This is a genomic window from Lutibacter sp. (assembly GCF_016342705.1).
In the GTDB taxonomy this organism is placed as follows: domain Bacteria; phylum Bacteroidota; class Bacteroidia; order Flavobacteriales; family Flavobacteriaceae; genus Lutibacter.
This window is the reverse complement of the sequence record NZ_JAEINV010000001.1, coordinates 288358-346028: the sequence shown is the minus strand read 5'-3', so window position 1 is coordinate 346028 and position 57671 is coordinate 288358. Positions and strand designations below refer to the sequence as shown.

Genomic DNA, 57671 nt, shown 5'->3' with positions numbered 1-57671 from the left:
AAATTCACCAACTTTCCCATTTTAGCCAATCCCATAATCAACTTTATAACACCAGCCATAAAAGATAAAACAATAGCTAATGAAATAAATGCTTCTAGTTCTGTTTCCGGACTTGCAAACTTACTGATAACAGCAAAAACAACTATTGAACTTGTGGTGGTTGGCCCAGAAATTAAATGATATGAAGAACCAAATAATGCAGCAATAATTGGAGTAATCATTGCTGTATAAAAGCCATAAACTGGAGGTAAACCAGCAATCATAGCAAAAGCAACAGCTTGTGGAATTACAATTATAGTGCCTGTTATTCCTGCAATAAAATCATCTTTCCAAGTATGTTTAACTAATGGTAACCAAGTTAAAAAAGGGAATATTTTTTTTAAACTCATATTCATAAGTTTATATAACTATTAGAAACAAAAGTACTTCGATAAATATTTAGTATTGTGATGAAAGTCACATAAAAACTAGAATAATTCGCCTTGATTCTGGCTTTTAATTTTGCCTAAATGTTTATACGCAAGTTCGGTAACTTCTCTACCACGTGGGGTTCTCATTAAAAAACCTTCTTGTATTAAAAAAGGTTCATACACTTCTTCAATGGTTTCAGTATTTTCACCAACAGCAGTTGCAATTGTACTAATTCCAACTGGCCCACCTTTAAACTTATCAATAATAGTAGATAAAATTTTGTTATCCATTTCATCCAAGCCATGTGCGTCAACATGCAATGCTTCTAAAGCATATTTTGCAATTTGAATGGTAATATTTCCATTTCCTTTTATTTGCGCAAAATCTCTAACTCTTCTTAATAATGCATTAGCAATTCTTGGCGTTCCTCTACTTCTTCCTGCTATTTCAATAGCTGATTCCATTGAAATTGGTACTTTTAAAATTGCTGCACTTCGCTGTACAATTGTGGTTAACAATTCTGTATTATAATATTGTAATCTGCTACTTATTCCAAAACGAGCGCGCATTGGCGCAGTTAATAAACCTGAACGTGTGGTTGCACCTATTAATGTAAATGGCTCCAAATCTATTTGAACAGTTCTGGCATTTGGACCACTTTCTATCATTATATCAATACGATAGTCTTCCATTGCTGAATATAAATATTCTTCAACTACTGGACTTAACCTATGAATTTCATCAATAAAAAGCACATCACGTTCACTTAAATTAGTTAATAAACCTGCTAAATCTCCCGGTTTATCTAACACAGGGCCTGAAGTAATTTTCAATCCAACATTTAATTCGTTGGCTAGAATATGTGCTAACGTAGTTTTTCCCAATCCTGGCGGACCGTGAAATAAGGTGTGATCTAAAGCTTCGCCACGTAAATTGGCCGCTTCAACAAAAATTTTTAAGTTTTCTAGAACCTGCTCTTGCCCTGTAAAATCACTAAATGATAGTGGACGTAATTTTTTTTCTACATCTAATTCTTCAGGAGAAAAATGTTCTTTATCAGGATTCAAGTTTTCGTTCATAAAAACAAAGATAGCAGAAATAAAAAAACCTTTGTAAAAAAACAACAAGCTTTTCAACATAACTTTTTTTATTGCATATAAATGATAAAACTAATACATATAATTGTTACAATTTAATTTCACTTTTTATTTCTAAAAATAAAAAGAGCAGCCATAAAGAAGTGATTTTCTTACAATAGGATGCATTAGAATTCCTAGATAATTTAAATAAATTAACTACAAATTTTATATAAAGTAATGATTTTGCTAGTTTTGCAAAAAAAGAGAGATTTAATGATTTGCCGATTAGAAAAGAAAAAGCTAGAAGAACTAAAAACTACCCATATTTTACCACAAACTCCTTTTTGGGGTCGATTAAAAAGTAAACAGGGTTTTAAACCTTATGGATTTGAGTTAACTATCTCAAAAGAGTTGATCTATAACTCTGAAAATACTTCAACAATTATTAAAGATGACATTCTGGTTCTTATAAAAAATATAGATGCTGATCACTGTTTTGCTTACGTTCCTTACGGTCCTAAAATAGAGCCAGATTTTGAAAATCAAGGCGTTTTTCTTGAACAACTTTCTGAAGTTTTAAAACCTGAATTACCTGCTAATTGTGTATTTATACGTTATGATTTAATGTGGCAAAATCAATGGTCGGTTGATGAAGAATATTTTGATGAAACTGGAAATTGGGTTGGTCCTCCTCAAAGTCAAGTTCAAGAATTTAGAGTTAATTTTAAAACTGAAAATTGGAATTTACAGAAAAGCCCAAATGATATTCTACCAAAAAATACTTTCTTTTTAGATTTAACTTTATCAGAGAAAGAGTTACTCTCCAACATGCGTTATAATACACGTTATAATATTAAAAAAGCCTCTAAAAAGGGAATTCAAATTAAAGAATATGGCATTGAGCATATAGAAAGTTGGTATAAATTATATAAAGAAACTGCTATTCGCCAACAGTTACCACTACAAAATAAAGAGTACTTTTCAAGTATTTTAAAAAATCAAGATAACACTAAAAATGGTGTTAATGTTAAAATGTTAATGGCTGATTACAATGGTAAACTATTAGCATCTATGTTTTTAGTATTATCAAATAAACGCGGAACTTATTTGTATGGCGCTTCTTCATACAAAAATAAAAATATGATGGCAAGTTACGCACTGCAATGGGAATCGCTTAAAATTGCTAAAAACTGGGGATGTTCTGAGTATGATATGTTTGGCTCTGCACCAAATTTAAACCAAAAACATCCTTTGCGGGGAATTCATATTTATAAAAAAGGGTTTGGCGGAAATCTATTCCATAGAATGGGATGTTGGGATTATCCGTATGATCATAAAGTTTATGAATTATATAAAATGTATGAACTCAATAATTAGTATCAACCAAATTATAACATAAAAAAACCTTTCTGATATTTTCAGAAAGGTTTTTTTAAGTTGTTTTATAGTATCTATGATTCCTCTTCGCCTTCTTTTAAAGGTGTAATTTGAGAAACAAAATCATCATCATGCCCCGGTTTACTATAATCATATGCCCAACGATGAACAGTTGGAAGTTCACCAGGCCAGTTTCCGTGAACGTGTTCTACAGGAGTAGTCCATTCTAATGTATTAGATTTCCAAGGGTTTTGTTCTGATTTTTTACCTTTATAAATACTGATAAAGAAATTAGCTAAAAATATAATTTGAGCCAAACCTCCTAAAAGTGCAAATAGTGTTATAACTATATTAATATCTGCAACGTCATCAAATAATGGAAATGCTGTATTAGAATAATATCTACGAGGTAATCCTGCTAAACCAATAAAATGCATCGGGAAAAATACTCCATATGCTGCAACTGCAGTTATCCAGAAATGCCAATATCCTAATGTTTTATTCATCATTCTACCAAACATTTTAGGAAACCAATGATAAACACCTGCAAACATACCGTAAATAGCAGAAACACCCATTACTAAATGGAAGTGAGCAACTACAAAATAAGTATCGTGCACATTAATATCCAAAGCACTATCTCCTAATACCAAACCTGTTAAACCGCCAGAAATAAAAGTTGAAACCAATCCAATTGAAAAAAGCATCGCCGGATTCATTTGTAAATTTCCTTTCCACAATGTTGTAATATAGTTAAATGCTTTTACTGCTGAAGGAATAGCAATTAATAAGGTTGTAAATGTAAATACAGATCCTAAAAATGGATTCATACCAGAAACAAACATATGATGCCCCCAAACAATAGTTGATAAAAATGCTATTGCTATAATTGAACCAATCATAGCTCTATATCCAAAAATTGGTTTTCTTGAATTTGTTGAAATAATTTCAGAAGTAATACCTAATGCTGGTAATAAAACTATATATACTTCTGGATGTCCTAAAAACCAAAATAAATGCTCAAACAATACAGGCGAACCACCTTGGTAATGTAATACTTCACCTTGAATAAAAATATCTGATAAATAGAACGAAGTTCCAAAACTTCTATCAAAAATTAATAATAATGCAGCAGATAACAATACTGGAAACGAAACAACACCAATAATTGCTGTAACAAAAAATGCCCAAATTGTAAGTGGAAGTCTGGTCATCTTCATGCCAACAGTTCTTAAATTAAGCACTGTAACAATATAATTCAACGCTCCTAACAATGATGATGCAATAAATATTGCCATTGAAACTAACCATAGTGTCATTCCCATTCCCGATCCTGGAATTGCTTGTGGCAACGCACTTAATGGTGGATAAATGGTCCATCCTGCAGATGCTGGTCCTGCTTCTACAAAAAGTGAAATAACCATAATTACACTTGATAAGAAAAATAACCAATATGATACCATATTTAGAAATCCTGAAGCCATGTCTCGAGCTCCAATTTGCAATGGAATTAAAAGGTTACTAAATGTTCCACTTAATCCAGCAGTTAATACAAAAAATACCATAATGGTACCATGAATGGTAACAATTGCTAAATAAATATCTGGCGACATAACTCCTCCATCTTGGTGATGTCCTAAAAAGGCTTCAATAATACTGAAAGAATGCTCTGGCCATGCAATTTGTAAACGAAATAACATAGACATAAATACCCCTATAATTCCCATAAAAATACCAGTAACTAAATACTGCTTTGAAATCATTTTATGGTCAGTACTAAAAACGTATTTTGTAATGAATGTTTCTTTATGATGATGATCTGACATATTTTATTTTTTTAGTAAAGTAGTAGTAAATTTTATTGAACAACTTGAGCCATTGTTTTTTGACTAGCTAACCAAGTATTAAATTGATCCTCTTCTTCAACAATAATTTTCATTTGCATATTATAATGTGAAGCTCCACAAATTTTATTACAAAGTAATAAATAATCAAATACATAAGGGTCTTCTCCTTTTTCAGCTCTTATTTTATTAATTCCTTCAACTTTAGCAACGGTTTTTTCATTTACTCTCATTTCATCAGTTGTCATACTTGGTGTAAAAGCAAATTCGGTAACCATACCAGGAACACAGTTCATTTGAGCTCTAAAATGAGGCATAAATGCAGAGTGTAAAACATCTTGTGAACGGAATTTAAAAATTACTTTTCGTCCTTTTGGCAAGTGCAATTCTCTTGTTGGAATATCGTCTAAAGCATTTTTATCAGTCATATCAACCCCCATGGTATTAATACCTTTTATATTTCTAACATTTGCTAAACCCAACTCATTATCATTTCCTGCATAACGCGCTTCCCATTGAAATTGTTTTGCGTATACTTCAATAATTAACGGGTTTTCTGCATCCGAAGAATCCATTACATCATTCCATACAGTTAAACCGTATAAAACTAAACCAGCCAAAACAATAGCAGGAACAACAGTCCAAATGGTTTCCAATTTATGACTATCGGCATAAAAAAGTGCCTTTCTACCTTTAACTCCTCTGTATTTAAAAGCAAAATAAAACAATAAAAATTGTGTAATTGCCTGAACAACAAGTATTAATAACATTGTTATTAAATACAAAGTGTCATATTTTTCACCTTCTGCCGATGCTGATTCTGGCAATAGAATTACTGAGTATTTCCAAAATGAAAATATCATTAAGCCATAAAAGAAAATCCCAAAAAGAGCGAATAAAATTCCCTGAGTATTGTTATCCTTCTCAGTGGCTATTACGCCTTTTAAGTTAAAAATACTCGCTATCTGCCATATTGCAACGGCAACAACAATAGCAAGTAATACATAAAGTAATGCTGTCATATTTTTTTAGTTGTTAGTATAGTAGTGCCAAATATAAAAAAAATCCTGAATAATTAGAATTCAGGATTCATTTATACTTAAAATAATATTATTAATAGTGAAAATGTTCACTTTCTTTAATAAATGGATTTCCTTTTGCTAATAAAGGAGCTTTTGATAATGCTGTAAACACAACATAAATAAATAAGCCTAGTATTAATAATACTGAACCAATTTCTGAAATACCAATAAACCATTGATCTCCAACAGTTGCAGGCATAATCATCACAAAAATATCTATGTAATGACCAATTAGAATTATTATACCTGTAAAAATAATAAACCAATTTACACGTTTAAAGTCGCTATTCATTAATACTAATAATGGGAAAACAAAGTTTAAAACCACCATTCCTAAAAAAGGTAATTTATAGTCGCCAAATCTAGTAGCAAAATATGTTACCTCTTCAGGTATATTAGCATACCAAATTAACATAAATTGAGAGAACCATAAATATGTCCAAAAAATACTAAATCCAAACATAAATTTTGCTAAATCATGTAAGTGGCTATTATTAACAAATTCTAAATACCCTTTTCCCTTTAAATAGATTGAAACCAAAGCAATTGTTGTAACTGCAGAAACAATCATACTAGCAAAAACATACCAGCCAAATAAAGTACTAAACCAATGTGGATCTAAACTCATAATCCAATCCCAAGACATCATAGATTCGGTAACTAAAAAGAACACTAAAAATGCTGCAGAACGCTTAAATAATTTCGTATAGTTACTAATGTCTCCAGCCGCAGCATTGTCTTGTGCTAAGGTTAATTTTCTTGCATGTTGACGATACCAAATCCACCCGCCAATATAAATTGCCGCTCTTGCTAAAAAGAAAGGAATGTTTAAATACCCTGATTTATTTTGAATTAATTCATCGTGCGCAACTACTTCAGGATCCATCCAAATAAATAAGTGATTTAAATGTAAAGATGATAACACGAAAAATACGAATAATAAAACTCCACCAACTGGCAAGTATGCCGTAATTGCTTCCATTACTCTAAATAATACTACAGACCATCCTGCTTGTGCCGCATGTTGAATTGCATAAAATGCTAAGGTTGCCAACGAAATCATAAAAAAGAAAAACAAGGCAACATATAATGCTGACCATGGTTTATTTTTTAAATAATGATATGCGTGTTCAGCATGGGTATCATCTGAATGTGCCACATTTTCATGTGCATCAGTTGTTTCAGTTGCATGTGCTTCATTTTCAATAGTAGCAGTTTCACCATGAGCGTCATGACTTTCTGCTAACATTACTTTAACATCTTCTACTGAATTTGGCGTTGAGAAAAACCCGTAGGCTACTCCCAAAAATCCTATAATCATTAAAGCAAATGAAAATTGTTTTAATTTACTTGAAAAGGTATACATATCTAAAAAATTCTATCTTAGTAAAAGTGTTATTGTAATAATTCTGTTCTAAGCTGTTGAACGTACATTGTAACTTGCCAACGTTCTTTAGCAGTTAATTGAGAAGCATGTGATCCCATCATATTTCTTCCATACATAATCACATGGTAAATACTTCCTTCTGTAATTTCTCTATCTTTATAATTAGGAACTCCTAAAAATTTATCTCTTTTAACTAATTCACCGTCTCCTGCACCAATACTTCCATGACATGATATGCAATAAATATCAAACATTTTTTTACCGTTTGCTAAATTAGTTTCATTTATTTCAAAAGGATTTTTTAATTCCAATTTAGCGGCTTCGTACCCTTCATTTGTATTTTCATAGTCATAAGGAACTTGACCACGAGCAATAGTTCCTTCAATAGGAATTTGAGTAGTCATACCGTTTGCATAATTTGGGTTTGTAGAATAAGTTTCATATCCAACCGACTTATACATATCTGGCATATATTGGTAATTTGGCTTTGTTTTATCACTCCAACAAGATGATAATGTAATTATGAAAGCCAACGCTATTGTTATTTTTAAAATGCTCTTCATTTTAATTATGCTTTTCTGTTACTTTAATTTCTACAGTTCCAGTTTGTTCTAAAAAGGATACCAATTCATCTTCATTTCCATCAACATAAACTTCCATTACAAACATATCATCTGTTGTTCTTGGATCAGGGTTTTCAGCTTCTTTAAAAGGCCATAATCTACTACGCATATAAAATGTTATTACCATTAAATGTGCTGCAAAAAACACACTTAATTCAAACATAATTGGTACAAATGCTGGCATATTTAATACAAAACTAAAACTTGGTTTTCCTCCAATATCCTGAGGCCATTGTTCAATCATCATATAATTCATCATCCAAATAGCAAATGAAAACCCAACACAACCATATAAAAAAGCTGTAATAGCAATTCTGGTTCCTTTAAGACCCATTGCTTTATCTAATCCATGAACTGGAAATGGCGTGTACACTTCTGCAATATGATGATTTGCTGCACGTACCTCTTTAACGGCATCCATCAAGATGTCATCGTCGTTATACATTGCTTGTATTACTTTTGAGCTCATATCTACCCTTTATTTTTTAAGTTTTTTGCTTGTCCTGCCCAATCATCACGTAACGCTCTTCCTTTAAAAGAATCTAATAATGAATCTAACAAGTCATATTCTTTTTCTGTCATTTTACTAACTTGATCGAACGTATAAATACCAATTTCGTTCAAAGTTTCTTCTAATTTAGGACCCACACCACTTATTAATTTTAAGTCATCGGCCTTTTCAGTAGCAGCATCAAATATTCCTAATGCACCTAATAAATTATTTTTAGAAGCAGTAGTATCCTCAACAACTTCAATTTTCTTAGAAGTAACTATTTTTTTTGCAGGAGCAGGATTTTTAGCACCAGCATCTCTATGTAATTTATAATTTTCACCTGAAGATTTTAAAATAGATTTTACTTCAGCTTGAGCAATTACAGGGAATGTTCTTGCATATAATAAAAACAATACAAAGAAAAACCCGATTGTACCCACATAAATTCCAATATCCACAAATGTTGGAGAAAACATTGTCCAAGATGAAGGTAAGTAATCTCTATGTAATGAGGTTACAATAATTACAAAACGTTCAAACCACATTCCAACATTCACTACAATTGAAATAAAGAAAGAGAACATTATACTTGTACGTAATCTTTTAGACCACATAAATTGTGGAGAGAATACGTTACAACTCATCATTAATAAATATGCCCACCAGTAAGGTCCTGTTGCTCTATTTAAGAACGCATATTGTTCGTATTCAACACCTGAATACCAAGCTATAAATAACTCTGTAATGTATGCACATCCAACTATTGAACCCGTAATCATAATTACAATGTTCATTAATTCTATATGTTGAACTGTAATATAAGCTTCTAAATTTGAAACTTTTCTCATAATGATTAACAAGGTATTAACCATTGCAAACCCAGAGAAAACCGCTCCCGCAACAAAGTATGGAGGGAAAATTGTAGTATGCCAACCTGGAATAACAGATGTAGCAAAGTCAAAAGATACAATTGTATGAACTGAAAGTACTAACGGAGTAGCTAAACCAGCTAACACCAATGATACTTCTTCAAAACGTTGCCAGTCTTTTGCTCTACCAGTCCATCCAAAACTAACCAAACTATAAATTTTCTTTTGAAAAGGTTTTACAGCTCTATCACGTAACATTGCGAAATCAGGCAATAAACCAGTCCACCAGAAAACTAATGAAACTGATAAATAAGTTGAAATTGCAAAAACGTCCCATAATAATGGTGAGTTAAAGTTTGTCCAAAGTGTTCCAAATTGGTTAGGAATAGGTAATACAAAGTGTGCATTCCATACACGACCCATATGTATTACTGGAAATAAACCTGCCTGAACAACAGAGAAAATTGTCATTGCTTCTGCAGAACGGTTAATACCCATTCTCCATTTTTGACGGAACAACAATAATACTGCGGAAATTAATGTACCAGCGTGACCGATACCTACCCACCATACAAAGTTGGTAATATCCCAAGCCCATCCTACGGTTTTATTTAATCCCCAAACTCCAATTCCTGTTCCAATAGTGTACATAATTGATCCTAATCCCCACAAAAAGGCTAGTAATGCAATTGTAAATGCAGTCCACCATAATTTATTTGCTTTACCTTCAATTGGAGCTGCTACTTCAACGGTAATATCGTGGTAGCTTTTATCTCCAACAATTAAAGGTCTTCTAATAGGTGCTTCGTAATGAGACGACATAATTCTTATTTAATTATTATCTATTATTATTAATTTATGCTTCTTGAGTATTTCTTACTTTCACATGGTAAACTACATTTGGTTTAGTTCCTACCTGCTCTAATAAGTGATATGCTCTTTTATCTTTTGCTAATGCTGTCACTGTATCATCTTCTTTATTCACATCTCCAAACACCATTGCTCCAGTACTACAAGCATTAGAACACGCAGTTGAAAACTCATTTGTATTCACTGGTCTTCCTTCTTTCTTCGCTTTTAAAATTGTAGCCTGTGTCATTTGAATACACATTGAACATTTTTCCATAACACCTCTAGAACGCACAACTACATCTGGATTTAATACCATTTTACCTAAATCGTCATTCATATTGAAATCAAATTCGCTGTTATTTGGATAATTAAACCAGTTAAATCTACGTACTTTATATGGACAGTTGTTTGCGCAATAACGAGTACCAACACAACGATTATATGCCATATGGTTTTGACCCTGACGACTGTGTGATGTTGCAGCAACTGGACAAACAGTTTCACATGGTGCGTGATTACAATGTTGACACATTACTGGTTGAAATGCCACCGATGGATTATCAGAAGGATGTTCTAAATCAGACATCGCTGTTTTAAAACCTATTACCCCTTTACCATTCTCTTTCACTTCATTATCCCCAGCAAAATCTTCTTCGTGAGAATAATATCTATCAATACGCAACCAGTGCATATCTCTCGATTTTCTAATTTCTTCTTTACCAACAACTGGCACATTATTTTCAGCGTGACAAGCAATTACGCAAGCTCCACAACCTGTACAGGCATTTAAATCTATTGATAAATTAAAATGATGCCCGATTGATCTATCAAAAGAATCCCATAAATCAACACTTGTTGCATCAACTTCATTATGGTTTAAAGATACCTTCGGAATTATATTCCATTCAGCGGCATCTTTATTAATAAAGTCCTCTAAAGTTGTTTCTTTAATAATATCTCCTCTACCCATTAAGGTATTTTGCAACTGAACGCACGCAAATTCGTGTTCTCCAGCAACAACTTTTAAAGTAACATCTGATTGAAAGTTATTAAAACCTTTATAAAATTGGTAAGCATTTTTACCAGTTTGCATTTCTTCTTTTAAACCTTGCTTACGTCCATAACCAAGCGCTAATCCTAAAGATCCTTTTGCTTGACCTGGTTGAATTAAAGCCGGTAAAATTTCTGAAACTCCATTTACGGTTAATTCAACTAAACTACCATTTAATGCTCCGTTTGAAACATGATGATTTTCAACTCCAATAGACTCAGCATCTGCTTTAGAGATCGTTATGTAATTATCCCAAGATGTTCTTGTAATTGGATCTGGAAATTCCTGTAACCAAGGGTTGTTAGCCATTTGGCCATCACCCATCCCGGTTTTTGTATATAAAGATAGCTCTAAACCACTTCCTTTTATAGCTGCTAAAGCAGATCCAGCGGCATCAATATCAACTTCTAAAGCTGAAACATCTGGAGAAACTTCTGAAGAAACAAAAATACCATCGTGTAATGCTTGATTCCAAGAAGTGCCACCTAAAATATCAGTACTCCATAATTCTTTTAAGAAATCGTAATATGTTGAAGCGCTTCCAGTCCAAGTTAATAATACATCTTGAAACTGACGTGTATTAAATAATGGTTTAATAGTTGGTTGCATTAAACTATATTGCCCTTTTTTGATCACTACATCACCCCAAGACTCTAAATAATGTGGAGTTGCTAATGCATATTGAACAGCATTTGCTGTTTCATTATCTTGCATAGAAAATGCAACAGATAATTTCACTTTTTTTAATCCTTCTAAAAACTCAGCAGCATTTGGTAATGAATAAACAGGATTTGAATTATTAATAATAACCGCACCAATTTTTCCTTCATTCATATCAGCTATTAACTGAGCAACTACAGCATCATTTCCTTTTCTTATATTTTTAGTTGCAACTACATCAATTACTTCACTATTAATAGCATTGTTAATTGCCAATGCTAATAACTGTGCCTTTTTATCTTGAATTCCAGTTACTACAACTGCTTTTGTTCCAGCAGCTTTAATTTGAGCCGCAGCGTTTTGAATTGTATCATTTAACGGACTTGCTTCTTTTGTTGCAATTCCCTTAACTACTGCGTTATATAATTTAATCAATGCTAAATTTTGTTCTGATGGTTTTACCATTAAACGTTTATCAGCATTAGCGCCAGTTAATGTCATATTAGATTCTATTTGAATATGACGAGACATTTTTCCATTTTGAGGAACACGTCCTTTTGCATATCCAGCATCAAATCCACCACCTTGCCAATCTCCTAAGAAATCCGCACCAATAGATACAATTACATCCGCTTTTTCAAGATTATAATCTGGCAAAGCTCTCGTTCCATATAGTGCTTCAAAAGCATCTAATGCAGCAGATTCAGAAACTGCATCATAAGCGATATGATTTACAGTCCCAAAAGTTTCACCTAATTTTCCTATTAATTTTTTAGTTGAAGGACTCGCACAGGTTCCAGTTAACACGGCAATTGGTAATCCAGCCTCTTTAATCTCATTTAATTTTGAAATAATTTGACTGTCCGCATCTGCCCAAGAAATATCAGCCCCATTAGCTTTTGGCGCTTTTAAACGCAAACTGTCATACAATGAAAGTACCGAAGCTTGAACACGTGCATTTGTAGTCCCACTAGCTTCTTTATTTGGTTCAATTTTTATTGGACGACCTTCTCTAACTTTCACCAATACATTTGCAAAATCAAATCCATCTGCCATAGTAGTTGCATAATATTCAGCAACACCAGGAATAATATCATTTGGTTTTATAACGTAAGGAATTGATTTTACTACTGGACCTTCACAAGCAGCTAAAGAAGCTGCTGCAGTTGTAAATCCAACATACTTTAAAAAGTCTCTACGTGTTGTTGATGATGACTCAAGATTTTCTTTATTTCCTAAAAATTCATCTGTAGGAATTTCTTCAACAAACTCGTTATTTTTTAACGTATCAACAAGCAAGCTATTTTCGTTTAGCTCTTCAACACTTTTCCAGTATTTTTTGTTTGATGCCATTTTATATTTAGTTATTTACTTCGTAATTAATATTAATAGTGACACTTACCACATTCTAAACCACCCATTTGAGCAGCAGTCACTTTTTCTACACCATATTTCTTAGACAATTGGTCGTGAATATTTTTATAATATCCATTTTCAGTCATATCAACCTCAGTTTGTCTGTGACAGTCAATACACCATCCCATTGTAAGTGGTGAAAACTGACGCATTTCGTGCATTGTTTCAACTGGCCCATGGCAAGTTTGACATTGAACACCTGCAACTGTTACGTGTTGAGAGTGATTATAGTAAGCAAAATCTGCTAAATTATGAATTCGCACCCATTCAATTGGTTTCTGTTGGAATCCTTCAATGTATTTTACATTTTCTTTATCCCATCCTACTGCATCATATATTTTTTGGATTTCTTTATCTAAATCTTCTTTTGTATGACCATCAAACAATTCTCCATTATATTCTGAAATTGATTTATGGCAATTCATACAAACATTTGCTGTTGGAATACCTGAAGTTTTACTGTGCTTAGCAGAAGAGTGACAATATTGACAATCTATTTTATTATCACCAGCGTGAACTGCATGTGAAAATGCTATTGGCTGAATTGGCTGATAACCTTCATTTACATCTATTTGTAATAACCAAGCAAACAACATCCATGTTCCACCTAATAAAACAAATATTAAAGTTAAGAAACGCAAGAAAGGGTTAAAAAACATACTTTTTAACATACTTCCTGCTTCCTCTTCTCCTTCAACAACTTTTTTATTGGTAGTTGCTGCAACTATAATTGATAATAATAAAAATACCAAAATAGTAATTGCTAGAGACGGAAGAATTCCAATTCCTGGTTTATTAAATATTTCTTCGCTACCAGCTGTTGATGTTGCAACAGCAGCAGGTTGAACATCTCCAACAGCTAAATATTTCAATACATTATCAATATCTTCATCAGATAATTGAGGAAATGGTGTCATAGCTGCAGGATTACTATCCTGAACTTCTTTTGCTAATTTATCGCCCGAAGCAACCAAAGCATTGTTGTCTTTAATCCAAGCTTTCAACCAAGAAGCTTCACGCTTTTCAGTAATTTTTAATAACTCCGGACCAATAAGTTTCCCTTCTAATTTGTGACAAGCTGCACAATTGGCCTTGAAAATTTGTTTACCTAATTCTACACCAGGATCAACATCAGCAGACGCAACTGAAGTTGCAGCGACTGGAGCTCCTTTTGTATATACCAATATATCATTGATATCTGAATCACTTAATTGAGGGAAAGGTGTCATAGCTGCAGGATTGCTATCTTGAACTTCCTTTGCTAATTTATCACCAGAAGCAACCAACGCATTGTTGTCTTTAATCCAAGCTTTTAGCCATTCTAAATCTCTTCTTTCAGTGATTTTTAATAATTCAGGACCTATTAATTTTTTATCTAACTTATGACAAGCAGCGCAATTAGCCTTGAAGAGCTTTTCTCCATTTGCGGCATCGCCTTCTTGTGCAAATAAATTAAGTGAAAATAATAAAAGGAAAGCAAGACTATATTTGACTAATCTTGATAAGGGACTGTGTAATTTCACACTTTTCATACTTAAAAAAAATCTTTTCTTTCTTGTTTGGTACAATATTTTCATATAAAAACATATGACATAAGTCATTTTTTTAAATGATTTCACAAAAGTACTATTATTAACCAAAACTAAAAATCTAAAAATTGTGTTAAAGTTAATTTATATTCATTCTAAATAATAAAAATAAAGATGTGTATTTCAGATAAAACCATAAATTTGAACAAAAATTAAAAATTTTATGAATATTTCATTAAAAAACATAAAAATATTGGCTTTTATAGCTGTTTTTTTGAGTTTAAACTACAGCTATGCACAAACAGAAAGTGCTAAAATTGATAAATTAATTGAGCAAAAAAGAGCATTTAATAAGAAAAATAAAAACCTTGGAGGTTTTAAAATACAGATTTACAACGGAAATGAATCGCAAGCATACAAAATTGAGCAAGAAAGCAAAGCAAATTTTCCAGAATATATGACAAGTACAAAATATAAAGCACCAGAATGGAAAACTCAAATTGGCCCGTTTAAAACTAGATTAGAAGCCGACAGAACATTACTTATTATTAAAAAGAAATATGTTGGGGCAATTGTTATTGAAGACAAAAATTAAATAACTCTATTTAATCGTTCAAACAACAACTTTTTTAAGCTAGAATAGTTTACAATTGTTTCCAAAATTTGTTCACGCTCATTTTCATTTATTTCATCGGATATGAGCGTATTTATTTTCTCTTCAATTAAAACACGGCGTAAGTTATAAATTGCATCTAATACCATTTTAGAAAGATCGCTTTCTTTAGACCTTGTAAATATATTTTTACGTTCCCAATTACTTAAAACATATTTTTCATCATCCATTAAAATATTTGTAACCAAATTGGAAATTTCAGGATTTGAGCTATTCACTAGTGAATCTACAGAAATAGTTTCATTTAGATTTAATTGTTCAATTACTTTGTAATAAATATGTTTAAAAGTGTCATCTGTAAATTCAATTTCATCTTCCTGCAAATTCAAATAAACTTCTTTAGAAACTGCGTTTGTAATTTGTACTTTCTTTAATTTTTGAGGTTTATTTGGATCAATAATCTCCGGTGCTTCATAATCCACAAAATCCACTTCATTATTACCATACAACAATAATATTTTTATAATTTCTCGTTCGTATTTTGTTAATTCATTTACCTTTTCTAACTGTGGTGTTTTAGTTAAAACTGGTTCAGAAGGTTTATCATACGATGGTTTTCCAGAAGCATCTCTTTGCTCCTTCTTATCTAATTGAGCTAACTCACTAAACAAAACAGATTCAGAAATATCCATAATTCTAGAGCATTCCTGAATATACACTTCACGCTGAATTCTATCTGGAATTTTTGAAATACTCACTACAATATCACGTATTAATCCCGCTTTTTTAACAGGATCATTCTGTGCGTCTTTCATTAATAAAGACACTTTAAAATTGATAAAATCTTGCGAGTTATTTTCTAGATATTCTTTTAATTCTTTCTCAGAAACTTTTTTCGCAAAACTATCTGGATCATCGCCATCAGGAAAAGATAATACACGCACATTCATTCCCTGCTCTAAAATTAAATCGATTCCACGAATGGAAGCTCTTATTCCTGCTGCATCACCATCAAAAAGAATGGTAATATTTTTTGTTAATCTGTTTATTAATCTAATCTGATTTTCCGTAAGAGCAGTTCCAGAAGAAGCCACTACATTTTCAACACCTTTTTGGTGAAATGAAATTACATCTGTATAGCCTTCCACCAAATAACAAGTATCTTCTTTTGCAATGGTTTGTTTAGCGTAATAAATACCGTATAAAATATTTCCTTTATGGTAAATATCGCTATCGGGTGAGTTTAAATATTTAGCAGCTTTTTTATCATTGGTTAAAATTCTACCTCCAAAACCAAGCACTCTTCCACTCATACTATGAATTGGAAACAACACTCTACCTTTAAACCTATCAAATTGCTTAGTTCCGTTGGGCGCTAACAAATCTTGTTTTACAATGGTTAAACCAGTAGATTCTAAATATTTTAAATTATATCCTTTATTTAAAGCTTCAGAAGAAAACGCATCCCAATTATTTAAAGAATACCCCAGTTGAAACTTTTTAATAGTTTCATCGGTAAAACCACGTTCTTGAAAATAACTTAAACCAATTGCTTTTCCTTCATTGTCTTCTAACAATATTCTTTGAAAATAATCTCTAGCAAATTCTGACACCAAAAACATACTTTCACGTTCATCCGATTGTTGTTTTTGTTCATCGGTTTGTTCGGTTTCTTCTAATTCTATATTGTATTTTTTGGCTAAATACCGAATAGCTTCAGGATACGAATAGTGTTCATGTTCCATTAAAAAAGAAACAGCATTTCCGCCCTTACCAGTACTAAAATCTTTCCAAATTCCTTTTACTGGCGAAACCATAAAGGAAGGTGAGCGCTCTTCCGAAAAAGGACTTAAGCCTTTAAAGTTACTTCCTGCTCTTTTTAATTGTACAAATTCGCCAATAACCTCCTCTACACGAGCAGTTTCAAAAACTCTATCTATGGTTTCTCTGGAAATCAATTTTATTGAATGTTTTTAAGAGTTCTAAATTACAAAAATTAGATAAAAAAATCACCCTTCAACAAGTAAAGGGTGATTTTATTTCACAAAGCACATTTCTATTAAGAAACTGCCTTTAATTTTTTAATGGTAGACTTATTAATTTTATTTTCTGCGTATTTTTTATCTATTGACAATTGAGTTTCATCTGTTCCGGGCAATTCAAACATAGCATCTGTTAAAATAGCTTCACATAAAGAACGTAAACCTCTAGCACCTAGCTTGTATTCAACAGCCTTATCAACAATGTACAGCAACGCTTTTTCATTAATAGAAAACTCAATACCATCCATTTTAAACAACTTTTGATATTGTTTTATGATGGAGTTTTTAGGTTCCGTTAAAATAGCTCTCAACGTATCTGCATCTAATGGATCCATATGTGTTAAAACTGGTAAACGACCAATAATTTCAGGAATTAAACCAAATTCTTTTAAATCTTTTGGAATAATATATTTTAGCAAATTACTTTCGTCTACTTTATCAATTTTTATGGAAGCGCTATAACCAACAGCTTGTCTATTTAAACGTTTTCCAATTACTTTATCAATTCCAGAAAAAGCACCACCAGCAATAAATAATATATTTTTAGTGTTTACTTCAATAAACTTTTGATCTGGATGCTTTCTTCCTCCTTTTGGCGGAACATTTACAACAGATCCTTCTAATAATTTTAATAAAGCTTGCTGAACTCCTTCACCTGAAACATCTCTTGTAATAGATGGATTGTCACCTTTACGGGCTATTTTATCAATTTCATCAATAAAAACAATTCCTTTTTCTGCTTTGGCAACATCATAATCTGCTGCTTGAAGCAAACGTGTTAAAATAGTTTCAACATCTTCACCAACATAACCTGCTTCTGTTAAAACTGTTGCATCTACAATACAAAACGGAACATTTAACATACGTGCAATGGTTCTGGCAATTAAGGTTTTACCAGTCCCTGTTTCTCCAACAATTATAATATTACTTTTTTCAATATCAATATCATCTTCATCTTTAGAAACTGGTTGCAATAAACGCTTGTAGTGGTTATAAACTGCCACTGCCATAACTCTTTTGCCTTCATCTTGACCAATCATATATTGATCAATAAATTCTTTTATTTCTCGAGGTTTTTTAAGAATTAATTCTGAAGAAAGACTTGAGGTTTTATTCTCTGCAATTTCTTCCATCACAATTCCGTGCGCTTGCTCAATGCATCTATCACAAATATGAGCATCTAAACCTGCAATAAGCAAATCTGTTTCTGGCTTTTTTCTTCCACAAAATGAACATTCTAAAACATCATCCTTTGCCATAATTTCTTTAATTTTTTAGTTAAATTTAAGGGGTAATTAAGAAATTATTATTTTCTCATTAAAATTTCATCAATCATTCCATATGCTTTGGCTTCTTCAGCTTTCATCCAATAATCTCTATCCGAATCCGCATGAACTTTTTCCATAGATTGCCCAGAATGCTTAGATATTATTTGGTACAATTCATCTTTTAATTTCATAATTTCTCTTGCAGTAATTTCAATATCACTTGCTTGTCCTTGCGCACCACCTAATGGTTGGTGAATCATTATTCTTGAATGGGGTAAAGCAGAACGTTTTCCTTTTTCACCTGCACACATTAAAACTGCCCCCATAGATGCTGCCATTCCAGTACAAATTGTTGCTACTTCTGGCTTAATAAATTGCATCGTATCATAGATTCCTAAACCTGCGTAAACGCCACCACCTGGTGAGTTTATATAAATTGAAATATCTTTAGAATTATCTACACTTTCTAAAAACAATAATTGTGCTTGAATAATATTAGCTACGTAATCATCTATGGCAGTTCCTAAAAATATGATTCTATCCATCATTAAACGAGAAAAAACGTCCATTTGAGCAACATTTAATTGGCGCTCTTCAATAATATAAGGTGTTACACTGCTCACCAATTTATCGTAATGCAAACTACTAATTCCTTGCTGCTTTGTTGCAAACTTTTTAAATTCTTTTCCGTAATCCATTTTTCAGGGTTTTAAATATTTAGTGGGTAAAGATAAGAAGTATTTATTTATTTTAAAGTCAATTTGCTTAAGGAATATTTAATCAACCTCATTTTGTGATAATTATGGCAATTTTTTCGCTATTTTATTATGCGCGCATAATATTTTTAGCTATCTTTGAGAAGGTTTTTAGAAATTAAAAATATAAATAAATTTTATCATGAAATTAAAAATAATAACATTATTACTTGTTGTATTTACAATAAGTATTTACGCACAAGAGTTTGAGAAAGGGACCATTATAACGAAGCGTTATGATACCATTAAAGATGTACAAATTGAAAAAATGAATGATTCAAAAAGCATTCTTCATATTAATTATATTGATGCTGATGGATTGAGTCAATCACCCGATATTGAGACTATAAAATGCTATACTCGCGGAGACGAAATGTTTTGCCGAATATATAATTCCGGAGAAATGGTCATGGCAAAAAAAATTGCTTCAGGTGAAAAATTGAATTTATATCTAAGAGATAACTCTTACTATATTGAAAAAGTATTCGACGAATTAATTAAAGTACCTTCTTCAAACAGCAAATTTAGTAAAGTATTGAGTGATTTTTTAAGTGAATCACCTCAAATAGCAGACAAAATTAAATCGCAAGAATTAAAAGATATTTTAGAAATTGTAAACCTTTATAATAAAGGATAGTATTTTGGTTTTAGTTAAAAAGCCCGAAAAACAAGAATTTTCGGGCTTTTTTATGCAACTAATTCTATGTTTTGGGTATATTTGAACTTCAACAACAACGTTATCAATTTATGAAAAATCAAATTAATTTCATCCTTATTTTAATTACTTTTATATCAACTTCAAATGCTCAAAACTTTCAAAATAGGCTTGAAACAATTGATGTTCAAAATTACAAACTTTCCATTGCTGTGAACGATACCACAAATAGCATTAAAGCTACTATGGCTATTTCATTGAAGTTTAAAAAGATTATTCCTGAATTTACATTAGATTTTATAAAAAAAGATAGTACTGGAAAAGGCATGGAAATAACTTCAATATTCCAAAATAGAGATTCAGTTACTTACACACATACCACTAACAAACTGATAATCAAATCCAATAAAATAAAAACAGATAGCATTTACACGTACACAATTAGCTATGAAGGAATTCCAAAAGATGGATTAATTATTAGCAATAATTTATATGGAGATCGTACTTTTTTTGGTGATAATTGGCCAAACAGAGCGCACAATTGGTTTCCATGTGTAGATCATCCTTCTGATAAAGCAACTATAGAATATATTATAACTGCACCCAATTATTACCAAGTAATTGCTAATGGTTTTGAAGTAGAAGAAACCAATTTAAACAATAATTTAAAACAATATAATTACACTTCAAACATTCCATTACCTACCAAGGTTATGGTAATTGGTATTGCTAAATTTGCTGTTCAAAATATTGGTGAAACACATAATATACCGGTTTCAACTTGGGTATATCCACAAACAAAGGAAAATGGTTTTTACGATTTTTCAACGGCAAAAGATGTGCTAAATTTCTTTATTGAAAATGTTGGAGAATATCCGTTTGAAAAATTAGCAAACGTACAATCCAAAACACGTTTTGGCGGTATGGAAAATGCCGGAAATATTTTCTATTTCGAAAAATCTGTTACAGGAAAACGTGAACACGAAGATTTAATTGCTCATGAAATAGCACATCAATGGTTTGGAAATTCAGCAACAGAACTAGATTGGCCTCACATATGGTTAAGCGAAGGTTTTGCTACTTATTTTACAAATTTATACGTTCAAAAAAGTTTAGGCGAAGCCGCTTTTCAAGAACGTTTATCTACAGAAAAAGAAGAAATTATTGCATTTCACAAAAAGCAACAAACGCCCGTAATTGATTACTTCTCCACTAATTTAATGAGTATTTTAAACCCAAATTCTTATCAAAAAGGCGGTTGGTTTTTGCATATGCTGCATCATAAATTAGGTGAAGATACTTTTTGGAAGAGCATCCAATTATACTATGACACTTATAAATTTAAAAACGCAACTACCGACGATTTTAGAAAATGCATAGAAAGTGTTTCTAACAGTAATTTAGAAGACTTTTTTCACGAATGGCTAGGACAATCTGGACATCCAATTTTAAAAACAAGTTGGATATATCACCAACATAAACTGCGCCTTATTATTGATCAAGTTCAAGAAAATGATTTTAAATTCCCTTTAGATATTGAATTAATATATACAGACGGAACTTCTGAAATTAAAACAATTCAAGTAACTAATAAATTTGCGCCAAACGAAATTTCGGCTAAAAGTGAAGTTAAAGACATAAAAATAGATCCAAATAATTATTTATTATTTGAACTTATTAAAGATTAATTATGAACTGTTCACTTTGTAATACCAAAACTAGTTTGTTTTTTCATTTAAATGAAAAAGAATATTACAAGTGCTCAAATTGTAATGCTATTTTAATGAACCCAAATCATTTTGTTTCACCCTCACAAGAAATTAAAAGATATAAAAATCATAATAACGACATAAATGATATTGGTTATCAAAATTTTGTTAAACCTATACTAAATGGTGTTTTAACCGATTTTAACTCCACAAACATAGGTTTAGATTTTGGTTGTGGAACAGGACCAGTAATTACAAAATTATTACGTGATAAAAATTATAACATCACCACTTATGATCCTTTTTTTGATAACAATTTAACTGCCTTAAAAACTACCTATAATTTTATAGTTTGTTGCGAAGTTATTGAACATTTTCATCAACCGTTAAAAGAGTTTAAATTATTAAAATCATTATTAAAACTAAATGGAAAATTGTATTGTATGACCGATGTTTATAAAGAAACTATCAACTTTGAAAGTTGGTATTATAAAAACGATGAAACCCACGTATCTTTTTATCATAAAAACACTTTTGATTGGATTAAAAACGAGCTTGGCTTCTCTAAAGTAACGGTTTTAAACCGATTAATTATTTTTGAAAACTAACCATTTTCCCAAATTATTGCTAACAATCAAAATATGTGTGTATTAACACTTATATTTGCAAAAAAATAAAACAATGACATTTTCAGATTTAAACTTAAACCGCTTTTTATTGAATGCCTTAGATGACCTTGGTTTAAAAACGCCAACACCTATTCAAGAAAAAGCTTTTTCGGTAATTATGAGTAGTAAAGATGTTGTTGGAATAGCACAAACCGGAACTGGTAAAACCTACGCATACTTATTACCAATTTTAAGACAATTAACCTATTCCGATCAAAAATTTCCACGTGTATTAATTGTTGTGCCAACAAGAGAATTAGTAGTGCAAGTGGTGCAAGAAATTGAAAATTTAACACCATATATAAATATAAGATTTGCCGGAATTTATGGAGGAACAAATATTAATAACGATAAACAACTTGTTTTTAAAGGTTTAGATATTATAGTTGCAACTCCTGGTAGATTATTAGATTTAGCTTTAGACGGTATTTTAAAACTAAAATCAATTCAAAAATTAGTCATTGATGAAGTAGATGAAATGTTGAATTTAGGTTTTTTACCGCAACTTTCCACCTTGTTAGATTTACTTCCAAAAAAGCGTCAAAGCATTTTATTTTCTGCAACGTTAACAAAAGAAGTAGATGATTTATTAGATGTTTTCTTTAAAAATCCTATTAAAATTGAAGTTGGAGCAAGCGGAAGTCCGTTGGATACTATTGAGCAACAAGCCTATCCAGTTCAAAATTTCAACACAAAAGTTAACTTTTTAATTTCGCTTTTAAAAGATAAAGAAGTGTATAAAAAAGTATTGGTATTTGTGAAAAACAAGAAACAAGCCAATATTTTACATGCTGAATTAGATATTGCCTTACCAAATCAGGCACAAGTAATTCATTCAAATAAAACTCAAAATTACAGATTACGCTCTGTAGAAAATTTTGAAAACAATAAATTTCCCGTTTTAATTGCAACAGATATTGTTTCTCGTGGAATTGACATATCGGATGTTAGTCATGTGATTAATATGAATATTCCTAAAAAACCGGAAAACTATATTCATAGAATTGGTAGAACTGGTAGAGCGGAACAAAAAGGAACTTCTATTTCATTTTTTACCGAAGATGAAGCTGAATATTTAGGTGAAATTGAATTATTAATGAATAGAGAAATTGATGTGTATGATTTACCCGAAAGCATTGAAATTTCAGAAGAATTAATAGATGAAGAAATTCCGAGAGATCCTCAGGAAATAAATAATGATACGCGTTCTTCTGGCTCAGATTCCGGTTCTGGTTTTCACGAAAAAAAGGAAAAAAACAAAAAAGTAAACCTTGGTGGGTCTTACCGAAGAGAGATTGCTAAAAAGTATAAAAAGCCTAAAACTCGCGCTCCAAAAAGAAAATAATGAACTAAATTATTTGTATTTTTAGTTCAAAATTTTTTTATGTTATTCGATATTCAAAAATTGCAGGAAGTAAACGCTCAAATTGATGCTATTTTAGATAAAATGGCAGCTTTTGAAAACACCTACAAATTGCAAATAGATAATGTGCATCCTAACTATAAATACAGCGCTAAAAATTTAATTCATTATTTAGCATTTAGAAGTTTAGACAATACACCATTTCAAAAAAATTTAAACGATTTAGGTTTGCCAACATCTGTAAATACGGAAAGTAGCATTCTACATACAATACTTATTTACAGAACCTTAGTAAGTCATTTGTTAAAAATTGATGATACAATTCCTAAGCAATCATTTTTAACAAATAAAGAAAGTAAACAACTTTTAAAAAAAAATACCAACGCATTATTTGGTGAAAAACCAATAAATAGACGAACACGGATTTTGGTTACACAACCAACAAATGCAGCCGAAAGTAGTACTTTTTCTGAACATTTAATTAACGCCGGAATGAATTGTTCACGTGTAAATTGCGCACATGATGATGAAGTAACTTGGAAAAAAATAATTGACAATATTAAAAACGCAAATCCAGATTGTAAAGTAATGATGGATTTAGGTGGACCAAAATTACGAACTGGAAAAATGAAACCCGGTCATAAAGTAATTCATATTAAACCAAAACGAAATTCATTAGGGCAATTAATCGCTCCAGCAAAAATTTGGTTAGCTCCTTATGGAATGCTTCCTCCAAAAGATTCTCAGGCCGATGCTGTTATAACCGTTAATAAAAAGTGGCTTAAAAAAACTAAAAAAGGATCCTATTTTACGTTTACAGATTCTCGTGACAAAAAATGTAAAATAACCATTCAAGAAAAAGAAGGTTACGGCAGATGGGCAACTTGTAAAGATTCTGCTTTTGTAACAACAGGAATGCAGTTAACCGTTTTTCTTCAAAAGAAATCTACTTCGGAATTACATACAGTTCACGAATTATTACCGCTAGAAGAAATTATTTATTTATTTGAAGGCGATACTTTAAAATTAAATAAAGAACCTATTTTAGGCGAACCAGCTACTTTTGATGAACAAGGAAATATGATAGATTTCGCGCATATTTCTTGCACATTACCACAACTATTTTCAAAGATTAAAAAAGGAGAATTAATATATTTTGATGATGGTAAAATTGAAGGTATAATTGATGAAATTCACCCAGATTATTTATTGATTAAAATTACCAATGCAAAAACCACTGGAGGAAAACTAAGAGCCGATAAAGGAATTAATTTACCTGATAGCGAACTAGGAATTAGCGGTTTAACCGATAAAGATAAAACCGATTTAAAGTTTATAGCTAAAAACGCTGATGCGGTAAATTTTTCGTTTGTAAATAATAAGCAAGATGTTGAAGATTTATTAAATGAGCTAAAAAAATTAGATGCATCTATTGGAATCATTCTTAAGATTGAAACTCAAAAATCTTTTGAAAACTTACCAAGTATTTTATTAAAAGCTATGGAAAATTATCCAATTGGAGTTATGATTGCTCGTGGAGATTTAGCTATTGAAACAGGTTGGAAAAACTTTGCCATTATACAGGAAGAAATTTTAAGCGTTTGCGAAGCTGCGCATATTCCAGATATTTGGGCAACTCAAGTTTTGGAAAATTTAGCAAAGAAAGGAATTCCAACCAGAGCAGAAATAACCGATGCCGCTATGTCTCAACGTGCAGAATGTGTGATGCTTAACAAAGGGCCTTATATTGAAAAAGCTGTAAAAATGCTCGATAAAATTTTAAGCAAAATGCAACAAATTCAGAAAAAAAGAATTTCGTTATTACCACAATTAAAGTTTACAGAAAACTTATAAAACAAAAAAACCTTAAAGCAAACTTTAAGGTTTTTTATTATTTATTTATGTGAAAATTATTTGTAAACTTCTTTTACAAAGTTTTCATAATTTACTTCTTTTACTTTAAAAGTAATGTTCTCTTTATAGAACGTTAATAATTTTTGACTCATTAATTGTTCTTGTAAACGCTTAGCTTCGTCTTGATTACCTAATACTCTTTGTACAATATCTTCTAAATCTTTTTCTTCTGGATTTAACTGACCATATTGTGCCATTTGAGCTTTTACAAATCCTTTTGTAAAGTCTTTTAACTCATCAAAACTAATTTGTAATTTGTTATTACTAATAACTTTTCCTTCAATTAATTGGTAACGTAAACCTTTTTCAGATTTGTCAAATTCTTCAGCAGCTTGTTCTGCACTCATTGGTTTTTCACCTGCAACAGCTAACCATTTTTTCAAGAATTCAGCTGGTAAATCAAATTTAGTATTTTCAACTAAATATTCAGTAACAGCATTTAATAATTGTTGATCTGCTTGTTGTTGAAATTGCTTTTCAGCATCTTCTTTAATTTTTTCTTTTAACTCTTCAATAGATTTTACTACATCTGGGCCAAAAATCTTATCAAATAATTCTTGATTTATTTCAGCAAGTTCAGTAACATTAATTTCTTCAATTGTAAAAGTTAATGGAATTTCTAATCCGTGAACTTCATCATGTCCTAATCCTAAAGCACCCATTAATTTATGGTCATCTTCAAAAAGTCCTTTGCTTTCTAACTCAACAACATCTCCAACTTTTTTACCAATAAATTTCTTTTGGTTTGCTTTTCCTTTAATGTCTTCTAAAGAAATAGTTGATTTTTTATCAATCCCTTTTTCTTCATTTGCAAAAGAACCAGCAATATTTACTCCTTCTTCTACAACTTCTTTAGCAACTAGTGTACCAAAACGTTTTTGAAGATTTTCAACTTCTTTGTTTAATAATTCTTCGTCTGCAACAATATTGTATTGTGTAATTTTATTTTTTGCGCTTAAATCAACATCAAATTCTGGAGCTAAACCTAACTCAAATTCAAATGCGTAATCCGCTGAATCCCAATTAAAATCATCTTGCATTTTTGGCAATGGATTTCCTAAAATGTCTAATTTTTCTTCAACCAAGAAATTATTTAATGATTCTTGCAATAATTTATTTACCTCATCAATCATTATAGATTTTCCGTACTGTTTTTTTACCATTCCCATTGGAACTTGTCCTTTTCTAAATCCAGGAATATTGGCTTTTTGACGGTAATCTTTTAAAATTTTATCTACTTTCTCTTGGTAATCAGCAGCCGAAATTTCAACCTTCACAACTGCATTTAACGCATCAATATTTTCTTTTGTAATATTCATTTTATGCTATTTTACTTAAAATCATTAAAAATTGGGTGCAAAAGTACTATAATTTATACACTTTTCAAATATTTAATTCACTCAAACTCAACTATTTTTTATCATCTTCCTTTAAAAATGAATACAAAATAGATTGTAACATTGATAATAAGATACTAAATAAAAGTGCTGTCCAAAAACCTGCTACCTCAAATCCATCAACAAAATAACCTGCTAATAAAATTATTACAGCATTTATAACTAATAAAAAAAGTCCTAAAGTTAAAATAGTAGCTGGCAAGGTTAAGATTACCAATATTGGTTTTACCGTAATTCTTAAAAAAGCAAGCACAATAGCTAAAAACATAGCACTCACAAAATTAGTAACTGTAACTCCTGGTAAAAAATTTGCTATTACAACTACAGCAACAGCAGTTAATAGCATTCTTAATATAGTTTTCATTTTTTTAATTTATAATTATGAACTATAAACATAACTATAATTGTGCCATTTTACTAATTAGCTTAAAAAAGTGATTACTTCGTTATAAAACTGGGTTGGATTCTCGGCATGAAGCCAATGACCTGCATTTTTGACAGTTATAATTTTAGCATTTGCAAAATGTGCATTTATTAACGGAATTTCTTCTGAAGTGATATAATTAGAATTTTCGCCTTTTAAAAATAATGTTGGCCCATCAAAATGTGTAAATGATGGCAATGCCTCACCTACTTCGCTGTTATTTTCGGATAAACTATGTAAATTGAATCGAAAAGCTAAAGATTCCTTATTTTTTCTGAAAACATTTTTTAACATAAACTGCAGCACATTTTCATCTTTCATATAAATTCTTAAAACTTCTTCTACTTTACTTCGTGTATTATGCAGTGAGAAATTAACTGAATTTAACGCCGCTAAAATTGGTTGATGATGTGGCTCGTAATATTTAGGACTGATATCTGCAATTATAAGTTTATCAACCAATTCCGGATACGTAACCGCAAACAACATAGCTACTTTTCCACCCATTGAATGACCTAATAATATGACTTTTTCTAATTTATAGTGTTGAATATATGCGTATAAATCTTCTACCAATAGTTCATAATCAAAATCATCCGAATGAAAACTTCTACCGTGATTTCTTTGGTCTATTAAGTGAACTTGGTAATTTTCAGAAAACTGATTTCCTAACGTTTTCCAGTTATCACTCATTCCAAAATAGCCATGTAAAATTAAAAATGGTTGGCCTTCTCCGGATATTGTTGAATGTAATAATTGCATGTACTTGCTAATTTTAGAGCTTCAAAAAAAGAGATTACTACCTTGGGAGGAATGACAATTTTTATTTAGACTTTAATCTATATTTATACATATTTACCACATTTTCCAACCCTAAATACAACGATTCTGCAATTAATGCGTGCCCAATAGAAACTTCTAATAAATTAGGAACATTTTCTGCAAAAAACTGAATATTATCTAAGCTTAAATCGTGTCCGGCGTTAATTCCCAACCCTAATTCTGTTGCTAAAATGGCACTTTTTGTGAATGGCTCAATAGCTTTTTTGTTTCCTAAAGCAAATTGTGTAGCGTATTCTTCTGTGTATAATTCAATTCTATCGGCTCCTGTGGTTGCTGCAGCTTCAATAAGTTTGCTGTTTGTATCAATAAAAATAGAAGTTCTAATACCTTTTAACTTGAATTCTGCAATCATCTCTTTTAAAAATGACTGATGTGTAATAGTATCCCAACCTGCGTTTGAAGTTACTGCATTAATAGCATCTGGAACTAAAGTAACTTGAGTTGGACGAATGGCTAACACCATTTCCATAAATTTTGGAATTGGGTTTCCTTCAATATTAAATTCAGTAGTTACCGTTTTTTTTAAATCATACGCATCCTGATATCTAATATGACGTTCATCTGGTCTTGGGTGAATTGTAATTCCTTCCGCACCAAAACTTTCAATATCACTCGCCACTTTTACCACATTTGGAAAATCTCCACCACGTGAATTTCTTAAAGTTGCAATTTTGTTCACATTTACGCTTAACTTTGTCATTTTTAACACCTTTTATGAAATGAGTTGGCAAATTTACGAACTAAGAATATGTTTTTGGTTTTATTTTTGATTAATTTGTACTTTAATAGATAACTAAATGGATACAACCCCATATATTTTAAATGAATTTAAAGCCTTAACACTTGAAAACACTGTTAAAGAGGCAAAGCAATTGTTTGAAGAATCTTCTTTTACACATTTTCCTATTGTAAAAAATGAACAACTTATTGGTTTAATTTCCGAAGAATCTATTAAAGAAATTGAAGAAAATGAAAAGGAAATTGGATATTTTCAATATTTATTTAGTTTATTTTATATTGAAAAAGAAAATGACTTATTAAATCTTTTAGGGGTTTTTGCTTCTAACAATACTAATTTAGTGCCTATTATTATTGAACACAATAAGTATATAGGCTATTTTGAAATTAATGATATTTTACAACTTTACAATGAAACTCCATTTTTAAAAAGTGAAGGAGTTGTTATATCGCTTGAAAAAGAAAGCAGAGATTATTCTTTTAGTCAAATTTGTCAAATTATAGAATCTAATAACGCGAAAATAATAGGCTTATTTATTTCTGAAATTAATGCAACTACCACAAAAATAACGGTGAAAATTAATTCGAATGAAATTAATGAAATTTTACAATCGTTCAGACGCTATAATTACGTTGTTCTTTCTTCACATAAAGAAGATTTTTATATAGAAGATTTAAAAGAAAGATCTATTTATTTACAAAAATATTTAAACATATAGCTATGAAAGTAGCCATTTACGGGCAATATTACAAGCCAGAAGACAAAGAGTACCTGACAGAACTTTTTCATTTATTAGAAAAAAACGCAATTGAATATATTATTGAAAATCACTACTATAAAGGTTTAAAAAAAGAAGTAGAATTAAAAAATGCAGTAACATTCTCTTCTTATAAAGATTTAGACAACAGCTTTAGCTTTATGATTACCATTGGTGGCGATGGGACTATTTTAAGAGCCGTTACTTTTATAAGAAATTCAAATATTCCAATTGTTGGAATAAACACAGGTAGATTAGGTTTTTTGGCAACCGTTCAAAAAGATGAAATAGAAAACGCCATTCATCAACTATTAACTGAAAATTATAAAATAAAAGAGCGCACTTTATTAAGCGTTACCACTTCGCCTGTAATAAAAAGTTTAAAATCGTTAAATTTTGCTTTAAATGAAGTTTCAGTAAGTAGAAAAAATACGGCTTCTATGATTACCATTGAAACATCTATAGATAATGAATATTTAAACTCCTATTGGTCAGACGGATTAATTATTTGTACACCAACGGGTTCAACAGGATATTCCTTAAGTTGTGGCGGACCAATTATAACTCCACAAGCAAAAAGCTTTGCAATTACACCTATTGCTCCACATAATTTAAATGCACGACCAATGGTTATTCCAGATGAAACCACTATAACTTTAAAAATTAGTGGACGTGAAGATGAATTTTTCTTATCCTTAGATTCTAGAATAGTTTCCGTAAATAATGCTACCGAAGTTTGTATTAAAAAAGCAGATTTCAGTTTAAAAATGATCCAAATCAACAATCAAACCTTTATAAAAACCTTACGCGAAAAATTATTATGGGGGCAAGATACTCGTAATTAAAGTAATTAATATTTGTACCAAGTTATACTGCAATAAATTACCGTTTATTCTGTTAATCAAAAAAGGCATTGTATAACTTCAATAAGCAAATAGATTTATTTATATTTGCACGCTAAAATATTTATGAAAAAACTAATTATCTTTTTTATATTCAGTTGTATAAGTATTACAACAAAAGCACAACTTTACGAAGCGGGAATATTTGTGGGTGGTAGCAATTACATTGGAGATATTGGTTCTGAATATTATATGAAACCAAACAGTTTAATGGGAGGTGTTATTTATAAATGGAATATGAATCCACGTGTTGCTATTAGAGGTACTTTTACATATGCCCAAATAAATGCAGACGATAAAGACGCCACTAACAGAGAACGCTATTATAGAGGTATTGGTTTTTCAAACACCATAAAAGAATTAGCAATTGGTTTAGAATTTAATTATTTTGAATATAATTTAAGTGATTTTAGAAAAACCCATACGCCATATATACTTTTAGAATTAGCTGCATTTAATTACAGTATTGTTACTAAAGAAACTGGAGTAGAACAATATGAATATGGCTCAAATACTTCATTTGCAATTCCTTTTGGTTTAGGTTACAAAACTAAATTAGGCGCTGGCTTTGCAATTGCTGCAGAAGTAAGAGCTAGATATACATTTGTTGACGATATAGATTATAATAATAACAACATAAATTCATTAAAATTTGGAAACCCTAATAGTAATGATTGGTATGTTTTAAGTGGTATTTCTTTAGTATACACTTTTGGAAGACCTCCTTGTTATGTGACACCTTATTAATGGAAAATTTAAAATTAAAAATACAACAAAATAACCTGCCAAAACATATAGCCATCATTATGGATGGCAACGGAAGATGGGCTAAATTAAAAGGACAACCACGTGTGTTTGGCCATAAAAACGGGGTTGATTCTGTGAGAGAGGTTATTGAAGGATGCGCAGAAATTGGAGTAAAATTTTTAACCTTGTACGCCTTCTCTACAGAGAATTGGAATCGTCCAAAATTAGAAGTTAGAACTTTAATGTCGTTATTAGTTTCTTCGTTAAAAAAAGAACTAAAAACACTTCAAAAAAACAACATTAAACTAAATACTATAGGTAATTTAAACGACCTTCCTAAAAGTGCCCAAAAAGAACTACTGGAAGTAATTGAAAAAACTAAAAATAACACTACACTCACCTTAACTTTAGCGCTTAGTTATGGCTCACGAGATGAAATTGTTAATGTTATCAAAAATATATCAAAAAAAGTTGTTAATAATGAGTTGAGCATTGAAGAAATTAATGAAAATATTATTAATAATCATTTATATACGTTTTCTTTGCCTGATGTTGATTTTATGATCCGTACCAGCGGTGAAAAAAGAATCAGCAATTTTTTATTATGGCAAATAGCATACGCCGAAATGTATTTTACAAATACCCTTTGGCCAGACTTTAGAAAGGAAAATCTTTTTAATGCTATACTAGAATTTCAAAATAGAGAAAGACGATTTGGTAAAACAAGTGAACAAATTGAAAAAATCAATGAATAAAATTAAAATAGCCCTTTTACTTATTACAATTATTGCATCTGTAAATGTTGGATTAGCCCAAGAAATTGAAAAAATAGCTGTAAAAGAAGTTGAAATTAAAAACGACACAATTGCTAAAGATTCCATTATACCTTTAAAAATTAGCGCCGCATTTGTAAAGGATAATTCTTACGAACTTGGTGGAATTACAGTTACAGGTTTAAAAAAGTTTGAAGAAGAAACCGTAAAAGTTTATACCGGTTTACTTGTTGGTCAGGAAATAAGATTACCTGGTGATAAACTTACCAGCGCCATTAAAAAATTATACGAAACAAAACAATTTAGTAATGTTGATGTATATATTTCTACCATAGATGGGAACACTGCCTATTTAGAATTTGCGGTTGAAGAATTACCTCAACTTAACAAAATTAAAATTACGGGTGTAAAAGAAAGTAAAGCAAAAGATTTACAAAAAGACGCTGAACTTAAAACTGGCGCCATGGTAACAGACAACCTAATTGTTACTACTACCAATTATTTTAAAAAGAAATACCAAGAAAAAGGATTTCTAAAAACAAAAGTTACTTTAGACACCAAACCTGATACTTCTTCTGTAAACACGGTAAATATGTTAGTTCATATTGATAAAGGTGAAAAAGTAAAAATTAAAAATATTACTTTTAATGGTAACGAGGCATTTTCTGATAAAAAATTAAGAAAAGCACTTAAAAAAACCAAAAAAGCATTTATTGGTAGATTCTGGAAAGGTTCAAAATATATTGAAGCAGACTTTAAAGCAGATTTAGAAAAACTAATTGATGTTTACAGTGAAAAAGGACATAGAGATGCGCGCGTAATTGACCATACTCTTTCTTGGAATGATGACAATACTTTAAACCTAAATATTGATGTTGAAGAAGGTAAAAAATATATTTTTGGAGATATTAAATTCTTAGGAAACAGTAAATATACCGATGAACAATTACAACGAATTTTAAGAATTGAAAAAGGTGACACCTACAATGGTAAAATATTAAAAGAACGCGTTACTGGAGATGGATCGCCAGATTCTGAAGATATTGCAACAGTATACCAAAATAATGGGTATTTATTTTCTAGAGTAATGCCCGTTGAAACAAGAGTAAATAACGATTCTATTGATGTTGAAATTCGTATTTATGAAGACCAACAAACAAAAATTAAGAAAGTTACTGTAAATGGTAATGACAGAACTAATGACCACGTAGTTTACCGTGAAATTAGAACAAAACCTGGTTATTTATATAGTAAAGCAGATATTATTAGAACCATTAGAGAAATTGGGCAATTAGGCTTTTTTGATGCTGAAGCAATTACTCCAGATATAAAACCAAATTATTCAGATAAAACTGTTGATATAGATTATACCGTTGCTGAAAAAGGTTCAAGTCAAATTGAATTACAAGGAGGTTATGGTGGTGGATCCTTTATTGGAACACTTGGGTTGTCATTCAACAACTTCTCTACAAGAAATATTTTCAACAAAAAAGCATATAGACCATTACCAATGGGTGACGGACAAACTTTATCTTTACGTTTACAAAAAAGTAGATATTACACTACTTCAAGTTTTTCTTTTGTAGAACCTTGGCTAGGTGGCAAAAAACCAAAATCATTATCATTCTCCATCTATAACTCTAAACAGTTTAGATATGATTATTATACCAATAAAGTTGATAAAGATCAACGCTTAAATATTATTGGAGCTACCGTTGGTTTAGGACAACGTTTACAATGGCCAGATAACTATTTTACATTATCACAAAGTGTTAGTTACCAACTGTATGACTTAAAAGAATACGGCATGCGAATTGGAAACCTAACTTTAAGTAACGGAAATTTAAATAATTTAGCGTATAACATTTCAATAGGAAGAAGTTCTGCAGGTCCAAACCCAATTTTTCCAAAATCAGGTTCAGACTTTACCATTGGTGCAAAATTAACAATTCCATATTCTTTATTAAATGAAAAAGATTATACTAATATGGAGTTAGCTGAAAAATTTAAATGGTTAGAATACTACAAAGCCTTCTTTAAAGGAAAATGGTATACTGCATTAACAAAAGATTTAGTAATTATGTCTAATGCTGAATTTGGATTTTTAGGTAACTATAATAAAAAATTAGGCGACTCTCCTTTTGAACGCTACTTTGTTGGTGGAGATGGAATGGCATCATACCAATTAGATGGTAGAGAAACCATTGCTTTAAGAGGTTATGAAAATGGACAGCTTTCTTCCATTGATGGCGGTACTATTTATAATAAATTCCAATTAGAATTAAGATATCCAATTACCTTAAAACCTTCAGCATCTATTTATGCATTAGGATTTTTAGAGGCAGGTAACTCTTATGATGGGTTTAAAAACTTTAATCCTTTCCAATTAAAAAGATCAGCAGGTGTTGGTTTAAGAATCTTTATGCCAGCCTTTGGTTTATTAGGTATTGATTTTGCACACGGATTTGATCCATTACCAGGTGGAACAGAAAAATCTGGATGGCAAACACACTTTATAATAGGACAACAATTTTAATGTAAAACAGTTATATTTGTATATGATTCATAAATTGGCACGATTTTTTCTAAATACATTATAGTTATGACAAGAAATGTTCTTTTAATTGCTTTTCTAATTTTAAGCTTAAATTCAATTGCTCAAAAAGCACAACGAATAGGATATATAGATATGGAATATATTTTACAAAATATACCAGACTATACTGAAGCTCAAAGTAAAATAAATGCAAAAGCCATCACTTGGCAAAGTAACATTCAGTCACAACAAAAAGAAATAGAAGATTTAAAAGCTGAATTAAATAACGAAAAAGCATTATTAACAAAAGAACTAATTGTTGAAAAAGAAGAAGACATTCAAATAAAAGAAACTGAATTAAAAATTTTACAAGAAACCTATTTTGGTAGCAACGGCGATTTATTCTTTTTAAGACAACAGTTAGTACAACCAATTCAGGATTTAGTATATAATGCAGTTCAAGATATTGCATCAAAGCGTAATTATGATTTTATCTTTGACAAATCAAGCGATTTAATCATGTTATTTTCAAATCAACAATATGATGTTAGTGAACTTGTTATAAGTAGTATTAATAGAACTGAAAAATTAAATGAAGTAAAAGCAAAAAGAGAAGCTTTAACCAATAAAGAAGCAGTTACAACTATAAATGATGACGGCACCACTGATAATGTAATTTCTGAAAGAGAACAAAAAAGAGCTGAATTACAACTAAAACTAGAAGAAAAAAAAGCCGAACAACTTAAAAAAAGAGAAGAATTAAAAAAAGCAATTGAAGATAAAAGACTACAAAGAATAAAAGAAATAGAAGAGGCAAAAAAAGCCAAAAAAGCAAAAAAAGAGAATAATTAATTTAAACATCAAGCAAAAAAATGAAAAATTTTAAAACTTTATTACTAATTGCAATAGTAACTTTAGGGTTAAACACGGTACAAGCACAAACAAAAGTTGCTCATATTAATACTGACTTACTATTAAGTTTAATGCCAGAAACAAAAGCATTAAATGCTGATTTAGAAAAATTAAGCAAAACATACGAAAGTGAACTAAAAGCTGAAAGTGATAAATTTACAGCAAAATTAAAAAAATACGAAGCTGAAGTAAATTCACAAACTGATGAAGTAAACCAACAAAGAGGTGCTGAAATTGAACAAGATCGTCAAAATCTTTACCAAGCATCACAAGTGGCTAGAGAAGAAATTTCTAAAAACAGAGATGAAAAATTGAAACCAATTTTAGACAAAGCTAAAAAAGCTATTGAAGAAGTTGCTAAAGATCAAGGATTTGTTTATGTATTAGATGCTTCAAGTTTAATTGTAGCTAACGGAACAGATTTATTGCCAGCAGTAAAAACTAAATTAGGAATTAAATAAACCTAAACAATATCTTATTTAATTAAATCCCACTTTCTGTGGGATTTTTTTTACATTTATATTTCAAAAAAACATTAAAATTGAATAATCAACCTATAGGTTTATTTGACTCAGGTATTGGTGGCACTTCTATTTGGAAAGAGGTCATTAAATTGTTACCTAATGAAAATACTATTTATTTAGCTGATAGTAAGAACGCTCCTTACGGCGAAAAAACAGCCGAAGATATAATTGCCTTATCTGTAAAAAATACGGAGTATTTAATAGCTAAAGGCTGTAAAATAATTATTGTTGCCTGCAATACAGCAACAACAAACGCTATAGATTATTTACGCTCAAATTATAACATTCCTTTTATTGGTATTGAACCGGCTATTAAACCTGCAGCACTACTCAGTAAAACTGGCGCTATAGGAATATTGGCAACCAAAGGAACTTTAAGTAGTAAGTTATTTGAAAAAACAGCCAACGAATACACTAAAAATATTACTAAAATAGAGCAAGATGGTGAAGGCTTAGTACCCTTAATTGAAGCTGGCAAATTAAATTCTCCAGAATTAGCTCACTTACTTACAACTTATTTAAAACCTATGTTGAATTTTAATATAGATCACTTGGTTTTAGGATGTACGCATTATCCCTATTTAATTCCTCAAATACAACAAATTTTGGGTGAACAAGTTAAAATAATAGACTCTGGTGAAGCCGTTGCAAAACAAACAAAGGCTGTTTTAGAAAGAAATAATTTATTGGCTGAAATAATGCCTCGTAAAATTAAACACCAACTCTATATAAATAGTTCAAAAACTGTTTTAGAAAATATTATTGCTACTGTTGCAACCAATAAAGATATTTTTGAACAAGAATTTTAAAGCTTAAAAGTAAAAAATCCTTTTTTTAAAAATTATATCATATTGCGTTTCGTGTTTTTCCTTTCGTAATAAAACCCAATTCCAACTATTGAAATTATCATAGTAATAACGGACAATATAGAACCTTCAAACCCAAAAGCGCCACCATTAAGTAAGGTGTTTTTAGTAATACTAAATTCTATTAAGGAATACGAATCTTGTCCACTTACATTAAATCCAAAAAGTGTTTGAAATAAATTCCAGCTCAAATGAAGAGCTATCGGAAACCATAAGTTTTTTGTGTGTATGTATGAAATTCCTAATAATATCCCAGCTAAAAAAATAGTTGTCATACTAAATAAATCAATATTTGGATTAAATCCGTGCATTAATGCAAAAATAATGGAAGAAATAATAAGCGCCAGATACTTATTAAATGAAACCATTAAATTTCTTAAAACATATCCTCTCAGTAGTAATTCTTCTGCAAAGGCAACACAGGTAAATAACACAATAGAAAGTAGTATTTCTTTAAAATCTATTATTGTTTTTGTGTAAGTTATTTCACCTAAATTCAGCAATAATACATATCCTAAAATCATGATAACTGCACCTAGCACTATTCCAGCACCAAAATCAACGCCTCTATTTTTTAGTTGAAATCCGAGATTTATAAATTTTTCTTTATCTAAATATTTAGAAAAAAACCAAATCACAATAAATGTTCCCAATAAAGAGAAAAACGACATTATTACTTGTTGTTCAGACGTTTTTTGAAAATCAACATTAGTGAAGTCCGCTCCAGCAATGAGTGCTCCAATAAATTGAAATAATCCTCCTATAAAAATGTAGGGTAAAATTATGAGTAAAACTCTTTGCCAGCCTCTGTTTTTGTTTTCCATTTTATTTTTTTAATTACTTTATTTGTAATTGCATTCGCACATTTTATAATTGAAACATTTTTATGTTATTGCTTACATTAGTTTCCTATTTTGTTTTAGCCTTTTCACAATTCTTTCTGCAATAGCGCCAAAATCAATTACAGGTTTTCAACATCAATTTTAAATAACTTAGCTGCATTTTTCCATAAAATTAATTCCTTTTTTTCTTCCGCTAATTCTAATTGATTCATAAATTTTAAATACGATCCCATATTAGATATTGGCCAATCTGTACCATATAATAAATAATTAGGATCACCGGCATAGGTTATCATTTCTTCAATTTCATTTTTCATATATCTTTCAAACTTATCTGAAAAATTACCAAGAACTAACCCGGAAATATCTGCATATACATTTTTATTCTTATACACTACTTCCATACAATCCTTTATCCAAGGGTTCCCAACATGGCAAATTACTATTTTCAAATCAGGATAATCAACTGCCAAATCATCAATGTGTAAAGGGTGTGAATATTTAACTTTTCCATTGGGCGCATACGTGTCTCCGGAATGAAACATAACCGGAACATCATATTCAACAGCCATTTCGTACATCAATTTAAATCTGATATCATTTGGGTAAAATGGCTCATAGCCAGGATAAAATTTTAATCCTTTAATAAAACCATTTTCTAGATATTCACTAATTTCCCGCACATCTCTATGATCATAATGCAAATAACTAATACCAGATACTACTCCTAAATTTTTTCGCCCTTTTATGGCTTCTACTACTTGTCTTGTACTTGGCCTATGTTCATTTACTTTATATGAAGATAATACTAATGAATAATCAACATTATTAGCTAACATTGTGTCTGTAAGATTATTAAGACAATCTTCTAGTGAAACAACTCTATCTTCATGGTAATTGTTAATGTGGGTGTGTACGTCTATAATCATATTTAGTTTTTTTTTGTTTGTAGTTAAGGTAAATGAAATCCCTATTTGTGTGAATTCATTCAAATTTAAGCATAAATAGTATCGTTTTAAAGGAAGAAAGCAATATAATTTCAATGTTGGTGATATTTTTAGCCTATAAAACAACAAACTATTTAATAAATCTTTACTTGTTTCATCCCTATATTTTAACTTAACATTACGGTTGAAAATTTTCCAAAACAACAAAGTATTGAAATAACAATGTATAACGTTTTTATATAAACCCCTCTTACTTTCTTAAAATTTTTTCCATTGTTTTCCCTTTTGCCAACTCATCAATCAACTTATCTAAATATCTAATTTTTTGCATTAATTCATTTTCAATTTCCTCTACACGATACCCACAAATTACCCCTGTAATTTTTGAAACATTTGGATGCATTTGAGGCGCCTCTGCAAAAAACGTTTCAAAATTTGCCTTCACATCAATTTGATGTTGTAACAATTTTTGATGATATCCAGTTAACCAACAAATAATGGTATCCACTTCTTCCTTTGTTCGTCCTTTTTTCTCTGCTTTGTTTATATAATGAGGATAAACACTTGCAAATGACATGTTAAATACTCTAGAGTTTTCCATTTATTTTAACTAATATTACTTATCTCTTTTTTTATATTTTCCCTCTAAAAACCACTTTTTAATTAATTCCAATTTCAGTTATTTTTTTTATTTAGATTTTTAAAGGTTAGAAATACAATCACATATATCATCAATTCCTTGAATTACATTTGGGCAATTAACTTTTAACCCATTATGAGCTTCATGAAATTGAGAAATATTTTTTCTAAGCTCCAAATCTCCCTGAACTGAAGAATACTCTTTATGATTTACAGCATTTTTTAAAGCCTCTAAAACCACTTTTGGAGGCATAAAAGGTGATTGCCCAAATCCAAATTTTATGATTTTGCAACTCTAATCCTTTAGATTGCATATTTATTAAAAGTGTTTGAGATTCTTCTATTTTTCTATACATAATTCAACATAATAATTTTGCTAATTCATTACAAAAGTTTAGCAATTGAAAGTTACAGATTTAAAAACGCTCTATTCAGTATTTGAACGATTTAGAACTATTCCATTTTACTGGTTATAGCCAGTTTATTGTATGCTATTATAATCCGTTTTTATTTTTGATTTTTTTTTAAGATCCATCTCGGTTTTCCAGGGTTACATAAGATTAGAGTTTAAAATTTTTTGTCTATAAAACCCCTTTCTAAGTTAAATTTACTGTTATTTTATTTTAGAAACAATAATAAAGCATTGCATGTAGTATTTTTAAATGCTTTTACATATATATTTCACTCATTTGGTTCTATATGAATCAAAACGTGTCCTATGGTTGGAATTTCAGTTCTTAAATAATCCTTCAATGTATGTGCAATATCATGTCCTTCTTTCACTGTAATTTTTCCATCAACTATTACGTGTAAATCCACATGATATTTCATTCCTGCTTTTCGGATAAAACATTTTTCAGTTCCTATCACTCCTGCAACTTCAATAGATGCATTTCTAATATCAACTAATAAATCATCGTAAAGGTGTTCATCCATAATTTCTCCTAAAGCCGGTCTAAAAATTAAATAGCTATTGTATAAAATAAAGAATGATGCACATAATGCCGCCCAATCATCAGCAGTTTCAAAACCTTCTCCAAAAATAAGTGCAATTGAAATTCCAAGAAAAGCCATAATTGAAGTAATGGCATCACTCCTATGATGCCAAGCATCTGCTTTTAGCGAAGAACTATTTGTTTCTTTACTTTTTTTAATTACAATTTGAAACGAAATTTCTTTCCATATAATAATACAGGCCAAAACAATTAAAGTCCAAGATTTGGGTGTTTCATGAGGTGTTTGAATATTCTGTATACTTTCATGAGCTATTACTGCAGCTGAAGTTACAAGAAACGCAACCACCAAAAATGTAATTAACGGTTCAATTTTTCCGTGTCCGTAGGGATGATTTTCATCGGCAGGTCTTTTTGCGTACCTAAGTCCGAATAATACTAATAGTGAAGAAAAAATATCAGTTGTAGATTCAATTGCATCGGCAATTAAGGCATATGAATTACCAAAAACACCCGCGAGTCCTTTTATTATGGCTAAGGTTGTATTACTTAAAATACTAAAATAAGTAACTCGTATGGCCTTCTGTTCGTTATTCATCTTTTTTCAGGACGTTTTCAGTTCAATGCTTTTGAAAATTAAAAGTTACTAATAAATTGTAGTACTTTTTATTATGCAAATTTAGTTTTTTAATACGTTGAAAACATTTCTTTTTAGTACATTCTAAAATTTTTATGTATAATCCACTTTATAAATTTTACTTACTATTCAATTTCTACATTTATGGTTGAAGCACCTTGCAGTTTCATCTATTCTCCTTGACTACATCTTCGTGAAAAGCCTTTTCCTTTGGATAAAATTACTCCGATGTAAACATCTTGTGGTTTTTCAAAATTTGACATAAACTCAACTCCAATAAAAAAATCCTCGTCAAGATAAATAGCCTCTTGTGTTACATCAATTTGAAGCCATCCTGCAACTATCTTTTTTTTCTGAATTATATGTTGAAATACCATTCTTTCTCCAGGTGCATTATTTAAGTTTTCTTTAGTCCTTTATAACCAAACAAAAAACCAACAATTGATCCAAACAACAAGGCTATAAAATAATTCTCATTAAAAAAACACCAACTAATAAACGCAACTAGCTGTCCTACTAAAATTGAGATAAACAATGTAAATAAAAGTGTATTTTTCTTTTGTTTATTTTTAAAATTTATTTTGTGAAATAGGTTCATTTTGTATGGTTTATTACTTTTTTAAAAAGCAATGTATTCCTTCTGATTCCAATTTGCTTTTCAGTATCAGGAGTTCAAATTCTATATGTGATTTTTTTATTGTAATTAAATTCATATCAATAGTTTTTAGACAGCATGTTTTATAGCTGATTTTACGCTCCTTAATTAGTCTAACTGTAAGCAAAAAATCAATTTAAAGGTAATGTAAATTTAAAAACACTGCCCTACCTAATTTACTTTCTACCCAAATTTTTCCTCTTTGTTTTTCTACAAATTCTTTACAAAGTACCAAGCCCAAACCGGAACCTTTTTCCGCGGCTGTGCCAATAATTGTGTTTATAGGATCAATTTTAAATAATTTATTTCGAGTTGCTTCAGTCATTCCAATACCATTATCAGAAACGGAAACTTCAATATAATTTTCATTTTGGATTGCAGACACTTCTATTTTACCTGTTGGATTGGTGAATTTTATAGCATTAGAAATAAGGTTTCGTAATACTATTTTTAACATATTCACATCGCCAAATACTTCAATAGCATCTAAGATGGCATATGTTAAAGTAATATCTTTAGCTTTTGCAATTGAACTAGCTACTTGTAACACTTCTTTAATTATAGCAGCCAAATTTATATTTTCCGGTTTATACTTAATTTAACCCGTTTGGGTTTTTGCCCAATGCAACAAGTTATCTAGTAAAGTAAGAGTGCTTTTTGCTGATGAATTAATTATTCCTAGATACTTTTCAGATTCACCAACTTCAAAATCTTGAGTATTTTTAATTAATAGTTCCGAAAAACCTAAAATACCATTAAACGGACTTCTTAAATCGTGCGCTATAATTGAAAACAGTTTGTCTTTAGTAATGTTTAACGCTTCAAGTTTCAGTTTATCTTGTTGAATTCTTGTGTTTTTTAAAAGAATGGTTTTTTGATCCATTTCCTTTAAAAGCATTATAAAACCAATGCTAGAAGCACTAATCACAAAAATAGAAATTATTAAATACCAATGATCAATGGTAGCACCTTTCATAAAATCATAAGACTCATATAATTGATATATTATGTATGCACGAACCACTTGAAATATTGCATATATAAAAAGGACAACACTTAAAATTAAAGAAAATTTGTAATTTTTCTTATTTGTAAAAAGATAATATGCACCAATTCCATAAAAAAAGGAACTGGCTAGTATCTGAATGATAATTCGAATGGTTCTGTCTTATGAAACTGCCAGAAAAGCCACATAAAATAACACTGTAAAAACAAAGAAAAGCCATAAAATATTTTTTCGAATTTTACCATCAAACGAAATAAGACCAAAGGAAGTTAGTGCAAAACTAGAAATTAAAAATAAATTACTAATTTGTACCGTGTACAAAAAAGGCAAAACAGTTCTGTAACCCACAAAAATAAGTGCTATTGTTTGAAATAAAATACCTATAATAAACACAGATAAGCACCATTTTTTATGATGACAAAAATATTGATAGGTGAATAATGCAACAATAAATACATTATTTATAGCTAAAAAGAATAATATTGTGGGCTAGTCTAAGATCATATAGCTTTTGTTTTTCAATATACAAGCTATTACATATAAAAAGTTAAATTACAGCTTCAGATCCAAAATTTAAAGATGTTTAAATTTACTCTTTTTTGGCCTTATAATCAACCTCATTTACTGAATTAATCAATTTTTACTTAAATTATCCGTTGTATTTTTTTAATTTTTACACTATAAATGATCTTTTTTATTTGTAAGATTTTTGTCCGCAATAGGTGAAAATAAATTTCATTATAAACTAATTGCTATACATTTACACCAAATAAATACCCAACTAAAGCTGTCAATCCCATGGCAATAGTTCCCCAAAAGGTAATTCTAATAATTGCTTTTCCCATACTAGATCCTCCTGTTTTAGCAGCCATTGAACCCAAAATTATAAGAAAGAAAAGTGCAAATCCATACAATGAATACTCCATACTTTTTAGTGGTAAAAAAAGCGCTACTAAAAGTGGCAAAACACCCCCAACTGTAAACGCCGCTCCGGATGCAAAGGCAGCTTGAATAGGTTGCGCTTGGCTAATTTCATTTAGGCCTAGTTCATCTCTCATATGTGCGCCCAACGCATCAAAATCCGTCAATTCTTTCGCAACTGTAAGTGCAGTTTCTTTTTTTAAACCTCTTTTTTCATAGATCTCTGCTAATCGTTGCAGTTCAATTTCAGGCATTTCTATCAACTCTTGTTTTTCCCTTTCAATATCTGCCTTTTCAATATCTGTTTGAGAACTTACAGATACATATTCACCTGCTGCCATAGATAAAGCACCAGCAACCAATCCTGCTAAAGTTGTAAAAACAATTAATTCTCTGCTGTCACTTGCCGCTGCCACTCCAATCGCCAAACTGGCAGTTGAAAGTATTCCATCATTTGCACCAAGAACTGCCGCTCTTAGCCAATTACTCCTATGAATATAATGATTGTCTAAATAATCATCTTTTTGATCTTCCATTTTTATGTATAAATTTTTAGATTCAGTAAACTATGTATTTTGTTATTTTTGCTATTAATGGTATGAAACAAAAACTATTGCGAGTTTGAAAACGTAATTTTGGGTGACTAAATTTACTCTTTTTTATTTTAGAAGCATTCTAATTTAGTAAGTTTTCTATCCCTTTTTAGTGACTATTTTCCATTTAAACTTCCATTTGCCCTATTCATTAATTTTACAATTTCAAACCAAATAACTGAAATAAAACCAACTACTATGCAAGTTAATAATTGTAACAAATTTAATGTTTCAAATTCAAAAAAAGAGGTCAAAGGTTTTATGTAAAGAATAAGTCCTACAATAGCAATAGTTGTAAAAATGATAAATATAACCATATTGTTCTTATACTTTAATGTAGTAACTATGGAATAATAAAATGAACGATTTACGAGCGTTAAAAAAATATTGGCTGCTATTAAAACTGTAAAAGTCATGGTCCTTGTTAATGCTTCATTGTATCCGTTCGTAACGGCATATTGATACATAAATAACGTTCCTACTGTTATTGCTAATCCTTGGATAATACTTGTGGATAGTTCCTTCCAATTAAAAAAAGTAGTGGTTAATGCTTTGGGTTTTTGCAGCATGGTGTTCTGTTCCATGGGTTCATTTTCATAAATTATGGAACAAGTGGGACCCATTATTATTTCTAAGAAAATAATATGAATAGGTGAAAAAATGTTAGGATACAACCAACCCAAAGCCAATGGAATAAATACCGTTAGGATTATTGGAATATGTATAGATATGATATATTGAATTGCTTTTTTAAGATTGGTATAAATCTTTCTACCCATTGCAATTGCATCTACCATTTTAGATAAATCATCTTCCAACAAAATAAGTGATGCTGCTTGTTTAGCTATTTCTGTTCCTTTTTTACCCATGGCAATACCAATGTGAGCGGCTTTTAAGGCAGGGCCATCATTAACACCATCTCCTGTCATTGCCACAATTTGATTATTTGATTTTAATGCATTGATGATTTTTAATTTAGCTTCTGGAAACATTCGGGTAAAAATAGTAGTGTTCATTACACAAGTTTGAAATTCCTGATCGTTTAATTTCATTAACTCATCACCTGAAATACTTTTCTCGTAACCCCTAAATCCTATTTGTTTTGCAATAGCTGTTGTAGTGGCTGCATTATCACCTGTTATAATTTTTACGGAAATACCTGCATCATAAAAATCTTCTAATACTTTTTGGATATTCTCTTTTGGCGGGTCATAAAAAGCAACAATTCCTATAAATTGAAATGATAAATCTTGTTGCTTTTCAGGAAAATTATCTCCTTTAAAATTTGATACACCCACACCTAATACCCTATAACCATCATTTGCTAATAGTTTAATAGCTGCATGAATCTGTTGTTTTTCAGTCTCTGAAAGTTTTGAAATAGTGATTAATGCTTCTGGCGCCCCTTTAGCGGCTATAATTCGGTTGTTTTTATCATCTTCAAAAATATGTGTCATCATTGGGGGTTTCCCACCTAAAGGGTATTCATGAATGAGCTTATATTTGGGACGTTCATCATTTTTAAAAATGTGTTGGTAGCTTTGATGCAATGCTAACTCCATGGGATCAAAAGGAATTGGCTCACTTGCCCACATCGCTAAATTGATTAATTCTTGTTCGTCTTCAGTTAGTGAATCTTTTGGTTGATATATTTTATTAGATGCTAACAAAAATAGCTTTGACAAACTCATTTTGTTTTCTGTGATAGTGCCAGTTTTATCTGTGCATATAACGGTAGCACTACCCAATGTTTCAACTGTTTTCATTTGCTTTACTACAATCCCCATTTTCATTAAACGCCAAGCTCCCAATGCCATAAAAGTGGTGAATGCTACCGGAATTTCTTCGGGTAAAATACTCATAGCTAACGTTAGTGCCTGTAACAAACTGTTCAACAGATTTTTAGAAATACCATAATTTATTACCCAAACAATTACAAAAACCACCGCACCTATAATGGCCATCTTTTTTACAAAATTTGCAATTTGTAGCTCTAATGGTGTTTTTTCTTCACTAATACTTTCTAAACTCGTTCCAATTTTACCTAATTTGGTTTCGTTGCCAATAGCTACTATTGTTGAAATAGCTAAACCACTGGCAACTGTTGTTCCACTATATATAAAATTATCTTCCTTAGTCTTATCTTTAAATACGGCAAATGATTCACCTGTAAGTATGGATTCATTTACTGAAAAATCGTTGGAATGGACAATTCTGCCGTCTGCTGTTATAAATGCGCCTTCTTCCACCATTAGGCTATCGCCAACTACTAAATCTTCGCTTTTTATTTCTTCAATACTACCATTCCTTATAACTTTACAAACGGGTTGTGAAAAGTCTTTCAGTTTTTCCAACGCATTTTTACTTCTAGAATCCTGATATAATGAAATTGATGTAATGAATATGATTGCAACTACAAGAAAAATTCCGTCACCTGTTTTACCACTTATAAAATAGATGGAAGCCGCTACTAACAATAAAATTGTCATTGGTTCCTTGGCAATATTTTTTAACGTATCTATTAAACTATTTTCTTTTTTATAGTTTAATTTATTTTGTCCATATTTTTCTCTCGCAAGAAGTACCTGCTGATTGGTTAGCCCTAATATGTTAAAATTATTTGCAGGCATTGTTAAAATGTTTTACTTTAATAATGTATGCTAATGCAATAGAAAACTGAATAATTATTGCGTAAAGTTGCGTTACTGAAATCATTTGATTTTAGTTTATAATTTAGCAAATATTCATAAATAAAAGTGTAGAATTCCTCAATTAATTCTTAAAATTCGCTTAAGATTATTCTTTATGTATTCTTGAAAATATTTTCTAAATGTTATTGTTATTAACATTTTTAGAGATATGCTATTTAACGGATGAAAACAACTGTTGATAGACTTTGTGTACATACATTTTTTAGTTAATAAACACCTCTAATATGCTTGTGAACTTTATTTTTATAAAATACTTCTAAATCATTCATTAATTTTTCCGGAAGCTGCGGTAAATTACTCACTTTAGCATTACCATAAATATGAGCTGGAGAACTTGCCCCAGGAATAATGGTAGATACCGCTTTATGATCAAGAATCCAGCGAAGCGACATTTCTACCATAGACAAATTTTTTGGACAGTATTCCTTTAATTCATCTGTTAATTGTACGCCTGTTTTAAATGGAAGTCCAGCAAAAGTTTCTCCTACATTAAAAGCTTGTCCATCACAATTAAAATTTCTGTGATCATTTTCTAAAAATTGTGTTTCACTGTTAAATTTACCCGTAAGTAAGCCACTTGCTAATGGTAAACGAACAATAATACCTACACCTTTTTCATAGGCCTTCGGTAATAATTCTTTCGTTAATTTTTGCCTAAAAATATTATAGATCACTTGAAGCGACTGAAGTTCATCTTGTTCAATACATATTAAACCTTGTTCAACAGTTTCTACACTTGCTCCAAAATGAGCAATTTTACCTTCCTTTTTTAAAAGCCGTAACCAGTCAAAAATTTCACCTTTTTTTAATACCTCAGTTGGTATGCAGTGTAACTGCAATAAATCTATACAATCTACATTCAAACGCGCTCTAGAAGCTTCTACACCGGCTCTTAATGCTTGTTCTGTATAATTAGCAGGAAATACACCTGAGCCACGCCCAAATTTTGTAGCCACCTTAATATTTTCGTTAGAATTTTGTAAAAACTCGCCTATTAATTCTTCACTTCTACCATCTCCATACACATCTGCAGTGTCAAAAAAAGTGATGCCATTTGTAACAGCTTCATCAAGAATTTTAAACGCTTTATCCTTATTAATTTCAGCGCCCCAATTGCCTCCTAATTGCCAACAACCTAAACCAACCTCACTTATTTTAAATCCATTTTTTCCAAGAGTTCTTTTTTTCATTTTTGTTTAGTATATTTTTTTATATGTGTTTGCGGAAGAAAAGTTACGATTTTAAAAGAAATTTTAAGTATTATTTTTAATTAACTATAATTTAATATACTTATCCTTTATTTCTTCTAGCTTTTGTTTTGTCAATGGTTTAATAGCATAATCCACCACAAAACTCCATGATTTTGCCCTATTAATACTTTCAATATCATTTAAAGTGGAAAGCATTACAACAATTAGGTGTTCTCGAAATGGTGCATCCAACTGACTGTATTCTTCCAAAAACTCCCAACCATTCATTTTAGGCATGTGTATGTCTAAAAATATGAGATGAGGATTTGGGTTGTTTTTTTCATTTTTTGATTTGAAATATTCCAAAGCCTCTTCGCCCGAAGTTTTTGGAATAACTACAGCGTTTATAGCTGCTTTCTTTATTTCTCTTTCATGAAAATAATTATCATCTGTATTATCATCAATGAGCATAATATAAAACTTACCATTTTCCATTTTGATAGATTTTTAATTCTGAAATAAAAGGATAAACCATTTCCAATTTAAGTTATTTAAACAAGTTTTTATATCAAAACCAATCATTTTAAATCATTTTCATCCTTTAATAAAAAGCATGCCTCATGTTTTGACATTCCTATATGCGGATAATAATCAACGGCTTTTGGTGCAGCTAAAAGAATTAATGTTGCCTTTGGAGTTTCTTTTTTTGTGAATCGGATGAGCTCTTTTCCAATGCCTTTTTTTTGATATTCATCCGCTACCGCCAAATCTGAAAGATAGGTGCAGTACACAAAATCAGTAACAGATCTTGCTACACCTACTAACTTATTCCCATCTCTTGCTGTTATTATTAAGTTGGCATTTTCAATCATTGCTTTTATTCTCTCAACATCATTTATAGGCCTTCTTTCTCCAAGTGTTGATTTTATGAGTAATTCTTTAAACTCTTTTGCTGAAAGCGTATTTTCTACTTTATATTTTATCATTTTTCTTATAATTGAAGGTCACTTTTTGAAACTAACGAAATTTCGAGGTTAAAAACGTCATTTTCTGATGCTTAAAATTACTATTTTTTTAGAAATATACTATTTTATGAAAAGACGTCCTATTTTATCAGCGCTTTATAAGTTTTTAGTATGTGTCACTATTTTTACAATTCGATTGTAAACAATTTCGGATAAATTCCAAGTGTAACCATCAAAATTAGTGGTATTCACAAACTGAATAACAACAGTATCAATATCTTTATGATATTTGGCAATGCTCTGATACCCAGGAATTAATCCTGTATGCTCATACACGTAAATGGAGGAATAAATTTCCTGTTCTCCTTCATTAAACACCGAACCATCGTTTAATGCTCTCAAAAAAATCCCCACATCTTCAGCTGTGGCCAGCATTAAACCTGTATCTTCAAACTTAAAATCTTCATCAACGCCAACATAATAGCCGCTCATTACATCATTTAAATCCACTTCACTCTGCGAACCAAATGTATTTTTCAGTCCAAGTGGAATTAAAATTTTCTCTTTGATATATTGTTGATGGGGATAACCTAGCACTTTATCAATAAGATCAGAAATTAACATATAATTGGTATTTGAATAGCCATAATCTTTACCCGGTTCAAAGTCCGCTGGCAAATCCAATGCGTATTCAAGTGTTTCTTGTTTGTTTTTTGGTGGTTTTTTCCAATAATTTGGATGATCTACAAAATTTGGAATACCGCTTCTATGCTGCACCATCATTCTCAAGGTGATTTTGTCGGCATTTTCAATGCGTCCCACAAGTTCTGGAAAATAGTCGGCGAGTGTTTTATCTAAAGACAACAGATCTTCTTTCACTAATTTTGTAGTTGCAACAGCTACATATAGTTTGGTAATACTGGCAATTTTAAATAAGGCTTTTGGATTAGCTGGTATTTTATTTTTCCTATCGTGCCAGCCAGCCGCATAAAAAGCAGGTGGTTTGCCAAATTCATCCACGTAAACAATCATCCCATCAAATCCATGGTCAATACCTTCATTTAGTTGCTCTTGAACCGTATTTGGAAGTGGTAATATCCAAGCCTTCACCAAAATCCATGGCACAAAATACAAGGAAGATATACTTGCAATTATAAATAGTATTCTTAGTAATTGTTTTGCTCTTTTCTTAGTCATACTACTTTATAAAATGGTGTTTTATAGAATTTGTACCAATTCAAATTTATAAATTTTTTATTGATAGCAACTTGTATGTTACATGTTTATTTCTTTTTTCGGTACACTAAAAGGAGTATTCCTGAAATTATAAATCCAGCACTACTTAAAAAAAGTAAAAGAGATGATTTTAATATGCCAAAGAAAGATGTGCTCGTTTCCTTTTGTCTATAAGCTAATAGATCAATGCTATCATCACTTATTTTTGAAATAATTTTTACAGTTTGTTTTTCTTTAATTTCAAATTGACCAATACTCTTATACACTTTATCGAAAATTGCATACGTAATTGTTGTTTTAATTTTAGGAACCACATGCGTGGTATCAACATCAATTTCTATAATTGTTGGGTTTTCTCCATACTCAGTTACTAAATAATTGATGGCAGGTTTTTCATTTTCTTTTAATTTGGTTGATAATTCAAACAACTCATAAATTCCATTATTTAATTCAACTTTTGTTTCTGAAGGCGTTTGAAACGCTTTAAAATCCTTTTCAAATTTATGCCTAGAATTTAGAATGTTTGTAAAAAAATAGCTTCCAGAAATAAGTGAAATTATAAGAATGGTTATTAAAATGTTTGTCTTTTTCATAGAATTTTTTTTAACTTTTTAACTTAGAATTTGCCTTGTAAATTTTATTTAGAACAAAACGGAATTAATCTTTTCGCTTTTTGAGTATACAAATGGCAATCCTTGTGCGTTTTTTTAATGAAATTTCTTCCAAAAGCATTCTATCTCTGACTTTTATTTTTTTGAAAAAATGGTTTTTCCTGATATGGTTAGCACTCCACCAATACCTACCAATACTCCAGATATAAAAGAGCTTAAATCATTATCAATAGTATTCATTACTACAATTCCAATAATTAATAATGAAATTCCTAAAAGTCTATTTTTATTCATCTTTTTTTATTTATACGCACCTGTAATTAAGGGTGACGGGTTAGCGCATGAAAAGTTGTGGATTTTGAAAACGCAATTCTCTAAAGTTTAAATTTAATCTTTTTTTTGTTTTAGAAACATTCTATTTTTCTGGATTTAGCAATTTTTTATATACAAAGCTTGTGTTCATATTTCATTTCAAAACTGTTTATCAAATGATTTTCCGTTAAACTTATAAACGCGACCATTTGACATTCCAAAAAGTAAATTGTTAACATTGTCTTTATATATGGTCCAAATCATTGGTGTTAATAACTTGTCCTTAATTGGATAGTTTGTCAAAGTCTTACCGTTATATTTCCATGCTCCTGAATCTCTATCTCCAAACCAAATATTTCCTTCTGAATCTTCTTCAATGGCAAAAACGGATTGTAATCCTGTATTTTTATCAAATTGTTGCTTTTTAAAGTTCGCTTCAAACTCATTCATTGGAATAAGTTTTCCTTGTTCTTTCGAGAAATGAGTTATTGAATTTCCTTTTTTAAGAATTACACCAATCCCATTATTCCCTATCCAAATTCGCCCTTTTGAATCTGCTAATACACTTCTAATATGCAAAAGCTCATTATCTTTAAGCTTTAAATTTTTATGATCAAAAATATGTATTATTTTACCATCGTAATTGAATAATGCTGCATAAGTCGCAATCCAAATTTTACCGCCTCTATCTTTTGATATATCAGTTACACCGTATGAATTATGAAGATTTTCATTTTTTGGTTTTGGGAAAATTAAATAGTTCATATTTTTTCCGTCAAAACGATTTATTCCGTCTTCTTCGCCTGCATAAAACCACAAATCCCCACTGGATTTATTCCATTCAAAAAATGTTGGTTCGTTAGTTTTAGTTAGGTAATTAGTAAACTTCCCTCTGTCATGTACACTTACTCCATTTGCAGTTCCAAACCAAATATTTCCATTTTTATCCTCCTGTATTGAACGGATTTGATTATCAGATATACCTTCATTAGTTGTAAAGTATTCAAATGTTTTTCCATCATAAAAGCTTATGCCTTCATTATGACTTCCAATCCAATAATTGCCTTTACTGTCTTGAAAGATAGCACGTATTCCAGAAGTGAATTTTAAGGTGTCAGTTTTTGAATATTTTGCAAATTCAAAATTAACTACCTTTTCAGAAGATTTCTTTTCAATACAAGAAAAGTTCAGAGTCAATATGACTATTAGGTAAATCAATTTTAATTTTTTGTTCATTTCCAGTTTTTCTAATATGACCCGTCCTAAAATATGGCTGCAGGTTAAAAATGATTTTAAGCATCTAATTTAACAAATAAAAACAGAATAGAAAATATGCGAGAATTTTAGTAAGTAAGCCAAAACCAGCAATTAATTTTACACGGTGAAGTGCTGCCTTTTTATTAATTTTAAATTGGATTTTTACTCCTTTGAGTATTCTAATAAATCTCCCGGTTGACAATCTAATGCTTCGCAAACTGCTTCAAGAGTACTAAATCTGTTAGCTTTTAATTTTCTGATTTCTGCCAATAACGAAATATAAAATTGCTCCAATCAAATTGAGAAATAGCACAACTAATACCCAAACAATTTTATTATTTCCCTCAAATTCATTTTTTAAAATGTCAATTAGAGCAATAATTGTAGGAATAATTCCTAATAAAAATATAACTCCAAATATCACCATAATTTGAAATGGTCCAATCATCCCTAGTTCAATCATCTTTTTCTGTTTTTAAATTAACATAATTATTAACAATTTTTTGTCTGTCTGCGTTAATACTAACTAAATTTTATTTGATTTTTACACTGAAAATCGGAGATTTTTCTGCCGCAGCAAATCGTTTATTAAATATTTGTTATTTATACTAGTTTAAATGTAAGTATAAATTACATGAGGTGTTGGCAAATGTTATTAATATTTCAGATACATTATATGATTTGGGTTTGAGTGTGTTTCCGATATTTTAAAATTATATGCACCTACAACATTAAATCCTTTATAGGTGTAAAAATTTATTGCTCTTTGATTTTCCAACCAAACGGCTAGCCAAATGCCTTTTTGATTATGTTTTTTTGATAACTGAATATTAAAATTAAATAATTTTGAGCCTAATTTTTGTCCATAATATTCTTTTAAAAGATATAGTCTATCAAGTTTTGTTACATTTAAATCTATAACGTCTTTGTTAGGAGTGTTTAATTCAATTTTTGAAAATCCAGCAACTTTATAGTTAAAATAGATAATATGGTATTGAACTTTTGGATTCTCAAACTCTTTACTGATAGCTTCTTTATTATATGTTTTTAAAATAAAACCATTAATATCTTTTATTGAAGCACTATTTCCGTGAGATTCTAAAAATGATTGTTTTCCTATTTCAGCGATTAGTTCAGAGTGTTCAATAGTTGCTTTTATTATTTGAATCATTATTTAATTTTTCTTTAATTTTTTATATCTCAGAAGTCTATAAAATCAAATTATGCTATTAAATATTTAGGCTAGTCTGTTTATATTTTGCTAACGTTTTATTTAATGGTTACTTTTAAAACACTTTTATAATTTAAAATTCAATTTACGTAATTACTTGCAACTTATTATATCCAAAATAAGAAAAGAGAAACTGCTTTGTATAAAGTTTTTTATTGTAATAAACATTATACTCCTTTTTCTAAAGCAACATTAAAAAAGTAAAGTAACTATTATTTATTACCAATTATGAGGCATCATCCGCAGTTTTTATTCATTTTTTACTTATACAAAGGCAACGTAAATTTAAAACTGCTTCCATGTCCTTCTTTACTTTCAACCCAAATAATACCACCTTGTTTTTCCACAAATTCTTTACAAAGTACTAATCCTAAACCTGAACCTTTTTCATTTGCAGTTCCTTTTGTAGTTTTATTTATATCTATACTAAATAATTGTTTACACCTTTCAGCATTCATTCCTACGCCATTATCTGAAATAGTGATTTCGCAGAAATCTTTATCTTGTAGGGTATTTATACTAATTTCACCATTTAAATTCGTGAATTTTATAGCATTAGAAATAAGATTTCTCAAGACCGTTTCTAACATATTTTGGTCTGCAAATACTTCAATAGCTCCTGACGGAATAAAATTTATTGCGATGTTTTTAATTATTGTATTTGAACGTGATGTTTCTAATATATTTTGAATTATTGAAGATATCATTAATTTTTCAGGATTGAAATTAATCTGTCCTGTTTGAACTTTTCCCCAATGCAATAAATTATCAAGTAAACTAAGCGTGTTTCTTGCCGTTACATTTATAAATGAGCTAAATTCTTTTATTTTTTCTATTTCCTTGGTATCTGTACTATTTATTAATAAATCGGAAAAGCCTAATATGGTATTAAATGGACCTCTTAAATCATGCGCTATAATTGAAAAAAGTTTGTCTTTAGTAGCATTCAATTCTTTTAATTTTCTTTCACTATCTATTAAAGCCAATTCTGTTTTTTTTCTTTCACTTATATCTCTCGCTAAGCCTGTTGCACCAATAATCTCATTGCTATCATTTAATATTGGATTAAAAAAACTTTCATAATACGCCAAATTTTCTTTCCCGAATACCCTAATATTTGTATGAGTTTCACCGCTTAAAGCTCGGTCATAATTATTTTTAGCAATTACCCTGTCTTCATCAGATGTTATACAATCTAGAATATTCATTCCAACTTTAACATCCTTCCCATACGCGTGTTTCATTGTTTTAACGTGCGCAGAATTGAAGTATAAATAGCGGTATTCTTTATTAATAGAAAAAAGTATGGTATTTCTTTGGCTTTCTAAACTAGACTTTAGCAGCAACTGTGAATCAATTAATGCCTGTTCATCTAACTTGCGCTTCGTGATATCTTTCCCAAAAAACAAGGCTCCAATTACCTTGTCTTTAATAATTATAGGATTCATAAATACCTCAATGTATAGTGAAGTATTGTTAGCTCTAACATTGTCAATAAATGAAAATGATTCATTACCCAGTGCTCTGTCGTATTTTGATTTCCAAAGTTCTCTAAGTGGTTTAGGTAGTGACAAGAGAAGATTTGTACCAGGCTTCATGTAAATTCCAAAATTTACATAAAAAGCCTCAACAAAAATCTCATTAGCGTATAGAATTTCATAGTCCTTATTTATTGCCCATACGCTATCTGTTGTGTTCTCAAAAATGGCTGATAAATTTAGTTTTCCTAAATTCTTAAGTTTTCTATGGTTCGTTTTCTCTGCTTCTATATTTTTCATTTTTTAGTTGTGGTATTTCATTCATTTTTTAGTAATTAATTTCACTATGTTATACCCCTCAATAACTAAACTTTTTACAATCCAATAATTTTCAGCACATAGGAAGCTTATAAATTATAGCTTGTTTAAAATTTGTTTCTTTTTCACCTTTAAATGTACTAAAAAAATGAAAAATAGAGACTATTTTGCACGAAATTTATGATACCACCCAACATTACATCTTTCTTTTTAAAACATTATTAAATTTAGGCACAGTAACTATTATCTTTTACTAAAGACATTTTTGTTTTTTATTAAAGACTTTTTTATATTTTGTTAGGGACTTTTACAAAAATATTGTACAATTACTATAAAAATAAATGTAGATATATTTTAAAACTATTGTACAATTAATTTGAAGAATTTGTACTATTTTTACAATAGCACTAAAAATGAAGAAAACAACTAGTACACCATAAATATACAAAAAACGAAGTAAATAAAGTTCTTTTTAAATATATTTTATCAACCATTGTGTATACAAACCAACCATTATATTATTAATTTTTAAACATTGCTATATATGTCCATCCGCTACAGAATTACCAAAAGAAGCAATAACATTGCTATAGAAAAGAAATCTAATTATATTATGCAAGCGGTATCTACCGGAACTATTAATATTGATAGGCTTAGTTATGAAATTAGCAATGAATGCACGCTTAGCAAAGTAGATGTAAAAGCGGTATTATTTGCCTTGGGTGAAAAATTAGAATTTCATTTAAAAGAAGGCAAAACCGTAGATATTGAAAATATTGGAAAGTTTAAAATTGGTTTTAAAAGCATTGCTGCTGAAAATGCACAGGATTTAACACCTAAAAAAAGTATTGTAAAGTATCATTTAAATTTTCAACCATCAGTATACATAAAACGTTGGCTTAAAAAAGGACTGACAACTTATAAAGAAGGAAGCACCAGTAAATAACCGTTTCTTCTCCTAAACATAAAACCAACAATGCAACTTAAATAGTTACGCAGTTGGTTTTATTATTTTATTTTTTGCGTTAAGGATAGCGCCATTGTTTGAGCTCTTTTTAAGTTTTTTTAAACTTTAAAAAGCGAGTTGCAATAGCCTGACCTGAAAGGGAACGCCCAACTATTATTTATACCAACTAGCGTATTTAATGTAGTTATTGGCAATTCTATCAATTTCGCCCGAAATTAACTCTTGACTAATATCTTTTACTTTTTTTGCTGGAACACCGGCATAAATGGTTCCTGACCCAATATGTGTACCTTTAGTAACCACAGCGCCTGCCGCAATTATGCTGTTACTTTCAACAACACAATCATCCATTACAATAGCACCCATACCTATTAAAACATTGTCGTGAATAGTACAACCATGTACTAATGCATTGTGCCCTATGGATACGTTATTACCAATATTTGTTGGATGTTTTTGATAGGTTGCGTGAATAACTGCGCCATCTTGCACATTTACTTTGTTTCCAAGTTTTATATAATGTACATCACCACGTAAAACAGCATTATACCAAATACTACATTGGTTTCCCATACTTACTTCTCCTACAATTACTGCATTTTCTGCAATAAAACAATCGTCTCCAAATTGAGGCGTATTTCCGTTTAATTCTTTAATTATCATGTTTTTTATCAATAAAATGACACCTTCCGTTTAAGTGGTAAAATTACTTAAATAAATTTTAAAGTGTATTAAAAAGAGCTATTGATATTTGGACAGCCACCAATTCTTCTTGGTGAACGGCAACCAAAATTAAATCCTAATGAAAGTTGATGATATCCAGCATCATCAAATAAAATTTCACCAGATTGTTTGGTGTAGGTATAAGAAATCATAAACTTATTAAAGTTAACACCTACAATGGGTGTTAGGTAGTTTAATTCTTCTGTATTGGCATTATCAAATCCTTTTCTGTATGAAAAAGCTGCCCAAATTTGAGCATCTTGTACTTCTTTATAAACTTTTATATTAAAGTCTACAAACTTCTCTCCTGTTCTTTCTATAGCTTGCGCCATTACAGAGGGTTCTAATTGAAAACTTTTATCTTTACCATAATAATAACCCAAGGTAAATAGGTATCGG

Annotated in this window: 55 protein-coding genes and 1 pseudogene (2 of these 56 only partly in view); 16 read left to right on the top strand and 40 right to left on the bottom strand. The window is 30.3% G+C overall.

The genetic code is table 11. The features are described 5' to 3' along the window. Both JEY78_RS01280 and ruvB read right to left on the bottom strand, forming a co-directional pair. Positions 1–389 carry the beginning of a SulP family inorganic anion transporter gene (locus JEY78_RS01280; RefSeq protein ID WP_291846148.1) on the bottom strand. 1348 nt of this gene lie to the left of the window's left edge, so the window shows 389 of its 1737 coding nt (coding positions 1–389); its start codon is at positions 387–389; the stop codon falls past the left edge of the window. Between the two features lie 78 nt (positions 390–467). Beyond that, complete coding sequence (gene ruvB / locus JEY78_RS01275) at positions 468–1490, bottom strand: Holliday junction branch migration DNA helicase RuvB (protein ID WP_291846146.1); 1023 nt, start codon at positions 1488–1490, stop codon at positions 468–470. A gap of 273 nt (positions 1491–1763) precedes the next feature. Between ruvB and JEY78_RS01270 the strand changes: the two genes are divergently transcribed. Next, the gene (locus JEY78_RS01270; RefSeq protein WP_291846144.1) at positions 1764–2867 is read left to right on the top strand and encodes a peptidoglycan bridge formation glycyltransferase FemA/FemB family protein; all 1104 of its coding nucleotides are present in this window, start codon (positions 1764–1766) and stop codon (positions 2865–2867) included. Positions 2868–2941: 74 nt separating this feature from the next. On the opposite strand, the gene JEY78_RS01265 is transcribed toward JEY78_RS01270, so the two are convergent. From JEY78_RS01265 to JEY78_RS01230, 8 genes are all read right to left on the bottom strand, one after another. Next, the gene (locus JEY78_RS01265) at positions 2942–4693 is read right to left on the bottom strand and encodes a cbb3-type cytochrome c oxidase subunit I (RefSeq protein WP_291846143.1); all 1752 of its coding nucleotides are present in this window, start codon (positions 4691–4693) and stop codon (positions 2942–2944) included. 32 nt (positions 4694–4725) lie between these two features. Continuing rightward, complete coding sequence (locus JEY78_RS01260) at positions 4726–5733, bottom strand: cytochrome c oxidase subunit II (protein WP_291846141.1); 1008 nt, start codon at positions 5731–5733, stop codon at positions 4726–4728. 91 nt (positions 5734–5824) lie between these two features. After that, positions 5825–7159 carry a quinol:cytochrome C oxidoreductase gene (locus JEY78_RS01255; RefSeq protein ID WP_291846139.1) on the bottom strand — a complete coding sequence of 445 codons (1335 nt, stop codon included), beginning with the start codon at positions 7157–7159 and terminating at the stop codon, positions 5825–5827. A gap of 29 nt (positions 7160–7188) precedes the next feature. Next, positions 7189–7743, bottom strand: coding sequence for a cytochrome c (locus JEY78_RS01250; RefSeq protein ID WP_291846138.1), 555 nt, complete (start codon positions 7741–7743; stop codon positions 7189–7191). Position 7744: 1 nt separating this feature from the next. Further along, a complete protein-coding gene (locus tag JEY78_RS01245; protein ID WP_291846136.1) occupies positions 7745–8272 on the bottom strand; it encodes a DUF3341 domain-containing protein in 528 nt (175 codons plus the stop codon). Positions 8273–8274: 2 nt separating this feature from the next. After that, entirely contained in the window at positions 8275–9987 is a 1713-nt protein-coding gene (gene nrfD / locus JEY78_RS01240; RefSeq protein WP_291846134.1) for an NrfD/PsrC family molybdoenzyme membrane anchor subunit, read from the bottom strand. Between the two features lie 34 nt (positions 9988–10021). Next, on the bottom strand, positions 10022–13081 hold the full coding sequence (locus JEY78_RS01235; RefSeq protein ID WP_291846132.1) for a TAT-variant-translocated molybdopterin oxidoreductase: 3060 nt from the start codon (positions 13079–13081) through the stop codon (positions 10022–10024). A 32-nt stretch (positions 13082–13113) separates the two neighbouring features. Beyond that, positions 13114–14676, bottom strand: coding sequence for a c-type cytochrome (locus JEY78_RS01230; RefSeq protein ID WP_291846131.1), 1563 nt, complete (start codon positions 14674–14676; stop codon positions 13114–13116). Positions 14677–14896: 220 nt separating this feature from the next. Between JEY78_RS01230 and JEY78_RS01225 the strand changes: the two genes are divergently transcribed. Beyond that, a complete protein-coding gene (locus JEY78_RS01225) occupies positions 14897–15268 on the top strand; it encodes an SPOR domain-containing protein (protein WP_291846130.1) in 372 nt (123 codons plus the stop codon). On the opposite strand, the gene dnaG is transcribed toward JEY78_RS01225, so the two are convergent. The 3 genes from dnaG to clpP all read right to left on the bottom strand — a co-directional run bounded on the left by dnaG (position 15265) and on the right by clpP (position 19294). After that, positions 15265–17244, bottom strand: a complete 1980-nt coding sequence (gene dnaG / locus JEY78_RS01220; protein ID WP_291846129.1) for a DNA primase — start codon at positions 17242–17244, stop codon at positions 15265–15267. The two genes, JEY78_RS01225 and dnaG, sit on opposite strands and share 4 nt — an antisense overlap. Positions 17245–17345: 101 nt before the next feature. Further along, positions 17346–18587, bottom strand: a complete 1242-nt coding sequence (gene clpX / locus JEY78_RS01215; RefSeq protein WP_291846127.1) for an ATP-dependent Clp protease ATP-binding subunit ClpX — start codon at positions 18585–18587, stop codon at positions 17346–17348. A gap of 47 nt (positions 18588–18634) precedes the next feature. Then, the gene (gene clpP, locus JEY78_RS01210) at positions 18635–19294 is read right to left on the bottom strand and encodes an ATP-dependent Clp endopeptidase proteolytic subunit ClpP (RefSeq protein WP_291846126.1); all 660 of its coding nucleotides are present in this window, start codon (positions 19292–19294) and stop codon (positions 18635–18637) included. Between the two features lie 199 nt (positions 19295–19493). Here clpP and JEY78_RS01205 point away from each other — a divergent pair, with 199 nt between their 5' ends. From JEY78_RS01205 to JEY78_RS01185, 5 genes are all read left to right on the top strand, one after another. Further along, positions 19494–19988 (top strand): hypothetical protein, encoded by a 495-nt coding sequence (locus JEY78_RS01205; protein WP_291846124.1) that lies wholly within the window; start codon positions 19494–19496, stop codon positions 19986–19988. A gap of 110 nt (positions 19989–20098) precedes the next feature. Further along, the gene (locus tag JEY78_RS01200) at positions 20099–21694 is read left to right on the top strand and encodes a M1 family metallopeptidase (RefSeq protein WP_291846122.1); all 1596 of its coding nucleotides are present in this window, start codon (positions 20099–20101) and stop codon (positions 21692–21694) included. Between the two features lie 2 nt (positions 21695–21696). Next, positions 21697–22323 (top strand): methyltransferase domain-containing protein, encoded by a 627-nt coding sequence (locus JEY78_RS01195; protein ID WP_291846120.1) that lies wholly within the window; start codon positions 21697–21699, stop codon positions 22321–22323. A gap of 73 nt (positions 22324–22396) precedes the next feature. Next, positions 22397–23728: a DEAD/DEAH box helicase gene (locus JEY78_RS01190; RefSeq protein ID WP_291846118.1), complete on the top strand. Its 1332-nt coding sequence runs from the start codon at positions 22397–22399 to the stop codon at positions 23726–23728. A gap of 39 nt (positions 23729–23767) precedes the next feature. Next, on the top strand, positions 23768–25600 hold the full coding sequence (locus JEY78_RS01185; RefSeq protein WP_291846116.1) for a pyruvate kinase: 1833 nt from the start codon (positions 23768–23770) through the stop codon (positions 25598–25600). Between the two features lie 56 nt (positions 25601–25656). On the opposite strand, the gene tig is transcribed toward JEY78_RS01185, so the two are convergent. From tig to JEY78_RS01165, 4 genes are all read right to left on the bottom strand, one after another. After that, positions 25657–26979 carry a trigger factor gene (gene tig / locus JEY78_RS01180; RefSeq protein ID WP_291846115.1) on the bottom strand — a complete coding sequence of 441 codons (1323 nt, stop codon included), beginning with the start codon at positions 26977–26979 and terminating at the stop codon, positions 25657–25659. Positions 26980–27070: 91 nt separating this feature from the next. Continuing rightward, entirely contained in the window at positions 27071–27421 is a 351-nt protein-coding gene (locus JEY78_RS01175; protein WP_291846113.1) for a phage holin family protein, read from the bottom strand. A 57-nt stretch (positions 27422–27478) separates the two neighbouring features. Continuing rightward, positions 27479–28243: an alpha/beta fold hydrolase gene (locus JEY78_RS01170; RefSeq protein ID WP_291846111.1), complete on the bottom strand. Its 765-nt coding sequence runs from the start codon at positions 28241–28243 to the stop codon at positions 27479–27481. Between the two features lie 61 nt (positions 28244–28304). After that, positions 28305–29024, bottom strand: a complete 720-nt coding sequence (locus JEY78_RS01165) for a pyridoxine 5'-phosphate synthase (protein ID WP_291846109.1) — start codon at positions 29022–29024, stop codon at positions 28305–28307. 97 nt (positions 29025–29121) lie between these two features. On the opposite strand from JEY78_RS01165, the gene JEY78_RS01160 reads away from it, so the two are divergent. The 8 genes from JEY78_RS01160 (at position 29122) to murI (ending at position 37023) form a co-directional block, all read left to right on the top strand. After that, the gene (locus JEY78_RS01160; protein ID WP_291846107.1) at positions 29122–29781 is read left to right on the top strand and encodes a CBS domain-containing protein; all 660 of its coding nucleotides are present in this window, start codon (positions 29122–29124) and stop codon (positions 29779–29781) included. 2 nt (positions 29782–29783) lie between these two features. Next, positions 29784–30665 (top strand): NAD kinase, encoded by an 882-nt coding sequence (locus tag JEY78_RS01155; RefSeq protein WP_291846105.1) that lies wholly within the window; start codon positions 29784–29786, stop codon positions 30663–30665. A gap of 123 nt (positions 30666–30788) precedes the next feature. After that, positions 30789–31469, top strand: a complete 681-nt coding sequence (locus tag JEY78_RS01150) for a DUF6089 family protein (protein ID WP_291846102.1) — start codon at positions 30789–30791, stop codon at positions 31467–31469. Further along, a complete protein-coding gene (locus tag JEY78_RS01145; RefSeq protein WP_291846100.1) occupies positions 31469–32224 on the top strand; it encodes an isoprenyl transferase in 756 nt (251 codons plus the stop codon). Before JEY78_RS01150 ends, JEY78_RS01145 begins: the two co-directional genes overlap by 1 nt. Continuing rightward, entirely contained in the window at positions 32217–34778 is a 2562-nt protein-coding gene (gene bamA / locus JEY78_RS01140) for an outer membrane protein assembly factor BamA (RefSeq protein ID WP_291846098.1), read from the top strand. Before JEY78_RS01145 ends, bamA begins: the two co-directional genes overlap by 8 nt. 66 nt (positions 34779–34844) lie before the next feature. Then, on the top strand, positions 34845–35630 hold the full coding sequence (locus tag JEY78_RS01135; protein ID WP_291846097.1) for an OmpH family outer membrane protein: 786 nt from the start codon (positions 34845–34847) through the stop codon (positions 35628–35630). A gap of 20 nt (positions 35631–35650) precedes the next feature. Further along, positions 35651–36151: an OmpH family outer membrane protein gene (locus JEY78_RS01130; RefSeq protein ID WP_291846096.1), complete on the top strand. Its 501-nt coding sequence runs from the start codon at positions 35651–35653 to the stop codon at positions 36149–36151. 80 nt (positions 36152–36231) lie between these two features. Next, entirely contained in the window at positions 36232–37023 is a 792-nt protein-coding gene (gene murI / locus JEY78_RS01125) for a glutamate racemase (protein ID WP_291846095.1), read from the top strand. Between the two features lie 32 nt (positions 37024–37055). On the opposite strand, the gene JEY78_RS01120 is transcribed toward murI, so the two are convergent. The 21 genes and pseudogenes from JEY78_RS01120 to JEY78_RS01020 all read right to left on the bottom strand — a co-directional run bounded on the left by JEY78_RS01120 (position 37056) and on the right by JEY78_RS01020 (position 55564). Beyond that, positions 37056–37904: a type II CAAX endopeptidase family protein gene (locus tag JEY78_RS01120; RefSeq protein ID WP_291846094.1), complete on the bottom strand. Its 849-nt coding sequence runs from the start codon at positions 37902–37904 to the stop codon at positions 37056–37058. 137 nt (positions 37905–38041) lie between these two features. Next, complete coding sequence (locus tag JEY78_RS01115) at positions 38042–38851, bottom strand: amidohydrolase family protein (RefSeq protein ID WP_291846093.1); 810 nt, start codon at positions 38849–38851, stop codon at positions 38042–38044. A 268-nt stretch (positions 38852–39119) separates the two neighbouring features. Beyond that, positions 39120–39470, bottom strand: coding sequence for a DUF2200 domain-containing protein (locus JEY78_RS01110; RefSeq protein ID WP_291846091.1), 351 nt, complete (start codon positions 39468–39470; stop codon positions 39120–39122). Between the two features lie 99 nt (positions 39471–39569). Continuing rightward, entirely contained in the window at positions 39570–39761 is a 192-nt protein-coding gene (locus JEY78_RS01105; protein ID WP_291846089.1) for a hypothetical protein, read from the bottom strand. A gap of 428 nt (positions 39762–40189) precedes the next feature. After that, on the bottom strand, positions 40190–41059 hold the full coding sequence (locus JEY78_RS01100; RefSeq protein ID WP_291846087.1) for a cation diffusion facilitator family transporter: 870 nt from the start codon (positions 41057–41059) through the stop codon (positions 40190–40192). 209 nt (positions 41060–41268) lie between these two features. After that, complete coding sequence (locus tag JEY78_RS01095; RefSeq protein WP_291846085.1) at positions 41269–41475, bottom strand: hypothetical protein; 207 nt, start codon at positions 41473–41475, stop codon at positions 41269–41271. A gap of 414 nt (positions 41476–41889) precedes the next feature. Then, positions 41890–42324, bottom strand: a complete 435-nt coding sequence (locus JEY78_RS01090) for a HAMP domain-containing sensor histidine kinase (RefSeq protein ID WP_291846083.1) — start codon at positions 42322–42324, stop codon at positions 41890–41892. A 27-nt stretch (positions 42325–42351) separates the two neighbouring features. Further along, positions 42352–42729 carry a histidine kinase dimerization/phospho-acceptor domain-containing protein gene (locus JEY78_RS01085; RefSeq protein WP_291846081.1) on the bottom strand — a complete coding sequence of 126 codons (378 nt, stop codon included), beginning with the start codon at positions 42727–42729 and terminating at the stop codon, positions 42352–42354. A 782-nt stretch (positions 42730–43511) separates the two neighbouring features. Then, positions 43512–44216: a VIT family protein gene (locus JEY78_RS01080; protein ID WP_291846079.1), complete on the bottom strand. Its 705-nt coding sequence runs from the start codon at positions 44214–44216 to the stop codon at positions 43512–43514. Between the two features lie 173 nt (positions 44217–44389). Then, on the bottom strand, positions 44390–46903 hold the full coding sequence (locus JEY78_RS01075; RefSeq protein WP_291846077.1) for a cation-translocating P-type ATPase: 2514 nt from the start codon (positions 46901–46903) through the stop codon (positions 44390–44392). A gap of 287 nt (positions 46904–47190) precedes the next feature. After that, the gene (locus tag JEY78_RS01070) at positions 47191–48174 is read right to left on the bottom strand and encodes an aldo/keto reductase (protein WP_291846075.1); all 984 of its coding nucleotides are present in this window, start codon (positions 48172–48174) and stop codon (positions 47191–47193) included. An 84-nt stretch (positions 48175–48258) separates the two neighbouring features. Then, positions 48259–48669 (bottom strand): response regulator, encoded by a 411-nt coding sequence (locus tag JEY78_RS01065; RefSeq protein ID WP_291846073.1) that lies wholly within the window; start codon positions 48667–48669, stop codon positions 48259–48261. Between the two features lie 83 nt (positions 48670–48752). Next, positions 48753–49160 (bottom strand): GNAT family N-acetyltransferase, encoded by a 408-nt coding sequence (locus JEY78_RS01060; protein WP_291846071.1) that lies wholly within the window; start codon positions 49158–49160, stop codon positions 48753–48755. A 135-nt stretch (positions 49161–49295) separates the two neighbouring features. Further along, the gene (locus JEY78_RS01055) at positions 49296–50336 is read right to left on the bottom strand and encodes a serine hydrolase (RefSeq protein WP_291846069.1); all 1041 of its coding nucleotides are present in this window, start codon (positions 50334–50336) and stop codon (positions 49296–49298) included. 86 nt (positions 50337–50422) lie between these two features. Continuing rightward, the gene (locus JEY78_RS01050) at positions 50423–50968 is read right to left on the bottom strand and encodes a hypothetical protein (protein ID WP_291846067.1); all 546 of its coding nucleotides are present in this window, start codon (positions 50966–50968) and stop codon (positions 50423–50425) included. Between the two features lie 153 nt (positions 50969–51121). Beyond that, positions 51122–51280 carry a hypothetical protein gene (locus JEY78_RS01045; RefSeq protein ID WP_291846065.1) on the bottom strand — a complete coding sequence of 53 codons (159 nt, stop codon included), beginning with the start codon at positions 51278–51280 and terminating at the stop codon, positions 51122–51124. Between the two features lie 177 nt (positions 51281–51457). Continuing rightward, the gene (locus JEY78_RS01040) at positions 51458–52534 is read right to left on the bottom strand and encodes a two-component regulator propeller domain-containing protein (protein ID WP_291846063.1); all 1077 of its coding nucleotides are present in this window, start codon (positions 52532–52534) and stop codon (positions 51458–51460) included. Positions 52535–52717: 183 nt separating this feature from the next. Next, positions 52718–52810 (bottom strand): annotated as a pseudogene (locus JEY78_RS01035) (helix-turn-helix domain-containing protein); the annotation flags it as partial. Beyond that, positions 52797–53018, bottom strand: a complete 222-nt coding sequence (locus tag JEY78_RS01030; protein WP_291846061.1) for a PLD nuclease N-terminal domain-containing protein — start codon at positions 53016–53018, stop codon at positions 52797–52799. The gene JEY78_RS01030 and the pseudogene JEY78_RS01035, both read right to left, overlap by 14 nt. A gap of 192 nt (positions 53019–53210) precedes the next feature. Then, positions 53211–53726 carry a GNAT family N-acetyltransferase gene (locus JEY78_RS01025; protein WP_291846059.1) on the bottom strand — a complete coding sequence of 172 codons (516 nt, stop codon included), beginning with the start codon at positions 53724–53726 and terminating at the stop codon, positions 53211–53213. 320 nt (positions 53727–54046) lie between these two features. After that, complete coding sequence (locus tag JEY78_RS01020) at positions 54047–55564, bottom strand: PAS domain-containing sensor histidine kinase (protein ID WP_291846057.1); 1518 nt, start codon at positions 55562–55564, stop codon at positions 54047–54049. A gap of 562 nt (positions 55565–56126) precedes the next feature. On the opposite strand from JEY78_RS01020, the gene JEY78_RS01015 reads away from it, so the two are divergent. Further along, positions 56127–56528 carry an HU family DNA-binding protein gene (locus JEY78_RS01015; RefSeq protein WP_291846055.1) on the top strand — a complete coding sequence of 134 codons (402 nt, stop codon included), beginning with the start codon at positions 56127–56129 and terminating at the stop codon, positions 56526–56528. Positions 56529–56702: 174 nt separating this feature from the next. On the opposite strand, the gene JEY78_RS01010 is transcribed toward JEY78_RS01015, so the two are convergent. Together JEY78_RS01010 and JEY78_RS01005 are read right to left on the bottom strand one after the other, a co-directional pair. Beyond that, positions 56703–57212: a gamma carbonic anhydrase family protein gene (locus JEY78_RS01010; protein WP_291846053.1), complete on the bottom strand. Its 510-nt coding sequence runs from the start codon at positions 57210–57212 to the stop codon at positions 56703–56705. Positions 57213–57280: 68 nt separating this feature from the next. Continuing rightward, positions 57281–57671: the final stretch of a type IX secretion system membrane protein PorP/SprF gene (locus tag JEY78_RS01005; protein ID WP_291846052.1), read on the bottom strand. It continues 581 nt past the right edge of the window; the window shows 391 of its 972 coding nt (coding positions 582–972); the start codon falls outside the window, past its right edge; it ends in the stop codon at positions 57281–57283.

Excerpts from the sequence above, each read along its gene's own strand:
- ruvB (WP_291846146.1), bottom strand. The coding sequence starts at position 1,490 with ATGAACGAAAACTTGAATCCTGATAAAGAACATTTTTCTCCTGAAGAA.
- JEY78_RS01270 (WP_291846144.1), top strand. The coding sequence starts at position 1,764 with ATGATTTGCCGATTAGAAAAGAAAAAGCTAGAAGAACTAAAAACTACC.
- JEY78_RS01265 (WP_291846143.1), bottom strand. The coding sequence starts at position 4,693 with ATGTCAGATCATCATCATAAAGAAACATTCATTACAAAATACGTTTTT.
- JEY78_RS01260 (WP_291846141.1), bottom strand. The coding sequence starts at position 5,733 with ATGACAGCATTACTTTATGTATTACTTGCTATTGTTGTTGCCGTTGCA.
- JEY78_RS01255 (WP_291846139.1), bottom strand. The coding sequence starts at position 7,159 with ATGTATACCTTTTCAAGTAAATTAAAACAATTTTCATTTGCTTTAATG.
- JEY78_RS01250 (WP_291846138.1), bottom strand. The coding sequence starts at position 7,743 with ATGAAGAGCATTTTAAAAATAACAATAGCGTTGGCTTTCATAATTACA.
- JEY78_RS01245 (WP_291846136.1), bottom strand. The coding sequence starts at position 8,272 with ATGAGCTCAAAAGTAATACAAGCAATGTATAACGACGATGACATCTTG.
- nrfD (WP_291846134.1), bottom strand. The coding sequence starts at position 9,987 with ATGTCGTCTCATTACGAAGCACCTATTAGAAGACCTTTAATTGTTGGA.
- JEY78_RS01235 (WP_291846132.1), bottom strand. The coding sequence starts at position 13,081 with ATGGCATCAAACAAAAAATACTGGAAAAGTGTTGAAGAGCTAAACGAA.
- JEY78_RS01230 (WP_291846131.1), bottom strand. The coding sequence starts at position 14,676 with ATGAAAAGTGTGAAATTACACAGTCCCTTATCAAGATTAGTCAAATAT.
- JEY78_RS01225 (WP_291846130.1), top strand. The coding sequence starts at position 14,897 with ATGAATATTTCATTAAAAAACATAAAAATATTGGCTTTTATAGCTGTT.
- clpX (WP_291846127.1), bottom strand. The coding sequence starts at position 18,587 with ATGGCAAAGGATGATGTTTTAGAATGTTCATTTTGTGGAAGAAAAAAG.
- clpP (WP_291846126.1), bottom strand. The coding sequence starts at position 19,294 with ATGGATTACGGAAAAGAATTTAAAAAGTTTGCAACAAAGCAGCAAGGA.
- JEY78_RS01205 (WP_291846124.1), top strand. The coding sequence starts at position 19,494 with ATGAAATTAAAAATAATAACATTATTACTTGTTGTATTTACAATAAGT.
- JEY78_RS01200 (WP_291846122.1), top strand. The coding sequence starts at position 20,099 with ATGAAAAATCAAATTAATTTCATCCTTATTTTAATTACTTTTATATCA.
- JEY78_RS01195 (WP_291846120.1), top strand. The coding sequence starts at position 21,697 with ATGAACTGTTCACTTTGTAATACCAAAACTAGTTTGTTTTTTCATTTA.
- JEY78_RS01190 (WP_291846118.1), top strand. The coding sequence starts at position 22,397 with ATGACATTTTCAGATTTAAACTTAAACCGCTTTTTATTGAATGCCTTA.
- JEY78_RS01185 (WP_291846116.1), top strand. The coding sequence starts at position 23,768 with ATGTTATTCGATATTCAAAAATTGCAGGAAGTAAACGCTCAAATTGAT.
- tig (WP_291846115.1), bottom strand. The coding sequence starts at position 26,979 with ATGAATATTACAAAAGAAAATATTGATGCGTTAAATGCAGTTGTGAAG.
- JEY78_RS01175 (WP_291846113.1), bottom strand. The coding sequence starts at position 27,421 with ATGAAAACTATATTAAGAATGCTATTAACTGCTGTTGCTGTAGTTGTA.
- JEY78_RS01170 (WP_291846111.1), bottom strand. The coding sequence starts at position 28,243 with ATGCAATTATTACATTCAACAATATCCGGAGAAGGCCAACCATTTTTA.
- JEY78_RS01165 (WP_291846109.1), bottom strand. The coding sequence starts at position 29,024 with ATGACAAAGTTAAGCGTAAATGTGAACAAAATTGCAACTTTAAGAAAT.
- JEY78_RS01160 (WP_291846107.1), top strand. The coding sequence starts at position 29,122 with ATGGATACAACCCCATATATTTTAAATGAATTTAAAGCCTTAACACTT.
- JEY78_RS01155 (WP_291846105.1), top strand. The coding sequence starts at position 29,784 with ATGAAAGTAGCCATTTACGGGCAATATTACAAGCCAGAAGACAAAGAG.
- JEY78_RS01150 (WP_291846102.1), top strand. The coding sequence starts at position 30,789 with ATGAAAAAACTAATTATCTTTTTTATATTCAGTTGTATAAGTATTACA.
- JEY78_RS01145 (WP_291846100.1), top strand. The coding sequence starts at position 31,469 with ATGGAAAATTTAAAATTAAAAATACAACAAAATAACCTGCCAAAACAT.
- bamA (WP_291846098.1), top strand. The coding sequence starts at position 32,217 with ATGAATAAAATTAAAATAGCCCTTTTACTTATTACAATTATTGCATCT.
- JEY78_RS01135 (WP_291846097.1), top strand. The coding sequence starts at position 34,845 with ATGACAAGAAATGTTCTTTTAATTGCTTTTCTAATTTTAAGCTTAAAT.
- JEY78_RS01130 (WP_291846096.1), top strand. The coding sequence starts at position 35,651 with ATGAAAAATTTTAAAACTTTATTACTAATTGCAATAGTAACTTTAGGG.
- JEY78_RS01120 (WP_291846094.1), bottom strand. The coding sequence starts at position 37,904 with ATGGAAAACAAAAACAGAGGCTGGCAAAGAGTTTTACTCATAATTTTA.
- JEY78_RS01115 (WP_291846093.1), bottom strand. The coding sequence starts at position 38,851 with ATGATTATAGACGTACACACCCACATTAACAATTACCATGAAGATAGA.
- JEY78_RS01110 (WP_291846091.1), bottom strand. The coding sequence starts at position 39,470 with ATGGAAAACTCTAGAGTATTTAACATGTCATTTGCAAGTGTTTATCCT.
- JEY78_RS01105 (WP_291846089.1), bottom strand. The coding sequence starts at position 39,761 with ATGCCTCCAAAAGTGGTTTTAGAGGCTTTAAAAAATGCTGTAAATCAT.
- JEY78_RS01100 (WP_291846087.1), bottom strand. The coding sequence starts at position 41,059 with ATGAATAACGAACAGAAGGCCATACGAGTTACTTATTTTAGTATTTTA.
- JEY78_RS01095 (WP_291846085.1), bottom strand. The coding sequence starts at position 41,475 with ATGGTATTTCAACATATAATTCAGAAAAAAAAGATAGTTGCAGGATGG.
- JEY78_RS01085 (WP_291846081.1), bottom strand. The coding sequence starts at position 42,729 with ATGAAAGGTGCTACCATTGATCATTGGTATTTAATAATTTCTATTTTT.
- JEY78_RS01080 (WP_291846079.1), bottom strand. The coding sequence starts at position 44,216 with ATGGAAGATCAAAAAGATGATTATTTAGACAATCATTATATTCATAGG.
- JEY78_RS01075 (WP_291846077.1), bottom strand. The coding sequence starts at position 46,903 with ATGCCTGCAAATAATTTTAACATATTAGGGCTAACCAATCAGCAGGTA.
- JEY78_RS01070 (WP_291846075.1), bottom strand. The coding sequence starts at position 48,174 with ATGAAAAAAAGAACTCTTGGAAAAAATGGATTTAAAATAAGTGAGGTT.
- JEY78_RS01065 (WP_291846073.1), bottom strand. The coding sequence starts at position 48,669 with ATGGAAAATGGTAAGTTTTATATTATGCTCATTGATGATAATACAGAT.
- JEY78_RS01060 (WP_291846071.1), bottom strand. The coding sequence starts at position 49,160 with ATGATAAAATATAAAGTAGAAAATACGCTTTCAGCAAAAGAGTTTAAA.
- JEY78_RS01055 (WP_291846069.1), bottom strand. The coding sequence starts at position 50,336 with ATGACTAAGAAAAGAGCAAAACAATTACTAAGAATACTATTTATAATT.
- JEY78_RS01050 (WP_291846067.1), bottom strand. The coding sequence starts at position 50,968 with ATGAAAAAGACAAACATTTTAATAACCATTCTTATAATTTCACTTATT.
- JEY78_RS01045 (WP_291846065.1), bottom strand. The coding sequence starts at position 51,280 with ATGAATAAAAATAGACTTTTAGGAATTTCATTATTAATTATTGGAATT.
- JEY78_RS01040 (WP_291846063.1), bottom strand. The coding sequence starts at position 52,534 with ATGAACAAAAAATTAAAATTGATTTACCTAATAGTCATATTGACTCTG.
- JEY78_RS01030 (WP_291846061.1), bottom strand. The coding sequence starts at position 53,018 with ATGATTGAACTAGGGATGATTGGACCATTTCAAATTATGGTGATATTT.
- JEY78_RS01025 (WP_291846059.1), bottom strand. The coding sequence starts at position 53,726 with ATGATTCAAATAATAAAAGCAACTATTGAACACTCTGAACTAATCGCT.
- JEY78_RS01020 (WP_291846057.1), bottom strand. The coding sequence starts at position 55,564 with ATGAAAAATATAGAAGCAGAGAAAACGAACCATAGAAAACTTAAGAAT.
- JEY78_RS01015 (WP_291846055.1), top strand. The coding sequence starts at position 56,127 with ATGTCCATCCGCTACAGAATTACCAAAAGAAGCAATAACATTGCTATA.
- JEY78_RS01010 (WP_291846053.1), bottom strand. The coding sequence starts at position 57,212 with ATGATAATTAAAGAATTAAACGGAAATACGCCTCAATTTGGAGACGAT.